Annotated in this window: 43 protein-coding genes and 1 riboswitch; of the genes, 19 read left to right on the top strand and 24 right to left on the bottom strand. The window is 57.5% G+C overall.

The window, feature by feature from the left end:
- Positions 1 to 41 precede the first annotated feature (41 nt).
- The 10 genes from HUV26_RS03395 (at position 42) to phnE (HUV26_RS03350) (ending at position 11,214) form a co-directional block, all read left to right on the top strand.
- Positions 42 to 1,076, top strand: coding sequence for a LysR substrate-binding domain-containing protein (locus HUV26_RS03395; protein WP_174408702.1), 1,035 nt, complete (start codon positions 42 to 44; stop codon positions 1,074 to 1,076).
- A gap of 237 nt (positions 1,077 to 1,313) precedes the next feature.
- The gene (locus HUV26_RS03390; protein WP_174408701.1) at positions 1,314 to 2,249 is read left to right on the top strand and encodes a hypothetical protein; all 936 of its coding nucleotides are present in this window, start codon (positions 1,314 to 1,316) and stop codon (positions 2,247 to 2,249) included.
- A 39-nt stretch (positions 2,250 to 2,288) separates the two neighbouring features.
- The gene (gene asnB, locus HUV26_RS03385) at positions 2,289 to 4,040 is read left to right on the top strand and encodes an asparagine synthase (glutamine-hydrolyzing) (protein ID WP_174408700.1); all 1,752 of its coding nucleotides are present in this window, start codon (positions 2,289 to 2,291) and stop codon (positions 4,038 to 4,040) included.
- A gap of 77 nt (positions 4,041 to 4,117) precedes the next feature.
- Entirely contained in the window at positions 4,118 to 5,008 is an 891-nt protein-coding gene (locus HUV26_RS03380) for a class I SAM-dependent methyltransferase (protein ID WP_174408699.1), read from the top strand.
- Positions 5,005 to 6,204: an FkbM family methyltransferase gene (locus tag HUV26_RS03375; protein ID WP_174408698.1), complete on the top strand. Its 1,200-nt coding sequence runs from the start codon at positions 5,005 to 5,007 to the stop codon at positions 6,202 to 6,204. Before HUV26_RS03380 ends, HUV26_RS03375 begins: the two co-directional genes overlap by 4 nt.
- 142 nt (positions 6,205 to 6,346) lie before the next feature.
- On the top strand, positions 6,347 to 7,426 hold the full coding sequence (locus HUV26_RS03370) for a radical SAM protein (RefSeq protein WP_174408697.1): 1,080 nt from the start codon (positions 6,347 to 6,349) through the stop codon (positions 7,424 to 7,426).
- A 386-nt stretch (positions 7,427 to 7,812) separates the two neighbouring features.
- Positions 7,813 to 8,823, top strand: a complete 1,011-nt coding sequence (phnD, locus tag HUV26_RS03365; protein WP_174408696.1) for a phosphate/phosphite/phosphonate ABC transporter substrate-binding protein — start codon at positions 7,813 to 7,815, stop codon at positions 8,821 to 8,823.
- Positions 8,824 to 8,841: 18 nt separating this feature from the next.
- On the top strand, positions 8,842 to 9,636 hold the full coding sequence (phnC, locus tag HUV26_RS03360) for a phosphonate ABC transporter ATP-binding protein (protein WP_174408695.1): 795 nt from the start codon (positions 8,842 to 8,844) through the stop codon (positions 9,634 to 9,636).
- A complete protein-coding gene (phnE, locus tag HUV26_RS03355; protein WP_174408694.1) occupies positions 9,633 to 10,415 on the top strand; it encodes a phosphonate ABC transporter, permease protein PhnE in 783 nt (260 codons plus the stop codon). Before phnC ends, phnE (HUV26_RS03355) begins: the two co-directional genes overlap by 4 nt.
- Complete coding sequence (gene phnE / locus HUV26_RS03350) at positions 10,408 to 11,214, top strand: phosphonate ABC transporter, permease protein PhnE (protein WP_174408693.1); 807 nt, start codon at positions 10,408 to 10,410, stop codon at positions 11,212 to 11,214. Before phnE (HUV26_RS03355) ends, phnE (HUV26_RS03350) begins: the two co-directional genes overlap by 8 nt.
- A gap of 42 nt (positions 11,215 to 11,256) precedes the next feature.
- Here the strand turns inward: phnE (HUV26_RS03350) and HUV26_RS03345 are convergent, their stop codons facing one another.
- Together HUV26_RS03345 and amrA are read right to left on the bottom strand one after the other, a co-directional pair.
- A complete protein-coding gene (locus HUV26_RS03345; protein WP_174408692.1) occupies positions 11,257 to 13,167 on the bottom strand; it encodes a PAS domain-containing sensor histidine kinase in 1,911 nt (636 codons plus the stop codon).
- 148 nt (positions 13,168 to 13,315) lie between these two features.
- Positions 13,316 to 13,885 carry an AmmeMemoRadiSam system protein A gene (amrA, locus tag HUV26_RS03340; protein WP_174408691.1) on the bottom strand — a complete coding sequence of 190 codons (570 nt, stop codon included), beginning with the start codon at positions 13,883 to 13,885 and terminating at the stop codon, positions 13,316 to 13,318.
- 201 nt (positions 13,886 to 14,086) lie between these two features.
- On the opposite strand from amrA, the gene HUV26_RS03335 reads away from it, so the two are divergent.
- Together HUV26_RS03335 and HUV26_RS03330 are read left to right on the top strand one after the other, a co-directional pair.
- Positions 14,087 to 15,220: an ABC transporter substrate-binding protein gene (locus HUV26_RS03335; protein WP_174408690.1), complete on the top strand. Its 1,134-nt coding sequence runs from the start codon at positions 14,087 to 14,089 to the stop codon at positions 15,218 to 15,220.
- Positions 15,217 to 17,454 carry an ATP-binding protein gene (locus HUV26_RS03330; RefSeq protein WP_174408689.1) on the top strand — a complete coding sequence of 746 codons (2,238 nt, stop codon included), beginning with the start codon at positions 15,217 to 15,219 and terminating at the stop codon, positions 17,452 to 17,454. The genes HUV26_RS03335 and HUV26_RS03330 overlap by 4 nt, the downstream gene beginning before the upstream one ends.
- A gap of 27 nt (positions 17,455 to 17,481) precedes the next feature.
- Here HUV26_RS03330 and purN read toward each other — a convergent pair whose 3' ends face one another.
- The 6 genes from purN to HUV26_RS03300 form a co-directional block, all read right to left on the bottom strand.
- Positions 17,482 to 18,168, bottom strand: coding sequence for a phosphoribosylglycinamide formyltransferase (gene purN, locus HUV26_RS03325; protein ID WP_174408688.1), 687 nt, complete (start codon positions 18,166 to 18,168; stop codon positions 17,482 to 17,484).
- Positions 18,169 to 18,267: 99 nt separating this feature from the next.
- Positions 18,268 to 19,773 carry a uroporphyrinogen-III C-methyltransferase gene (gene cobA / locus HUV26_RS03320; protein WP_174408687.1) on the bottom strand — a complete coding sequence of 502 codons (1,506 nt, stop codon included), beginning with the start codon at positions 19,771 to 19,773 and terminating at the stop codon, positions 18,268 to 18,270.
- 22 nt (positions 19,774 to 19,795) lie between these two features.
- Entirely contained in the window at positions 19,796 to 20,338 is a 543-nt protein-coding gene (locus HUV26_RS03315; protein ID WP_174408686.1) for a lipoate--protein ligase family protein, read from the bottom strand.
- Positions 20,339 to 20,450: 112 nt separating this feature from the next.
- Positions 20,451 to 21,470, bottom strand: coding sequence for an AAA family ATPase (locus tag HUV26_RS03310; RefSeq protein ID WP_174408685.1), 1,020 nt, complete (start codon positions 21,468 to 21,470; stop codon positions 20,451 to 20,453).
- A gap of 46 nt (positions 21,471 to 21,516) precedes the next feature.
- On the bottom strand, positions 21,517 to 22,026 hold the full coding sequence (locus HUV26_RS03305) for a DUF3795 domain-containing protein (RefSeq protein WP_174408684.1): 510 nt from the start codon (positions 22,024 to 22,026) through the stop codon (positions 21,517 to 21,519).
- Positions 22,027 to 22,166: 140 nt separating this feature from the next.
- Positions 22,167 to 24,818: a valine--tRNA ligase gene (locus HUV26_RS03300; protein WP_174408683.1), complete on the bottom strand. Its 2,652-nt coding sequence runs from the start codon at positions 24,816 to 24,818 to the stop codon at positions 22,167 to 22,169.
- 378 nt (positions 24,819 to 25,196) lie between these two features.
- Between HUV26_RS03300 and HUV26_RS03295 the strand changes: the two genes are divergently transcribed.
- On the top strand, positions 25,197 to 26,555 hold the full coding sequence (locus tag HUV26_RS03295) for a BPL-N domain-containing protein (RefSeq protein ID WP_174408682.1): 1,359 nt from the start codon (positions 25,197 to 25,199) through the stop codon (positions 26,553 to 26,555).
- Positions 26,556 to 26,792: 237 nt separating this feature from the next.
- Positions 26,793 to 27,581, top strand: coding sequence for an AsmA family protein (locus HUV26_RS03290; RefSeq protein ID WP_174408681.1), 789 nt, complete (start codon positions 26,793 to 26,795; stop codon positions 27,579 to 27,581).
- Between the two features lie 318 nt (positions 27,582 to 27,899).
- Positions 27,900 to 28,005: riboswitch (glycine riboswitch) on the bottom strand.
- Between the two features lie 206 nt (positions 28,006 to 28,211).
- On the opposite strand, the gene HUV26_RS03285 is transcribed toward HUV26_RS03290, so the two are convergent.
- The 3 genes from HUV26_RS03285 to tgt form a co-directional block, all read right to left on the bottom strand.
- Positions 28,212 to 30,374: a thioredoxin domain-containing protein gene (locus HUV26_RS03285; protein ID WP_174408680.1), complete on the bottom strand. Its 2,163-nt coding sequence runs from the start codon at positions 30,372 to 30,374 to the stop codon at positions 28,212 to 28,214.
- Between the two features lie 216 nt (positions 30,375 to 30,590).
- Positions 30,591 to 31,259 carry a YdcF family protein gene (locus HUV26_RS03280; protein ID WP_174408679.1) on the bottom strand — a complete coding sequence of 223 codons (669 nt, stop codon included), beginning with the start codon at positions 31,257 to 31,259 and terminating at the stop codon, positions 30,591 to 30,593.
- Entirely contained in the window at positions 31,256 to 32,392 is a 1,137-nt protein-coding gene (gene tgt / locus HUV26_RS03275; protein ID WP_174408678.1) for a tRNA guanosine(34) transglycosylase Tgt, read from the bottom strand. The genes HUV26_RS03280 and tgt overlap by 4 nt, the downstream gene beginning before the upstream one ends.
- A 216-nt stretch (positions 32,393 to 32,608) precedes the next feature.
- Between tgt and HUV26_RS03270 the strand changes: the two genes are divergently transcribed.
- Positions 32,609 to 33,034 (top strand): hypothetical protein, encoded by a 426-nt coding sequence (locus HUV26_RS03270; protein ID WP_174408677.1) that lies wholly within the window; start codon positions 32,609 to 32,611, stop codon positions 33,032 to 33,034.
- 263 nt (positions 33,035 to 33,297) lie between these two features.
- Here the strand turns inward: HUV26_RS03270 and HUV26_RS03265 are convergent, their stop codons facing one another.
- From HUV26_RS03265 to HUV26_RS03255, 3 genes are all read right to left on the bottom strand, one after another.
- Complete coding sequence (locus tag HUV26_RS03265; RefSeq protein WP_174408676.1) at positions 33,298 to 35,325, bottom strand: methyl-accepting chemotaxis protein; 2,028 nt, start codon at positions 35,323 to 35,325, stop codon at positions 33,298 to 33,300.
- 9 nt (positions 35,326 to 35,334) lie between these two features.
- On the bottom strand, positions 35,335 to 35,739 hold the full coding sequence (locus HUV26_RS03260; protein WP_243451256.1) for a cytochrome c family protein: 405 nt from the start codon (positions 35,737 to 35,739) through the stop codon (positions 35,335 to 35,337).
- A gap of 581 nt (positions 35,740 to 36,320) precedes the next feature.
- On the bottom strand, positions 36,321 to 37,997 hold the full coding sequence (locus HUV26_RS03255; protein ID WP_174408675.1) for a sensor domain-containing diguanylate cyclase: 1,677 nt from the start codon (positions 37,995 to 37,997) through the stop codon (positions 36,321 to 36,323).
- Positions 37,998 to 38,570: 573 nt separating this feature from the next.
- Between HUV26_RS03255 and rbp the strand changes: the two genes are divergently transcribed.
- Together rbp and HUV26_RS03245 are read left to right on the top strand one after the other, a co-directional pair.
- Positions 38,571 to 38,834, top strand: a complete 264-nt coding sequence (gene rbp, locus HUV26_RS03250) for an RNA-binding regulator (protein WP_174408674.1) — start codon at positions 38,571 to 38,573, stop codon at positions 38,832 to 38,834.
- Positions 38,835 to 39,280: 446 nt separating this feature from the next.
- A complete protein-coding gene (locus tag HUV26_RS03245; RefSeq protein WP_174408673.1) occupies positions 39,281 to 40,408 on the top strand; it encodes a hypothetical protein in 1,128 nt (375 codons plus the stop codon).
- 442 nt (positions 40,409 to 40,850) lie between these two features.
- Here the strand turns inward: HUV26_RS03245 and HUV26_RS03240 are convergent, their stop codons facing one another.
- The gene (locus HUV26_RS03240) at positions 40,851 to 41,165 is read right to left on the bottom strand and encodes an RNA recognition motif domain-containing protein (protein ID WP_308483140.1); all 315 of its coding nucleotides are present in this window, start codon (positions 41,163 to 41,165) and stop codon (positions 40,851 to 40,853) included.
- A gap of 761 nt (positions 41,166 to 41,926) precedes the next feature.
- Here HUV26_RS03240 and HUV26_RS03235 point away from each other — a divergent pair.
- On the top strand, positions 41,927 to 44,290 hold the full coding sequence (locus HUV26_RS03235) for a DUF8426 domain-containing protein (protein WP_174408671.1): 2,364 nt from the start codon (positions 41,927 to 41,929) through the stop codon (positions 44,288 to 44,290).
- Positions 44,253 to 45,521, top strand: a complete 1,269-nt coding sequence (locus tag HUV26_RS03230; protein ID WP_174408670.1) for an McrC family protein — start codon at positions 44,253 to 44,255, stop codon at positions 45,519 to 45,521. The genes HUV26_RS03235 and HUV26_RS03230 overlap by 38 nt, the downstream gene beginning before the upstream one ends.
- Before the next feature lie 11 nt (positions 45,522 to 45,532).
- Here the strand turns inward: HUV26_RS03230 and HUV26_RS03225 are convergent, their stop codons facing one another.
- From HUV26_RS03225 to HUV26_RS03185, 9 genes are all read right to left on the bottom strand, one after another.
- Entirely contained in the window at positions 45,533 to 46,264 is a 732-nt protein-coding gene (locus HUV26_RS03225) for a M48 family metallopeptidase (protein ID WP_174408669.1), read from the bottom strand.
- A complete protein-coding gene (locus HUV26_RS03220) occupies positions 46,265 to 46,798 on the bottom strand; it encodes a hypothetical protein (protein WP_174408668.1) in 534 nt (177 codons plus the stop codon).
- A 9-nt stretch (positions 46,799 to 46,807) separates the two neighbouring features.
- The gene (locus HUV26_RS03215) at positions 46,808 to 49,909 is read right to left on the bottom strand and encodes a type I restriction endonuclease subunit R (RefSeq protein ID WP_174408667.1); all 3,102 of its coding nucleotides are present in this window, start codon (positions 49,907 to 49,909) and stop codon (positions 46,808 to 46,810) included.
- A gap of 15 nt (positions 49,910 to 49,924) precedes the next feature.
- On the bottom strand, positions 49,925 to 51,097 hold the full coding sequence (locus HUV26_RS03210) for a restriction endonuclease subunit S (protein WP_174408666.1): 1,173 nt from the start codon (positions 51,095 to 51,097) through the stop codon (positions 49,925 to 49,927).
- On the bottom strand, positions 51,090 to 52,583 hold the full coding sequence (locus HUV26_RS03205; protein ID WP_174408665.1) for a type I restriction-modification system subunit M: 1,494 nt from the start codon (positions 52,581 to 52,583) through the stop codon (positions 51,090 to 51,092). Before HUV26_RS03205 ends, HUV26_RS03210 begins: the two co-directional genes overlap by 8 nt.
- 570 nt (positions 52,584 to 53,153) lie before the next feature.
- Positions 53,154 to 56,207 (bottom strand): DUF927 domain-containing protein, encoded by a 3,054-nt coding sequence (locus tag HUV26_RS03200; protein WP_174408664.1) that lies wholly within the window; start codon positions 56,205 to 56,207, stop codon positions 53,154 to 53,156.
- Positions 56,200 to 56,469, bottom strand: a complete 270-nt coding sequence (locus HUV26_RS03195; protein WP_174408663.1) for a hypothetical protein — start codon at positions 56,467 to 56,469, stop codon at positions 56,200 to 56,202. The genes HUV26_RS03200 and HUV26_RS03195 overlap by 8 nt, the downstream gene beginning before the upstream one ends.
- Positions 56,469 to 56,684 (bottom strand): helix-turn-helix transcriptional regulator, encoded by a 216-nt coding sequence (locus tag HUV26_RS03190; protein ID WP_174408662.1) that lies wholly within the window; start codon positions 56,682 to 56,684, stop codon positions 56,469 to 56,471. Before HUV26_RS03190 ends, HUV26_RS03195 begins: the two co-directional genes overlap by 1 nt.
- Before the next feature lie 226 nt (positions 56,685 to 56,910).
- Positions 56,911 to 57,618: a hypothetical protein gene (locus HUV26_RS03185; protein ID WP_174408661.1), complete on the bottom strand. Its 708-nt coding sequence runs from the start codon at positions 57,616 to 57,618 to the stop codon at positions 56,911 to 56,913.
- Positions 57,619 to 57,671 lie beyond the last annotated feature (53 nt).

The following is a 57,671-nucleotide window of genomic DNA, read 5'->3' as shown; positions in this document are numbered from 1 at the left end:
CGCATGCCTGCAACGGAACGTTGCAAAAATGGAACAGGACCATGGACTACAATGATTTCTACTACTTCACGCTCATCGCGGAGCATAACGGCTTCAGTCAGGCGGAGCGGCGCACCGGAATCCCCAAATCCACCCTGAGCAGACGTATCGCAAAGCTGGAAAAGCATCTCGGGGTGGCGCTCTTTCACAGAAGCCCGCACCATCTCACACTGACCTCTGCCGGAAAAACCTTCTATGCCCACTGCCGCAAAACCGTCCGCAGTGCCTCGGCGGCAGTGGAATCCATTCTGGCGCTGAAGGAAGAACCCACCGGCCTCATCCGCATAAGCTGCCATGAGCTTATCGCCCAGTACTACCTTACAACGGTGCTTGTGGAATTCATGGACAGATACCCTCAGGTGCGTGTGGAGCTTATCGCCACAGACAGAGACATCCATCCCGTCAGGGAAGATATGGACGTGGTTATCACCACCCATCCCGTCCGGAACCTGCCGCCCGACCTGATTGTCAAAAGGATAGCTGAAGAAGAGCTGGTTCCGGTGACAAGCCCCGACCTGCTGCAAAGGTTCGGAGAACCCCACACCCTTGAAGACGTTTCGCGCTATCCCGTCATCGCCAACTGCGCCGATGACGCCCGCACGTGCAGCCTGCACGGTCAGCCGGAAGAGACGCATACGGGGCACTACTGGACCCTCAGCCCCGCATCCGGGGGCAGCGCGGTCCGGGTGCCTGTGCAGCCCCGGTTCCTGTGCTCGGACATGCGCGCCCAGTACCATGCGGCACTGCGCTCCGCAGGACTCGCCATGCTTCCTGTCGCCTTCCTGCACGATGCCTACGCAAACGGCTGGCTGTGCCGCGTTCTTCCCGACTGGGTCGGCCCCAGAAAAACCGTGCATGCACTGCTGCCCCCCACTAAGGGTATGCTTCCCGGCGTCCGCGCCCTGCTGGACCACCTGACCGAACACCTCCCCCAGAGCATGGGCGTGTGCCGACCCGGCATGGGATTTACCTCCGGTATCATCGCCGCGCAGTCAGAAAGCCTGCAGCAACATTTTGACGGCAGACCGCGGCAATAACTGCCCCTGCCCCGCGCGCTCCCCCCCGATTGGGACTTCAGCAAAACGCTTTTTTCCCGTACACCTCCGGAAGGGGCACACGGCATACATAGCCGTCCTCCCCAAACGGACTCTGCCCACTCCGTCAACCATAAACGGCGCGCATTGCCGCATGTGCAATGCTCAGATACCATTGCGGCAACGCAACGGCGCACCATTCTTCAACACCGGCCGTACAAATACGGTAACAATACCAGCATGCAGCACAGCCCCTCGGCAGCGGCCCTCCGGCAGGTCGCGCACACCATCGCCACCGCGCGCCCGCAGCCTCCCGCACCGGAGAGCCTGACCCTCATCGTCCGCTCAGCGGAAGAACGCACCACCCACGCCTGCGCCCACCTGCTGCGGCAGGCGGTGCCACACGCCCCTGTCCACACCGTCTGCGAAAAACCCTTCAGCGCGGCCCTGCGGCGATGCTTCACCCTGGGGCTGGAAGAGAACCGCCCATGGACGCTGGTCATGGACGCAGACGTGCTCATCCGCGCCGCCTTTCCCGGAGAAATCACCACCCTTGCCCAAACCCTGCCCGCCGCCACCTTTGCGGTGCAGGGCATCGTGCACGACAAATTCTTCAACCTGCTGCGGCCCGCAGGCAACCACCTGTACCGCACACAGCACATACGGCGCGCCCTTTCGCTCATTCCGGAAGAAGGCACCTCCCTGCGCCCGGAATCAGACACCATTAACCGCATGGCGGAACAGGGGCACCCCTTCACACAAACGCCCTGCGTGGCTGGCCTGCATGACTACGAACAGCAACCGGCGGACATCGCCGCCAAGTGCTTTTTGCAGGCGCACAAACACCGCTACGTGCTGGACCGCGTATGGCCGGACTGGCAGCACAGGGCAAAGGAAGATGCGGACTACCTCGCCGCCCTGCTCGGTGCGGAGGCGGGAATGCGGTTTGACGGCACCGTGCGCATAGACAACGGCTTCCTCAAACAGCGCATGCAGCAGGCCATCTCCGGCACCCTTCCCCCACCCAAGCCCCCCCTGCCGCCGCAATCTTACGACAACGCCCGCGTCAACGCCCTGCTGCTGCACGTCCTTTCCGCTCCGCAGGCCGCCGACATGCAGGAATTCATGTTCCCCCCCCATCTCTGGAACAGGACACGCGGCCATGACGCAGCATAACCCACGTCCACACTCCTGCGCAGCGCAAAGGAGCACCCCATGTGCGGCATAGCAGGCATTGCGGGGCATACTGCCGCACGGTTCGCCCCGGCCCTTGAGGCCATGTGCGGGGCGCTGCGCCACAGGGGGCCGGATGCGCAGGGCCGTCAGTTCTTTTCCCGCTGCGCCCTCGGCCACACCCGCCTGAGCATTGTGGACCACGCCACAGGCGACCAGCCCTTCGCCAGCAACGACGGAACCCTGTCCGTTGTCTTCAACGGCGAACTCTACGGCTACAAGGAACTGCGGGCACGGCTCCCGGTCACCTTCCGCTCCGCCTCGGACACGGAACTCATCCCCGCGCTCTACGCCCTCCACGGCACGCAGTGCGTCAGGCATCTTCCCGGCATGTTCGCCTTCGCCCTGTGGGACGACCACAGGCAACGCCTGCTCGGCGCCCGTGACCGGTTCGGCGAAAAGCCCCTCTACTACGCCCACGGACCGGACGGCACCTTCGTGTTCGCCTCCGAGCTCAAGGCCATCCTGCGTTCCGGACTCATCCGCCCGGTCATCAGCCGCACCGCCCTGTCCGCCTATCTCACGCTGCGCTACGTGCCGGAAGGCATGACCATCTACGAAAACGTGCACTCCCTGCCGCCGGGCCACGCCCTCATTCACCAACCTGCCGGAAACGGTGAACCGGCAAGCAACGGCACAACCCGCGTCCTGCCCTACTGGCAGCCGCCCGCTCCCATGGCGGCACCGCCCTCCCCGCTGGAGGCCGTGGAAGAATTCCGCAGGCTTATGACGCAGGCCGTGCGTCGGTGCCTTGTGGCAGATGTGGAAGTGGGCCTGCTCCTTTCCGGCGGGCTGGATTCCACCACCATCGCGGCACTGGCCTCGCGCGAAATGCCGCTGCGCTCCTTCTCGTTCGGCTTCACCGGCCCGAGGGACGAACGCCCCTACGCCCGTGCCGCGGCTGCCGCCTACGGACTGGAGCATACGGAACTCACAGATGCGACGGGCAAGCCCGACTTTTCCGACATGCTGAACATGCTGTGCCGCGTCTATGACGAACCCTTCGCAGATTCCTCCGCCCTGCCCACCTACCAGCTCTGCCGCCGGGTCAGTGAACGGGTGAAGGTGGCCCTCAGCGGCGACGGCGGCGATGAACTGCTGGCCGGATACGACTACTGGTACGCGCATCTCGTGTCCCCGCCCGCCGCAGACGCCCCCTGCCACGGCTGGAGTCCTGCGGCAGAGCGGCACTGGAACGACATAGCCCATTTCTCCCCTGCGGAAATCGAGGCCATGGGCCTGCCGCCAATGGTCCGCCCCCGCCTGCCCTTTGCGGCAAACTCCGTGGACGATGCCCTGCGGTTCGACCTCGCCACCTTTCTGCCCGCAGACATCCTCAAAAAGACCGACCGCGCCGCCATGGCCCACGGGCTGGAACTGCGCGCCCCCTTTCTGGATACCGATCTGGCCGAATTTCTCATCGCCCTGCCGTGGCAGTACAAAACCGACGGCACAACGCACAAACTGCTGCTGCGACAGGCCTTTGCCGATGCATGGCCGGAAGCGATCCGGCACCGGGGCAAACAGGGCTTCGGTACCAGCACAGGCCAATGGCTTGCCCACCCCGGCATGCAGCTCCTGCGCGAATACTACCTGAAGGACCGCAACCGGCGCATCCGCACCCTGCTGCCCGATGAACAGATCGACCGCCATGCCTCCGGCAACGGGCAAAAATGCTGGCTGCTGCTGGTTCTTGCCGCGTGGCTGGAACACGCGGAATGGCACGCGCAATGAGAGCGCCCACGCCGTCTGGCCGGATTTCTGCATGTCCTTTGCCCATGGAAAATAATGCCCCCGCCCGCGAGGAACCCATGACTGAACCCTTCCACAGGCAGCACCACTACCACCGCATCACTGCCCTGCTGGATCGCATCCACGGCCAGATCATCCCCCATGGTGCCAACTACGGCCAGATAAGCCGCACAGAGGCAGAATTCCTGCTCAACCGCGTGCTGGACGAACGTCCCCGCCACATTGTGGAACTGGGCACTGCGGCGGGCGTTTCCACCGCGTACATGCTCTGCGCGCTGAACATGCTGGACTTGCCAGACATATCGGGCATATCGGGCACAGCGGGCACAGGAACCAGCGACAGGCGCCTCACCGCCATCGAATATCTGGATCACTGCTACTTCGATCCCTCCCGCACACCGGGCTTCATCGTAGACGAAGTGTTCCCCCGGCACCCTCAGGGTTATTCCCTGCACCTGAACACATCCGGCTTCGATCTGAAAACCCTCACGCAGTGCTGCCCCATAGACATGCTCTTCGTAGATGCCAACCACACGCACCCGTGGGCCACGCTGGATACCATCCTCGCCCTGCCCTTCCTTGCCCCCAACGCCATCATCGTCTATCACGACATAAACCTCCACCACCGGGGCGGCGCGGCAAAGGTGCACGACAAGGGCCCCCATTCCGTGTTCTACCACCTCCCGGCGGCGCAAAAGGCCGTAGTGGGCGAATTTCCCTACCCGAACATCGGCTCCCTGCGCCTTGTCACCCCGCCGCGGGAAACGCTGGAAAACCTGCTCGGCATCCTGTTCCGCTTCCCGTGGGAGCCTCAGGCATGGCCCTTCCTGGATGCGCCCACCCTGCAACGCTTCGGCGATTATGTGGAACACCACTGGGGTCCCGATGCCGCACGTTCCTTCCGGCAGGGGCTTAACTCCCTTGAACCTGCAAAGGTGGCCGCGTCATGACCCATATACCCGATACCAGCACCCGCACATCCCTTCCGGACCTTCCGGACCTTCCGGAACAGCCGGAACAACCAGAACAACCGGAACAGGCCGCCGCCTTTGCCGCCTCGCTTGTCGAACGGCTTCTCGCCTCGCTGCATACCCGCCACGAAGACAATCACCAGCGATACTACCAGTTGGGCGACCCGGCGGCACAGCAGGAAGACATAAAGGCGCTGGAAGCGGAACCGGCCCTGCCCGCCCATTCCCTCATGGCCCGCCACGGCCTCGCCTTCGCGCAGCAGATTGCCACCAAATCGCTCCTGCACTCCCTGCTGGCAGACGAAGCCTCCCGCGACCTGCTGGTCACGCTGGCCGCCTATGCCGTGCTGGGCCACCGACGGGTTAAGCTGCCCTACCACGCGGCGGACAACATATCCCAGCGCACCCGCCTGCTGGAGCAGACCCGCTGCCCCCATGAGACAGACCCCGGCATTGCCGACCCTGTGCGCGCCAAATGGGTAACGGACGAATTTTCCCTGTTCGATCTCCATCGGGCGGGCGTCCCCGCGCGCGTCTACACCATAGGCGAAGAGGTCTTCCGCCGCCTCACGGCCCCCTCCTACGAGTGGCTCGGCACCCCCCAGAACATCGCCGTCCGCAAAGGCGACATCGTGCTGGACTGCGGCGCAGCCTTCGGCGACATCTCCCTGCAATTCGCCCATGCCGCAGGCGAAACCGGCAGGGTCGTCTGCCTCGAACCATACCCGCTGTTCCTGCGGGTCTTCCACGAAAACATGCGCCTGAACCCTCTTCCGGCCCAAAGGATCACCCTTGTGGAACGCGGCGTCTGGCACAGCGCGGACCAAACCCTCTCCTTCATCGCCGGGGGCGGCGGGTCACGCATAGACCAGTCCAGCCGCGCGACCTTAAAAATCGTCACCACCACCATCGACCGTCTGGTGCACGAACACGCGCTCCCCCGGGTGGATTTCATCAAGATGGATATTGAAGGCGCAGAACTGAACGCCCTGCGCGGCGCGGAAGAAACCCTGCGCCGTTTCCGTCCGCGACTGGCCGTCTGCCTCTATCACAGCCCGGAAGATTTCCATGCCATACCGGCTTACCTGCACTCTCTGGGGTTGGGCTACCGCCTGCATCTCGGCCACCACTACGTCAACGAATGGGAAACCGTGCTCTACGCCGCCCCGGCATAGCCGGGAGTAGCAAGGGCAGAACAGGCGATTGAAAACGTCATTGTCCGCACGCCGCCGGAAAATGCCCAACGGCAACGGAACAAAGCCCAACACAAACAATGCGCCCCCCTTTCCAAGAGAGCGCACAGCTTTCAGGAACGTCATGAACACACAGGAACATATGCGGCACGATGCAGAACGCTACGGGGCAGAACGCCTCGTCCGGGACATCGTCAGCTACCCGCCCCGCTGGGTCACCATCGGCATCATCAACCGGTGCAATAACCGCTGCGTGTTCTGCTCATACCACTCCCGCGATGCCCGCGGCGGAAAATCCAAGGTCTACAACCTGCCGTACACCATGCCCGTGGAACGGTTCCGCCAGCAGGTCGATTTCTTCCATGCCGGACGCGTGCCCCGCATACACATCTGCGCCACGGGCGAACCCTTCCTGCACAACGGCATCATGGACATGATTGATCACGTCATCGCGCGCTACGGCAAGGCATCGTTCCAGTCCAATTTCCACCCCGCCGTCATGCGCCGGGGCAACTATCTGGAAAAGATCATCGAGCGTAAAAACGCTATCTCCCACATCGTCACAGACCTCCACGCGGGCGATGCCACCCGCTTCGCGGACATCAAAAAAGGCAGTTCGCTCCCGGACCTTCTCTCCACCCTGCGCCTGTTTTCGGCACACGGCATCCCCATCATCGGCTCCTGCATCCTCTCCCGCAGCAATTACACCGCCCTGCCGGGCATCATAGACACGCTCGCCGCCCACGGCATCACCATGCAACTGAACATTGTCGGACTGTTCCCCCATATGTTCAACAAATTCACATCACTGGAAAACACTTACCACACTTCAGACACCCACATCACCCAATGCCTCCATGCCATGCGCGCGGCAGGCGAACGCCACGGCATCACCGTCACCCTGCCCAAACCGCATGACGATCCTTCCGGCAGGTGCGATGTGTTCTGGCAGAAGCTCCAGATATGGCCCGTGGCGGGCGCAGACAAAAACCGCTACGATGAAAACCTCATCCCCCACGCCTGCAACGCCGTGGTGCTGGGCAACATGCACTCGCTGGGCTACGTTTCCGACTACGCAACCGTCATGGACCTGTGGAATAACGAAACCATTGTCGCCATCCGCCGCAGGATTCTGGCAGGCGAATACCCGGACAGGTACTGCGGCACCTGCTCCTGCGGCGTAAATCTGCATCCTGCGCCATAACTGCTCCCCGCTCCCGCCCCCCGTCGCGACATAATCAAAACAGCCCACAACGGGCCGCCCCACCCCGCATAACGCATCTCCTTCTGCCCGCATCGTCACCGCTTTGTCATGCAACGGTCACGGTCAGGGCAGAACATCTCCTTTATTGTATAAAGGTAATCCGCACCGCACCCGCATGCTGCGCGTGCATCGAAACAGCTATGGCCAAAGCATGGTCACACTACGGCCAAAATTCGGCCAAAATTCGGTACAGGTGCGGCATACGTGCAACATGATCCGGCGTAAGTACGAAAGTGGTACGCCCTGAATGCTGCACGTCAGGAGCATCCCGTTTCGAGCGTTCCGTTGGTATCCTGCGTTCTACATTACAATGAGGAGTATACTACATGAGACGTCTTCTTTCTCTGCTGGCAACCCTGTTCATCCTTGCGGTTGCCGTTCCCGCGCTTGCCGCTGATTGTCAGAATCGCGGCCTGCTTGACCCCATGTACTGCGACAACGACATGGACATGGTGGCCGACCTCGCCCCCGCAGGCATGTGCAAAGACCCCTCCACGCTGGTCTTCACCTACACCCCCGTAGAAGACCCCGCCGTCTATCAGGACGTCTTCGCAGACTTTCAGGCCCATCTGAAACGTGCCACCGGCAAGGACGTAGTGTACTACACCGTCCACTCCAACTCCGCGCAGGTCGAGGCCATGCGTTCCGGCCGTCTGCACGTGGCCGGATTCTCCACGGGCCCCACGGGCTTTGCCGTCAACCTCGCGGGCTTCGTTCCCATTGCCGTCAAGGGCGATGCAGACCGTTTTCAGGGCTACCAGCTGCTCGTCGTGGTGAAGAAAGACAGCCCCATCCAGACCATGGCCGATCTCAAGGGCAAAAAAGTAGCCCACACCTCCGCCTCCTCCAACTCCGGCAACCTTGCCCCGCGCGTCCTCTTCCCCCCGAGGGGCATCACTCCGGACCAGGATTACACCGTGGTGTATTCCGGCAAGCATGACCAGTCCATTCTGGGCGTTGCCCATGGCGACTATGACGCCGCCCCCGTTGCCTCCGACGTATACGAACGCATGGTGCGTGCGGGCCGCGTCAAAGAAGGCGAACTGCGCACCATTTACGCCAGTGCCGGCTTCCCCACCTCTTCTTTCGGCTATTCCAGCCAGCTTTGCCCCGACCTTGTGGAAAAAATCGTGGGCGCCTTCCACACCTACCGCTTTACGGACGGCATGAAAAAGGCATTTGACGATGCCGACCGCTTCTACCCCATCACCTACAAGGCAGATTGGGCTGTTGTGCGCGAAATAGCAGAAGGCACCGGCACCAGCTACAACGAAGAAGGGCTCAAGGCCATGATCGCCAAAGAGCAGGAAGACGCGGCCAAAAAAGCCAAGCAGTAAGCAGTCCAAGAGAGCAACGTGACATCACCTCATATCGCCGGGAGCGGGGCAACGGAGCCCCGCTCCCTTACCGTGACCCGTCTGGTTAAGGAATACGTACCGGGCAAACCGGTACTGAAGGACATCTCCTTCTCCGTGCAGGGCTGCGCCACCGTAGCCATCATAGGCCCTTCCGGCACGGGCAAAAGCACCATGCTGCGCTGCATAAACCGGCTCATAGAACCCAGCGGCGGCAGCATAACCGTTGCAGGGCAGGACATGACCCGGCTGTCCGGCAGGCAACTGCGTCTGGCAAGGCACGGCATCGGCATGGTGTTTCAGGAATTCAATCTGGTGGAACGCCTCACCGTCATCGAAAACGTGCTGTGCGGCGTACTGGGCATAACGCCCGTATGGCGTGCGTGGCTGCGCAAGTTCAGACAGGAGCATGTGGACCGGGCGTTCGAGCTTATCGATATGGTGGGCCTCACCGACTTTGCCACGGTCCGTGCAGACGCCCTTTCCGGCGGGCAAAGACAGCGGGTGGGCATAGCGCGTGCGGTCATGCAGAACCCCTGCCTCCTTATGGCAGACGAACCCACCTCTTCGCTGGACCCCAAAACATCCGTGGAAATAATGACCCTGCTGAACGACTTTTCCAAGGCACGCAGCATCCCCCTGCTCATCAACATCCACGACGTTGTTCTTGCCAAACGCTTCGCGGACAGGGTCATCGGCATGTCGCATGGCAGCATCGTCTTTGACGGTCCCCCCGCCGACCTCACCGATGAGCACCTCAAGCACATCTACGGCGGAGAGGACTGGCTGTCATGAGCGGTACACAACGCGCCGCGTTCCGCCCCAACTGGGCTGCCCGCGCCGGATGGTCGCTGCTGGCAGTCTATTGCGTCTATGCGGCATGGTCCATGGACTTCACATGGGCGCGCTTTGTCTCGGGCCTGCACAACGGCGCGATGTTTCTGGGCAGCATGTTCCCGCCGGAGTTCACCCGCTGGCGTTTACTGGTAAACAATCTTGCGGAAACCCTGCAAATTGCCATTATCGCCTCCGGGGCAGGCATTGCGCTCTCGCTGCCCTTCGGGCTGGTCTGCGCCCGCAACCTCATGCCGGCATGGGCAACATGGCCCGCCCGTGCGGTCATTGCCGTCAGCCGCTCCTTCCACCCCGTCATTTTCGCCATTCTGTTCGTCAAGGCGGTGGGATTCGGACCGCTGGCAGGCATCCTCACCCTTGTCGTGGCCTCCATCGGCTTCATCGGCAAGCTGTTCGCAGAGGCGGTGGAAGAAATATCGCTCAAACCCGTAGAAGCCTGCCGGGCAGCCGGGGCTCCCTTCCTCAGCGTCATCATTTTTGCCGTTCTCCCGCAGGTGCTGAACCGCTTCATCGGTTTCGCCACCTACCAGTTCGATGCCAACATCCGCAATTCCACCATGGTGGGCATCGTGGGAGCGGGCGGCATCGGCGGCACCCTTTTCGCGGCGTTCCAGCGGTTCGATTACGACTTTCTGGCTGCCATCCTGATCTCCATCATCGCGCTGGTCATGCTGGGCGAGTATCTGGCATCGGTGGTAAAGGCGGTGTTCAATGACTAATCACCCCCGCACGCCACGCACATGGCAGCGCTTTTCCCCCCTGCGCCGTCTGGCCCGCTTCTCGCTGCTCCTTGCGGCGGGCATCGCGCTTGCCATATCGTTCCGCACGGTGCAGGTGGTGCCGGAATTCCTGTTCGATGCCCCCACGCAGATGGCAGACATGCTCACCCGCATGTGGCCGCCGGACACCTCGCACTACTTCAGCGGCGTGCATACCGCGCTGGTGGAAACCATGCATATCGCGGGCATGGGAACCATTATCGCGCTGGCTCTTTCCCTGCCCGTGGCCCTGCTTGCCGCAAACAACATCACGCCCTATCCGGTGCTTAACTGGTTCGCCCGGCTCATTCTCGTAACCTCCCGCTCGGTAAACACGCTGGTCTGGGCCATCCTCTTCGTGGCCGTCTTCGGCCCCGGCGCGCTGGCTGGCAGCGTGGCCATCGGCTTCCGCTCCATCGGTTTCTGCGGCAAGCTCATGGGTGAAGCGCTGGAAGAATGCCACAAAGGCCCCGTAGAAGCCCTGCGCGCTGCGGGAGCGCCGTGGCCCAGCGTCATCCTCAAGGCGTACTGGCCGCAGGTGGCCCCGGCCTTCTGGGGCACCAGCCTGTTCCGGTGGGATATAAACGTGCGGGAATCAGCCGTCATAGGGCTGGTCGGAGCGGGCGGCATCGGCATGGCGCTGGATACGGCCATAAACCTGTTCCGCTGGAATCAGGTTTCCCTGATTCTCCTGTGCATCTTCGCCGTGGTGGTATGTATGGAAATCGCGACAACCTTCATCCGCAAACGCATTCTCTGAGTAATCGGCAGGCATGCGGCCCCCCAAAGCGCGTGCCTGCCCTCACAGCACCGGAAGCTTTATGCGGAACAGCGCGCCCTTGTCCGGTTCCGTGCGCAGTTCAAACTGTCCGCTGTGGCTGCTGGTGATAATGTAATACGAGACGGAAAGCCCAAGCCCGGTTCCCTCGCCCACGGGCTTGGTGGTAAAAAACGGCTCAAAGGCTCGCCTGCGCTGGTCCTCGTTCATGCCGGGACCGTTGTCCTGCACCTCAATATAGGCGTAGCCGGACTTCATGTAGGTGCGCAGGGTAATGCAGGGCTTCCAGTCAGGCCCGCCGTCATACCCCCCCATGGCCTGCGCCGCGTTGCGCAGCAGGTTGAGCAGCACCTGCTCTATGCCTATACGCGAACACAAAACCGGCGGCATATCCGGGTCATACTCCCGCACAATGCGGATATTCCTGAAATCGTAACGCCGTTCAAGATCATAGTCCTTTCCGGCAAGGTCCAGCGCCTTGTCCAGCAGAAGGTGCAGGTCCACCCCGCTGTGCGAAAGGTCACTGGTACGCGAAAATTCCAGCATGCTCGACACGATCTCCGCAGCCCTCTTGCCGGACTCAAACACCCCGTCCAGCATATGCCATACGCCGCGCTTCTCCAGATACCGGCCGGTGGCAACAAGGTCGCACCCGGTCTCCTCTGCCACCTCCTGATTGACGGGCAAATCGGCCGAGAGTCTGCGGCGGATATTCTGCACCCCCTGCAACACGCCTCCGAGCGGATTGTTAATCTCGTGCGCCATGCCCGCCGCAAGCCCGCCCACAGACATCATCTTTTCCGTCTGCACCAGCAGTTCCTGCATACGGGTCCGCTCAGAAACATCGTCCACGCGTATCACCGCCCCACGCTCACCCTCCTCTCTGGCGCCTGCCGCCACACCGCCAAGCGGAAAAACCTGCACCTCATGGCAACGCACGACATAGGTCGCGCCACCGCCCTTCCCGGCGGCCTCACGCGCTCCCGGCGTCGCATGCCGCATGGTGAGCGTTATGGTTCTCCGCTCCAGCAGACTCTCGGCTATCTCGGCCGAATGTCCCTGTAACAGGGGAAAAACCTCCGCCACAGGTTCCCCCAGCGCATCCGCCTCGGCAATACCGGTCTCCATACGGGCGGCGGCATTCCAGTGCGTCACGCGCAACGCTGCGTCCACGCCTATCAGCACAGAGGGCATGGTGTCCGTGATGTTGCGGATAAACCCGGTGGCCTGCAGCAATGCCTGTTCCGCCCGCCTGCGTTCGCTCACGTCCAGTGCCACGGTGAGGAACATGGTCCCTTCCCTGCCCGCTTCCGGCTCCGTCTCCGCAGCAATCCCGTCCTGCTCTGCAGCCGCCAAAGCAGCCGCATCATCCTCCGCAGAAGCAAACATTACCACGCTCACCAGCAAATGCCGCACCGTGCCGTCCGGTGCGGTATGCACCATCTCACTCACGCCACCCATGCTTCCGGCCACGGACACCGTGGGCGTGAACAGTCCCGCAGGCAGGCCCACCGCCTCCAGACCGCCCGCCGCAACAGCCCCCGCGTCCAGCCCGAACAGACGCACGGCACCGGGACTTGCCTCCTCAATGACAATCTTTCCCCCCAACCGCCTGCTCAGCAGAAATGCCACCGTATCGGCCACCTGAAACAACCCCTGCAACTGCATGCGGCTTACCCGCAGCGACTGTTCAAATGCCCGCTGTGCCGAAAGATTCCGACGCACCAGCACAAAGAGCAGCATGGCCGTAACGACAATAAAGAACCACCCCTTGTAGGTCTGAACCCTCATCATGACGCCGGGATCATCAATAAAAGAGGCCAGAAACAAAACCGAGAAACGAATCCACAACACGCCGAACACGGCATACACAAGCGTACTCTTCAGTGCCGTCCGGGTTATGGAAAATCGCTGGCCGGGTGTGCTCTTCCTCATCACAGGCTCCTGCTTCGTTCAAAAAATCCCAAAACTCCCCCGCCCATCCGTCCCGGATGGGCAACAAGCCTGCAGCGTGGTAGAATCCTGCCTCCATGCCCTGTCCGCATATGTACCTCTACCCCGCCGGGAGCACCGTCCCGACCTGTTAAAAAACAACGGCCTCAAACCAATACAACTCCGTCTCCGGGTCGCGCCACGCGCCGGCGGGCAATCCCGCCTTGCGGCAGGTCTGTTCCAGAAAAGTATCCCTGTCCCACCCCCATTCCACTGGCACCTGCGGCAGCAGCAGACCGGACTGCCCCCCCCGCCGCACAATAAGGCCGTGCCGCCCCACGCATACCTGTTCCGGCTCAGGGCATGGCGTCACCGGGCCAAGCACGGAAACCTCCACCTCCAGCGCCCCATACTCTTCCCGTGTCACAGGCATGAACCGCGGGTCTTCAAAGGCGGCCGCATGGGCCATGCGCGCAATCGTCAGATACAGCGGCCCGTCACCCACCACATACCCGATGCACCCCCGCAACGCGCCATGCTTCTTCAGGGTGACAAAGGCCCCCAAATGCTCTCGCAGCAAGGGGGTGGGCGGCGGGGGAACCTCATGTTCAGCGGGCGGCCCGCCCTCCCCTTCGTCCGCCAGCGCACGCAGAATACTCCAGCGCACCAGGTCCAGTATATACCGTCTCTCTTCGGGTGAAACAGCAAACGCAAATGTCATGGTCCTCTCCGGTCAGAGCGTTGTACACTTGGCAGAGCGTTGCGCATGCACGCCCCCGCCTCAGCACTACCCGTTTGCACGTAAGCGGCACTCGCATAAAGAGGAAATTGTTTTGCACTCCTCGCAGTCCTGTCGTACTATTCGCATAGTATACTGTTTTAACGGCTTGCGAAACCCTGAAACGGAAACGAGGTGGTCCCCATGCGACACGCGCCCCCCCTGCCGATACGCGTTCTGGGTGCGCTGGGAATCGTGCTTCTGTACTCCGTTCTGGCCGGATGCGGAAACACAGACCCCATCCGTGTCGGCTTCTCCGGCCCGCTGGAAGGCAAATACTCAGACCTCGGCATCCACGGTCGCTACGGGGTACAGTTGTGCGTGGAGCACATCAATGCGGCGGGCGGCATCGGCGGACGGCAGATAGACCTCATCGTCCGTCACGACGGCGAAACAGAAGCAGACGCCGTGGCTGCCAATGCGGAACTCATGCAGGAAAACGTGGTCGCCATCATCGGCCACATGACCAGCCAGCAATCCATGGCAGCAACAGCCGCGCTCAAGGGCACCGACCTGCCGCTGGTTTCCCCCACCACCAGCACGCACCTGCTCTCCGGCATCCGCGACAACTTCTTCCGCGTCATCTCCCAGAGCGACGACTGGGCGATCAGCCTCGCCGACTATGCCGTACAGCAGCACAATGTCCGGCGTGTCTTCATCGTCTACGATACGGACAACCGTGCCTATACAGAAACCTTCAGCAACGCCTATGCAGAACGGTTCCGCAGCCACGGCGGAGAAATAGCCGCCACCGTCACCATTGTCTCCAGCCGCATGGCGGAGTGGGACAACGTGCTCCACGCCATCCGCGCCTCCGGGCCGGACTCCCTGTTCATGGCCTTATCCGCACGCGATACGGCCAGCCTTGCCCAGTCGCTGTATCAGGCAGGAATCCACCTGCCGCTGTACAGCTCCCCATGGGCCTACACCTCAGACCTTGTTTCCGGCGCAGGCAGACACATAGAAGGCCTCACCGCCAGCATCAGCTACGACCCCAACAGCCAGCGGCCGGAATACGTCCGCTTCCGCGAGCAATACAAGCAGCGTTTCGGCTGGGAACCCAATTTCGCCGCCGCCTACGGCTATGAGGCCATGCAGGCCCTTGCAGCCGCCCTGCAAAAGACAGGCGGCAAGCGGCAGGGCCTCATGGAGGCGCTCACCTCGCTGGGCAGGCAAAACGGCATCATCAGCGAATTTGAGATAGACCCCTACGGCGACGTGCAGCGCCCCCCCCTCATCCTGACCATCCGCAACGGCAGCATGACGAGTGCCCAATGAAGGAATCCCGCGCACAACTCCCCTCCCTCGTCCAGCTGACAAGCAGCAGGCTGCTCCTGTGGGGCACCCTGTTGTGCGTCATCTCGGTGGCCGTGCTCGGTTCATTCTTTTTTTTCATCGCCCGGAGCGAATTCGAAAAACGCAGTGAGGCCATATCCGCCACGCTGGCAAAATACGTGGAAAACTACGTGGAAGGTGCCCTGACCACACTGCACCACACGGGGTTTGAACTGGAAATGCTGCCCGGAGCAACACAGGAGCAGTCCACCCAGTCCCTGCGGCGCGCGTGGGAGGCAAACCCGCGGTTCTCCCGCCTGCTGCTCATAGACGCAGAGCGCATCATTGTCGCCAGCGTTCCCACCGGACGTTCCAATGTAGATTTCGCCATCCCCCTCCAGATGCTGGAAGGCAAAAACATGATGCAGGGACGCCCGGTCCCGCTGGAAGACGGCAAGGGCATGGTGGTGCACCTCGCCCATAAAATGAGTGACGGTAGACTCCTCGTGGGCGCACTCAAGCTTAACGACATACAGTTGCACATAGCGGGGCTCCAGCCCTCCAAGGGCGAAACCGTCATCCTCACAGACGCGTGGGGCACGGTCATGGCGCATCCGGAAAAACGCGTCATGCAGCAGCAGGAGAACATAGGCAACCTGCCCTTTTACGGTCCCGGCAGCATAGGCGGCGAAAGCATCTTCATCCATCTGCACGGGCAGTCATATCTCGCATCCGCCACCTCCATTCCGTCCATCCAGTGGGTACTCATCTTCACTACCCCCTCATCGGCTGTCTATGCAGAAACCATGCGCTCCCTCTCATGGTTCATCTTCTTCCTGCTCGTGCTTTACACGGTCTTCGCCGTTCTGGTGGGGGCAGAAATGCGCCGCAACATCCTGCGCCCCTTCTCGGAACTCACCGCCTCCATGCGCCGCCTTGCCGGGGGCGATTTCTCCATAGACGAGAACCGCACAGACACCTTTGAGGAACTGGCATCGCTCCGCAGCACCTTCACCCACATGGTCAGGCAACTGCAGAACCGCGAAACAGACCTCAAAAAAACCCGCCTGTACATCAAGAATATCATCGACTCCATGCCCTCCATCATCATCGGGCTGAACGAATCCTATCAGGTCACGCACATGAATCAGGCTGCCGAAGAATGGATGGGACTCCGCGAAGAAGAGGCGCGCGGACGCCTCATCACGCAGGTCTATCCCCCACTGTCCGGCTATCTGGAAGACATCATGCGTGCGCAGGATGAACGCAGCCCCAAGCTGCTGGAAAAACAGGCCGCCAACGACGGCGACATGGTGCAATACCACGATGTGCTCATCTATCCCCTCGCCAGCAACGGCATGCAGGGCGTGGTGCTGCGTGTGGACGACGTGACCCGCCGCGTGCGTATGGAAGAAATGATGGTGCAGACGGAAAAGATGATGTCCGTGGGCGGACTCGCTGCGGGCATGGCGCACGAGATAAACAACCCGCTGGGGGCCATTCTGCAGGGTGCGCAGAACATAGAGCGCAGGCTGTCGGAAGACCTACCCGCCAACCGCACGGCAGCGGAAAAGGTGGGCTGCCCGCTGGAATGCATCCGCGCCTATCTTAAGGAACGACAGATTCTGGTCTTTCTGGAAGGCATCCGCGAATCAGGCACCCGCGCCGCAAGCATCGTGGCGAACATGCTCGACTTTTCCAGAAGCAGCGAATCTCGCCGCTCCACGGTGGACATGCACAAATCTCTGGACCGCACGGTAGAACTGGCCGCCAACGACTACGACCTGAAAAAACGCTACGACTTCCGCTCCATCGCCATCATCCGGGATTACGACCCCAACCTGCGGGAAATCATCTGCTCTGCCAGCGAGATAGAACAGGTTATCCTGAATCTGCTGCGCAACGCGGCGCAGGCCATGCAGGGCAAATCCTATGATCAGGGCGGCCCGTGCATCACCATCCGCACACGGCAGGAATCGCAATGCATCCGCATAGACGTGGAAGACAACGGCCCCGGCATGAGCGAATCGGTCCGCAAGCGCGTGTTCGAACCCTTCTTCACCACCAAGGAGATAGGCGTGGGCACGGGATTGGGGCTTTCCGTCTCCTATTTCATCATCAAAGAGAACCACAACGGCAGCTTCGACGTGGCCTCCACGCAGGGATTCGGCACCCGGTTCACCATCCGCCTGCCCAACGACCCTACGAACATCACCGCCTGCGCCCTGCAGGAATAACTGCTCCGCAAAGAAAATACGCTGTTCTCAGAACCCTGCTTCCAGCGGCGGCCACACCAGCCAGTCTCCCCGGTCTGCGGCACGCGCCGGTGCTTCGCCGCAAGCAGGCGGCGCAAGACGCACCGTGCGCCCGGCAGACACAAGCCGCCCCTGTGCCAGCCATTGCAGGGCCTGCGGGTATATCCGGTGCTCCATGGCATGAATGCGCTCTTTCAGCGCCTCCACATCCTCCTCCGGGTTCAGCGGCACGGCAGCCTGAATAATAACCGGACCATGGTCCATCTTCTCTTCCACAAAATGCACGGTGCAGCCTGTAATCTTCACGCCGTAGGCATGGGCGTCCGCAGCCCCGCGCACTCCCGGAAAAGCAGGCAGAACGGCGGGATGAATATTCACCACCCTTCCGGCAAAGGCGTTCAGAAACAGCGGCGTGAGCAGCCGCATGTAGCCCGCCAGCACCACCGCGTCCGCCCCCGCTTCCCGTATGGCGGCCACCATGGCGGCATCAAAACTCTCCCTGTCCGGAAAATCCCCGTGGGGCAGGCACAGATGCGGCACCCCCGCCTGCGCGGCCCGTTGCAGGGCATACGCGTCGGGCCTGTTGCACAGCACAAGGCGCACGTCCACATCCAGAACGCCCGCAGCCGCCTTGTCCAGTATGGATTGCAGGTTGGACCCGTTGCCCGAAGCCAGCACCGCCACACGTAATGCCATGTTCCGCCTCCCGAAACCAAGTTGAAAAAACGGCGGGGCAGGATGCACCCTACCCCGCCGGAAACGTCCGTCCGCGCACAGGCTCTGTGCGCCGGATTTCTACAGATGCTTTTCCAGTTCCGCCACCAGCGCGGGAATGGTGTAGTCTTCCGGCTGTATGTCCGGAGTAAAGCCGTAGCTTTCCAGCGTCTTGGCGGTAATGGGGCCAATGCTCGCCAGCTTCACGGTCGCCCTGTGCTTTTTGATGATATCCGGCTCCACCAGCGCGAAAAAGTTATCCACGGTGGAAGAGGAGCCAAAGGTCACACAGTGCAACTCTCCCGCTTCCAGCATCTTCAGCACGGTGTCGCGCTTCTCGCCTGCGGGAACGGTTTCGTACACGGGCAGAATATCCACCACGGCTCCGGCCTTGCGCAGTTCTTCGGGCAATACCTCGCGGGCTTCCAGCGCACGGGGCAGAAGCACCTTGCAGCCGTTCATGCCGCGCTCAAGCAACCCCTTGACCACGCCTTCCGCCACGTACTTCTCCGGAATAAAGTCAGGCTCCACACCCTTCTCACGCAGAATATCCGCCGTGGCAGGCCCTATGGCCGCCACCTTGGCCCTGCCCAGCGCACGGGTGTCCAGCCCAAGGTGAGCCATCTGCAGCCAGAAGTGCTTCACCCCGTTCACAGAGGTAAAAATCAGCCATTCGTATTCGGCAATACGGCGTATGGCGTCATGCACGGCCGTGTAATCGGCCAGCGGCGTAATCTCAATGGTGGGAAACTGCACCACGTTGGCTCCCAGCTTGCGCAGTTGCGCCGCCATGCCGCTTGCCTGTTCGCGCGCGCGGGTCACCACCACGCCCTTGCCCAGCAGGGGCAGTTGCTCAAACCAGTTCAACCGCTCGCGCAGGTTCACCACGCCGCCCACCACAATAAGCGAAGGCGAGGTAAAACCCTGTGCCGGACCCTCCACAGGCAGCTTCTCAATGGTCGATGCCATGGAGCGGTGTTTTGTGGTGGTGCCCCAGTGCACCAGCGCAGCGGGGGTGTTCGGGGCCATGCCATGCTTGATGAGCTGCTCGGAAATATGGGGCAGGTTCTTCATGCCCATAAAGAACACCAGTGTGGACGTGCCCTTGGCAAGGGCTTCCCAGTTGTGCGCAGAATCCGGCTTGTCCGGGTTCTCGTGCCCGGTGATAAAGGCCACGGAAGAGGCGTAATCGCGGTGGGTAAGCGGAATGCCCGCATAGGCGGGACCGGCAATGGCCGAGGTAATGCCGGGAATCTCCTCAAAAGGCACTCCCGCGTCCAGAAGCTCTTCCGCCTCTTCGCCGCCGCGCCCGAACATGTAGGGGTCGCCGCCTTTCAGCCGCGCCACGGTCTTGCCTTCCTTGGCCTTCTCCACAATAAGGGCGTTTATGCCTTCCTGCGACAGGGTATGGTCGCCGCCCTTCTTGCCCACGTAGATAATCTCCGCGCCGGGCTTTGCAAAATCCAGAAAATCGCTGTTGGCCAGATAGTCATAGACAATAACATCCGCCTCGCTCAGCACATCGCGGGCCTTTATGGTCAGCAGTCCGGGATCACCCGGTCCGGCTCCTATCAGATAAACCTTCATCGCTCCTCCGTATTGCGACCGGCTACGCTTTGGCCGGTGTGTACTTCGTTTCAAATTCGGTGCAGGAAAGCATTAAGGGGCTTATCTTCCACACCTGAGAAGCCGTCTTCTTACGCACATCTTTGAAAATTCTTTTGAACAAAAAATACAGTGAGTGAGAAATAACCACAGCATTTTTATCGGCGGTGCTCAAGTCGTGCACGAAAACAAACTCATCGTTTCGCTTTCCAGACTTCCATTCCGCTGCCATCCCCATCCGGGCTGCCAGCGTATCCAGAACTTCACACGAGCAGTAGTACTTTCCCGGCAGGGCGAACTCTTCCCGCACATGCTTCAGCAGAGCATTCAGCCGCCATGCACGCAATTCCTCCGGCAGAGGCCCGGCAAGAATATCCTGCTTTTTGTATCCGGAATCCTTCAATTTTCGTTTATACAACCGCAGGGTATACTCCCATGTGCGCAAAATGCTTTTCATCTCAACAAAGGTCATAGCGCCCTGCGCTGCAAGCACCGCGTCACAGGATTTCGGCTTATCGTTAACCCCTGCAAACACCTTGTCCTTCACGGCGTCAAAATCCACCACAGCAACGGAAGACTGCGGGCAGCACGAATGCGCAAGCTCACCCAGTCGCCGCACATCGGCCAGACCGCAGGCAACCGCCGCATCAAGCAGCGCATCAGGATTCATCATCCCACACCTTGAGCAGTTGAATGCGCTCCATGGGGTCGGTCATCAAGGGCAAAATCCGGTCCAGATCAGGCGAATCATCCACGGTAATCTGCGCATGGTCGCCCTTGCGCTCCGCAAGGCAGAAGGCAGCCTTGTCCTTTATCCGTTGGTCGGAAAAGACCTTCAAGGCTTGCAGCATATAGGGCGTGTGGGTGGTCACAACGATTGTTGCGCCCAGTTCCTCTACGCAGCGGACCAGCAGGTCGGCGTAGATGAGTTGCCAGTGCGGGTGCATGTGGCTTTCCGGTTCATCAAAAATGGATATGGCGTCACTCGCTACCCAACCATTTTCAAGAAGCTTACCTAAAATAGAAAGCCCAAGTTGTCCTGATGCTGTATTTTTAATGTCAATTTTTCTTTCGCCATCAGACGTACTTTCAATAAAAACAGGTGGTGATGCTGTTAAGTCGATATGTCCACGGCAAGCTTTGTACAAATCTTGCGCGATACGCTCTTGTATCTCAGTGATATTTTGACGTTTAGAAATCAATTTCACATACACGTCATTCATTGCGAAGGGATATTCTATCCTTAATCCAGAAATATCACGACTTGCATAGCTTTGTACTTGCTGAAATAGACGAGATAGATGCGCAACGAATGGTGTCTCAATCAAGAATGCTGCTTTGATTGGTATCTCTGATTCGCTGTTGATATAAGTTTTAGGAATACTATACCTATTTGCTATTCTACTAAGTTCAAAATCTGGCCCATTTGTCTTGAGGAAAGTGTTTGCCCCCTCGTCAGCCTGCCCCAAAATATTATCTAAAAGAGGAAAAATGTTACGCTCCCCGAACTGGCCGGGTTTGTAATCGTTTGAGTGAAAAATCGTACAGTTAACTAAAGCCAGCAACAGCTTCCCCACCGTGCTCTTGCCCGTAGCATTATACCCCGTAATGACTGTAAGTCCCGGCAGGGGGATGGTGGAGTCGCGAAGCACTCCCCATTTTTTTATCTGAAGCTCCATGCAGAACCTCCTAGGGCTACGAACCTGAAAAACGCTGCCAACAAACCTACGGATACCTCGGCGTCTCCGCCAACTCCTTCAAATACACTTCTATGCCCGCCTCGCGCATACGGTCATTCTGCCTGCGCCACTTGACGAGCACCGGCTCCGGCAACCCCGTATTGGTACAGGGGTATGCCTCGCATTGGAAGCAGAATTCCACACCCCGCGCCGTTGTACAGGCCATAACATTGCAGCTTGGCAGGCACACCCGCGTGCCGGAACGGCATCCGCCGCAGCGGTCCTGCGCAAACGATTCCAGCACCAGCCGGAACTGAGCATACTCCGCCAGCGCGGGGTTTATGGACTGCAACCGCGCCGCATAGGCATGAAAGTTCTCACCCAGCAGACCCATAAGCTCCCGCGCAAGCCCCACAACACGCCCTTCCGAGCAGGAGACACACCGGGAACAGTCCAGCCCGCAGGGGGCCACCAGATGGCGCGGAGCCACAGGCGCGGCATTCACACAAGGGGCCTTCTCAGGGCCGGAACGTTCCGGCGCAGCGGTGTCGTGCATAACAGTAACTCCGGACAGGCAACGGGGCAGATTGCAATTGCAGGCCTCAAATCACATCGGGCCACATCAGTAAAAACCGCGCCACATCATAATACACAGGCGGCCCGCATCAGCAGGCCGCCTGTCGTCTCAGCATATCCTTACGCGTCCATGGCATCACGGAACCGCTTCTGCAACTTGAGCAGCGTCTCCATGGTCGCTTCCAGTTCCGTAGCACGGTCCTTTTCTTTCTGCACAATCTCAGCAGGTGCCTTGGCAACAAAGCTCTCATTGCGCAACTTACCGGTAACCTGCTTCAAATCCTTCTCCACCTTGCCTATTTCCTTCTCCAGACGCGCCACTTCATCTTCAAAGTTCACATGGCCGGAAAGGGGCAAAATGATTTCATTGCCCGCCACCACAGCAGAGGCAGAAGCCTTGGGAGCCTGCACATCCCCTCCCAGTGTCACGCTGCCGATGCGCGCAAGAAACTGCATCAGCTCCGTGTTGGCGTCAAACAGTCTGGCCGCTTCGTCAGAAGCGGTACGGATAAGCATGTCCATTCTGGCGGAAGGCGAAATGTTCAACTCCGCCTTTATGGTGCGCACAGCCACAATAACGTTCTGCACCATCTCCATGGAGGCTTCGGCAGAAGCGTCCGCGCACTCCGGGCGCATCGCGGGGAAAGGCATGGTCGCAATATCGCGGTTTTCAATCCCCGGCAGCACCGCCCATACCTCAGCCGTTATAAACGGCATCACCGGATGCAGCAGCACCATCATTTCCTGCAATACGGTCCAGAGCACAAAGCGGGCTTCCTTTTCCCGTTCGCCGCCTGCGCGCATATCCGGCTTTATTAATTCCAGATACCAGTCACAAAACTCGTTCCATATGAACTTATAATGGTTCTGGGCCACCTCGTTGAACTGGTAGCCTTCCGTGGCAGCGGCGGTGCTCTGCTTCAGCCCCTCAAGCCGCGAAAGAATCCACTTGTGGTGCAGGGCAACCTTGCTCAGGTCCACCGGCTCCGGCGCGGTTTCCGGCAGGTTCATCAGGGCAAAACGGGCCGCGTTCCAAATCTTGTTGCAGAAATGGCGGTAGCCTTCAATACGCGCTTCAGAAAGCTTGATATCACGCCCCATGGCGGCAAAGGACGTAAGGGTAAAGCGCAGGGAGTCGCACCCGTACTTGTCAATCATCTCCACAGGATCAATGACGTTGCCCGTAGACTTGGACATCTTCTTGCCGTGCTCGTCCCGCACAAGAGCGTGGATATACACATGCTTGAAGGGCACCTCGTCCATGAACTGCAGCCCCATCATCATCATGCGCGCCACCCAGAAGAACAGGATGTCAAACCCCGTCACCAGCACAGAGGTGGGATAATAGCGGGCAAGCTCCTGCGTCTTTTCAGGCCAGCCCATGGTGGAAAAAGGCCACAGGGCCGATGAGAACCACGTATCCAGCACGTCCTCGTCCTGCGTAAGCCGTGTGCTGCCGCAGGAGCAGGCTTCGGGAGCCTCATTATCCACAATCAACTCGCCGCAGTCGGCGCAGGTCCATGCGGGAATCCGGTGTCCCCACCATATCTGGCGCGATATGCACCAGTCGCGGATGTTATCCAGCCAGTGGTTGTAGGTCTTTATCCACGTTTCGGGAAAAATCTGGGTCAGTTCCGGCACCGCGGCCTTGGCGCGCGGCGCAAGACGGGTCATGGCCACGAACCACTGAGTGGAAACATACGGCTCCACCACGGTCTTGCAGCGGTAGCAATGCCCAACGTTGTGGTCGTGCTCCTCTATGCGGTCAAGGAACCCTCCCTCCCGCAACGCGGCAAGCACCTTCACCCGCGCCTCAGGGCAGGTCAGCCCTGCGTAGTTGGCACCTGCAAGCTCGTTGAGCGTCCCGTCGTCATTAAGAATATTAATGATTTCCAGCCCGTGCTTGCGGCCCAGTTCCCAGTCGTTGTGGTCATGGGCGGGGGTCACCTTCAGGCAGCCGGTGCCGAACTCCACCTCCACATACTTGTCGCCGATGATACGCAGCTTGCGGTTCACCAGCGGCAGAACAACATGCTGGCCGATAAGGTGCGCAAACCGTTCGTCTTCAGGATTCACGGCCACCGCCGTATCCGCCAGCATGGTTTCGGGCCGGGTAGTCGCCACGGTCAGGTAGCCGGAACCGTCTTCCAGCGGATACTTGATGTAGTGCAGGGCGCCCTTCTCCGGGCTGTGGTCCACTTCGTCATCGGCAAGCGCGGTATGGCAGCGCGGGCACCAGTTGATGATGTAGTCGCCCTTGTAGATGAGCCCCTGACGATACAGCTCCACAAACACCTTGCGCACCGCGCGGGAAAGCCCTTCGTCCATGGTAAAGCGTTCGCGCGTCCAGTCCACAGAGGCGCCCATCTTGCGCACCTGATTGAGAATACGGTTGCCGTAGTCCTCGCGCCATTCCCATACGCGCTCTATGAACTTCTCGCGCCCGAGATCGTGGCGTCCCTTGCCTTCCTTGGCAAGCTGGCGTTCCACCACGTTCTGCGTGGCAATACCCGCATGGTCGGTGCCGGGCACCCACAGCACATTTTTGCCCCGCTGCCGCTGGTAACGGCAGAGAATGTCCTGCAAGGTCAGGTTCAGGGCATGCCCCATGTGCAGAGCACCGGTCACGTTGGGCGGCGGAATGACAATGGAAAAGGGTTCCCCATCTGCCTGCGGGTCGGGTGTGAACACCTTGTTCTCTTCCCAGTGGCTGCGCCACCTGCTTTCAACATCCTGAGGCTCGTATCCCTTGGGGAGCGCGTTTTCCGACATGAGTTTCTCCAAAAACGTGGTATTGCTATGCGTTGCCCCGGCAGGTACACCTGTGGGGCACGTTTCGGTTTGCGTTAAACGGCATCGATTGCTAGGATGCCGGGTTCCGGACAGGTTCCGGACAAATTCCGAAAAGGTTCCATCCGGTTTCCAGCCGGATTCCGGCCGGGTTCCACTGAAAAGTTACGCCGATGCATTGCCCGCGCCCGTTGCGTCATCCGGAAAAACGACCCGGCGCACCGCCGCAGCAACCGTTGCACACATCGGCACCCTGCGGCAAAAAAACAGGCAACGCCCGTCGCACCCGCCGCCCGCACAAGTGCGATAGCACAGCGCGCCCGGATTCGCCAGACGGACACACTACTGAGCGGTATAACAATGTCAAGCATCTACATATTATGGGACGAATCCCACATCTGGGGCCTGCTGGTCTGGCGGGCCATAGAGGCCATGCAACTGCCCTACCGCATCGTGCGGGGGCAAGAAATAGCCCACGGGCTGCTTTCTGGCAAGACGCCGGAATCGCGCCCCGCGCTTCTGCTTGTGCCAGGCGGCAACGCGCGGCAGAAGTCGGAGGCTCTGGGGGTAGAGGGCATCCGCGCCATACGCGAATACGTTCGTGAGGGCGGCAGCTATCTAGGATTCTGCGGCGGTGCGGGGCTGGGCCTCAGCAGTGCGGACGGCCTGTGCCTGTGCCCGTGGGGCCGCGCCAAGTTCACGGACCGCATGCAGCATTTCGTGAGCGGGCACATCCATGCCACCCTCCATGCTTCACCGCAGGCCGCGCAACAGGAAACGGCTTCCGTACCGGATACCACGCCCGCCACAGGGTCAGACCTCATCCCTCCGGACCTCGGCCCGTCGCCGCTGGTCCCCATCTGGTGGCCCGCCCGTTTCGCGCCGGAAACAGGCACAGATGTGCAGGTGCTCGCCAGCTACGCAGACCCCGGCGAAGATTTCTGGGTGGCCGACCTGCCTCTGGGCACGTTGCCTCCCGGCACCTTCAATGCGTGGGAAGATCTCTATGATATCAAGCTGCGCCCCACCTTCCTCACCGGGCAGCCCTGCGTGCTCTCCGGCGCAATGGGCAGCGGCCGCTATGTGCTCAGTTACACGCATCTGGAAACGCCGGATTCCCCGGAAGCCAACCGCTGGCTGGCCCACATCATCAGCGTGCTGAGCAAAAACGCCTTCTGCCCGCAGGGGCTCACCTCCCCCACGCACACGGTGCCGCCGTGGAACCCATCCCAAGCCCCCATGGTATGGACCGACCCCGCCCTTGCCGAGGCCCGCGCCATTTTCGAAGACATCGTCACCATAGGCAAAAACCACTGCCTGTTCTTCCAGCGCAACGCATGGCTCATCGGCTGGCGCGCGGGCATCCCCGGAGCCAACCTGAACAACCTCTACTGCGCCATCTGCTCCGTCGTATCCACCCCGCCCACCAAAGCGGCACTGGACTACTGGAACAGCGTATCCGATGCCTTCCTGACCAAGCTCCGCCTGTTCCATGAAGGCGTGCGCGGCTATCTACTTGCAGAGCGTCTCGCCATGACCCTCTCCAAAACCTTCCCGGAAACAGTCTCCCACGCGTCGCTCAAAAACCAGCGCGCCGCCCTGTTCGGCCCGCCCATGGCCAGCGGCGGCCTGTATCTGGAACTGCTGGATACCATAGATACGGTCATGTACCTGCTGCTGCCGGGCGCATCTCCCCAGTATAGCGGCGAGAAACCGTAACCGCCTTAAACCATCTTCGCATGAAAAACGTTCAGAAAGGGCAACACGCAGACCGCAAAAAGTGTTCAGGCTCCGTTCACATGATCATGCGCAGACACACGCCCACTATCCCAACCTGACGCAGCAGCGCACACAGCGCTTTTTTAACTGTCCCGTAACACCTTTCACCTTGCCCAACCACCGCGCGCAGGCATAGTATCCGGGCAGTCTGTTCCTTCAAGAGACAGGAGAACTCACATGAAAAAAATGCTCATCCTCGTGAGCGTGCTCGGTGTCATTCTGGCGGGCCTCGTCATCGCCACCGTCATGTCCATAAACCCCATCATCGTCCGGGCGGTAAACACCGTCGGCCCCAAGGTGCTGCTCACAGAGGTGAGCCTGCGCAGGGCGGATGTCTCGTTCCTCTCCGGTTCCGGCAGGTTGGAACGCCTCATAGTGGGCAGCCCCCGGGGCTTCGCCGCTCCCCAGACCATGAAGCTGCGCGTTGTGGAAGTGAAGCTGGATACCTCCACGGTCACCAAGGACGTCGTCATCATAGAACGGGTGCTCATCGAAGAACCGGAACTCACCTATGAGCAATCCGGCAAAACAGACAACTTCACCGCCCTGCTCAACAACGTGCGCCAGACTGTGGGCGGCGAAGAAAGCACTTCTCAAAACGCCACCCCCGGTTCCGCACAGACCCAGCCAGCCAAAAAGGTCATCATCAAAGACCTACGCATCACCGGTGCCAAGGCAAACATGGCCCTCACCGCTCTGGGCGGGCAGGGGCTCACCCTCACCCTGCCGGATATCCACCTGACAAACATTGGTGAAGAGTCCGGCGGCGCAACCCCTGCCGAGGCCGTGCAGCAGATTCTGGACACCCTGAGCGGACAGATGAACGTGGCGGTTTCCGGTGCGCTGCAAGATTCCCTCAAGCAGATGCAGGACGCCGCCAAGGGTGCGGCAGCCCCCCTCCTGAAGGACGGGCAGGGCAACGTGCTGGACAAGGCCGGTTCCGGCCTGAAAAAGATATTCGAATAGCCCGTCGCACGGCGGCATAAAGCGGACGGGCCGGAAGGCATAACCTCCCGGCCCGTCGCAACCACAACAACAAACCACTCAGGAGGAGGAGCGTTTCCGCCCATGGCGGCGGCTCCCCCGTGTATGTAACCGCGCACAGCGCGGATGACATGCCTTTTCCGCCTCGCCCGCAGCACTACCGGGGCCAGGATCATCGAACAACGGAGCAGGAAAGGGCAGACAGGGGGGGATGAGCCGCGGCTCACACCGCGCGAAAAGTCTCCTTCCGGAGCACACAAAGGCAGGAAAAGGTTGGATTTCGGGCGCAATAGCGCCTTTATGGTCCACTCTGTCCTTTTACCTGAGAGTTTCACCGCTAACTGGGATGCGGCTTGCTCCTTCGGTGCTCCCCACTGGGAAGGGGAGACTCTCCAGAGGCTCGTCCGTACAGCAGTCCTTTCGCCTGAAAGAGTTACATCTTCGGCGCCTTCCGCCCCGCTTGCGCGGGCGAAGGTCTCTCCTGCCGCCGTCATTCGAGATCCATATGTTGAGGCACACCCCCTCTACCTGTCCGGGCGGGAAAAGGCAACAAGAAAACTGTGCGCACGGTGAATCCCGCTGCAACCTCTTCAAATGCTGCCTGTTTCCGTCTCAGCGCAGCCGCTCCGCAAGCGCTGCCACATCGGTCACAGGCCGGGAACAGGCGTAGTTCTCGCACAGGTAGGCAGTGGCAACGCCGTCCACCGGCTCAAGATACCGCGTAAAGGGCACCACCTGCGCAAGCGCTTCCGGGTCGTCGGCATTGCGAAAATGCAAAGTCAGGTCCGGCGCAAAGGGAGCATCCACAGCCCGCAGCATCGCCTCGGTACGTGGTGTGTCGGGCTGCCCGGTCACCACCACGGCGCGCCCGCCCCCTTCCATGCCATCCACCCCGCACAAAAACATGGCAAAGGCAGAAGGCATATGCCGCACCTGCTGCGCAAAAGCCTGCGCCAGCATGTCCGCACGCTCGTCCATATCCGGCCTGCCCAGCAGCCGCGCAAGACGCAGCAGATTCAGCAGGCTCATGGAATTGCCGGATGGCAACGCCCCGTCCACAGCCTCCATACTCCGCACAGGCAACGGGTCGGCATCCGCGGCGGCAAGATAATACCCGCCTTCCCGGTCTGCGAACACCGCCTCCTGCCGTTCCTGAAGCCGCAGGGCCTCCGCCAGCCAGCGCGGTTCGTGCGTGGCCTGATACAGCTCAATAAGCCCGTGGATGAAAAAGGCGTAATCGTCCAGCATGCCAGCAATGCCCGCCTCGCCGTCCCTGTAACGGTGCAGCAGACCGCCCTCTTCCGTCCGCAACCGGCCCAGCACAAACAACGCCGCGCGCGATGCCGCCTCAGCGTACTGCGGCGCATCAAAGGCGCGTGCGCCACGGGCCAGCGCCCCTATCATCAGCCCGTTCCAGTCCGTAAGCACCTTATCGTCCACATGGGGCCGGGCACGCTTTTCCCGCAGGGCGTACAAATGGGCCCGCACCGCCTCAAGCCGCACAGCCAGCTCCTCCGCCGTGCATCCCAGCGTTGCCGCCCAGTCCGCTACAGAACGGGTACGATGCACAATGTTGCGCCCCGTGGCCCTTCCCGTGGCCTCTTCGGCAAAATTCCCCCCGTCCCGCAGCCCGAACACCCGCACGGCCAGTTCTGCCAGATCATCAGGCAGCCCGGCACGCACCTCTTCCAGCGTAAAGGTGTAGAACCACCCCTCCTCATGCTCTCCCCGGTCCGTCAGGCTGTCCGCGTCCTCGGCGGAGCGGAACCCCCCGCCCCCGTCCGTCATGTCACGCAGCACGTAGGCAAACACCTCCTCCGCCGTGCGCCGGAACAAGTCGTTTCCCGTGGCCTGCCAGCCCTCCGTATAGGCCCACGCCAGCATGGCCTGGTCATACAGCATCTTCTCAAAGTGGGGCAGCAACCAGCGGGCATCGGTGGAGTAGCGATGAAATCCGTACCCCACATGGTCATACAGCCCGCCCATGCGCATGGCCTCCAGCGTCTTGCTCACCATGGCAAGCAGCGGTGCCCCCGCCTCCGTCCCCTTCTCCCGGCGCAGCGTCCACGCGCGGCGCAGCAGAAGCAGAAGATTGTGCGGCGAAGGAAATTTGGGCGCCTCTCCAAACCCGCCGTTCGCAGTGTCAAACCGCCCCGCAAGCGCTTCAGCGGCCTGCCGCACAGCGGATGCGTCAGGGCGCGCAGCGCGGGAACCGGAAGCATCAGAACCCGACGCACCGGAACCGGCATGCCCCGCCCCGGAACGCATATGGCCCAGAATACTCGCCGCAGAAGCAAGCACGTCATCCCGGCTGTTCATCCACAGGTCGCGCACGCGCGGCACAAGGTCCAGCATCCCCATGCGCCCCTGCCGCGATGCACGGGGCAGATAGGTGCCCGCGAAAAAAGGCGCCCTGTCCGGAGTCATGATAATGGTCAGCGGCCAGCCGCCCCTTCCGGTCAGCATATGGCAGGCGTTCATGTACACGGCGTCTATGTCCGGGCGTTCTTCCCGGTCCACCTTTATGTTCACAAACGCCTCATTCATCAGCGCCGCCACCTCGGCATCCTCAAAGGATTCATGAGCCATCACGTGGCACCAGTGGCAGGTGGAATAGCCTATGGAAAGAAACACCGGCCTGTCCCTCCGTCGGGCAAGGGCAAAGGCGTCCTCTCCCCACGGATGCCAGTCCACGGGGTTATGGGCGTGTTGCAGAAGATAGGGGCTTTTCTCGCGCGCAAGCGCGTTGGGGGCAACAGAGGATATATCGTTCATGGCGGCCTCCGGCATTCGGGTTACGAACAGGCCGGAAAGCCACAGGCGTGCCGGCGTTGTCCGGGCCTGCCTGTCGTATGGAATGTTCCGTATCGCAGGCCCGTGGGCAAGGGCGACAGGCGTAAGGTGAACCTGCCCCGGAACATCTGCGCCAAAGCACGGCGCAGATAATGAGCGGTTCACGGCATCGCAGCATATCGCCGTATCCCAAGCCAGCTACGGAGCGGTGGCTGTCGCACCCTCTTCAGGAGCGCGGAATGCGCCACCCATCAGATAGTAGACCAGCTTGGCGGTTTCGAGGATCACCGACCGCGCACCATCCTGCGATGTCCACCACCGTTCCGGGAACGGTTCATAGGCCGTGCCGCACACCAGCACCTCCCATCCCGGCAGCGCGCGTCTGAACATCATCCGCGCGCGCATGACATGATAGGGCGATGTCACCACAATAAGCCTCCCCGGTCCCGGCCCCAGCAGCGCGGAGATGGTTTCCGCCTCCTCCACGGTGCTGCGCAACTCCTGTCCGTACGTGCGCACCGCCTCATCGGGCACGCCGTGCGCGGTAAGGATACGCCGGTACACCGCATCCTGCTCGGCAAGCTCAAAACCGTACCGCATGACCATCCTGTCCTCTTCGGAGCGGATAACCCTGCCCACGTACACCACGGGAGCAAAGCCTTCTCGGTACAGGTCCGCCGCATGCAGGGGGCGGAAATAGCCGCCCCCCAGCACCACCATGGCGTCTGCCCGCGCGGGCACATCGTCCCTGGTCAGCCACGTTCCGGCAAACAGCAGGCCCGCACCCGCAACCATTGCGCCGAGCAGTGTCAGAGCACCTGTCCACGCAAGCGCAGAGCGGATTGCAGAGCCTGTGCGCCGGGTCATGATCGTGCCACCACTTCCTGCGGATAGATTTCCTCGTATTGTTTCATATAAGACGCAAAGGTGCCCTCGGCAATGGCCTTGCGCGCCCCCCGCACCGTATCGAGGAAATAGGTAAGGTTATGGATGGAATTAAGCCGGAACGAAAGAATTTCCTTGGCCTGAAAAAGATGGCGCAGATACGCCCGGCTGAAGGTCCGGCAGGTGTAGCATGAGCAGTTGGGGTCCAGCGGTCCGTCATCCTCGGCGTATTCCTGCCGCTTTATGTTCACCTTGCCCACAGAGGTATACAGCGTCCCATTGCGCGCATTGCGCGTGGGCAGCACGCAGTCGAACATATCTATGCCCGCGTTTATGCCGTTGATAATGTCCAGCGGCGTCCCCACCCCCATCAGATAACGGGGTTTCTCCGCCGGCAGAAGCGGCGCGCAGTGATAGAGCATCTCCATCATCTCCGGCTTGCTTTCACCCACGGAAAGCCCGCCCAGCGCAAAACCGTCAAAATCCGCCATGCCCGTGAGCTGGGCAATGGAACGCTCCCGCAGGTCCTTGAAGAACCCGCCCTGCGTGATGGCAAAGAGCAGGTTCCCCGCGCTCCCCTGCGGATAAGCATCGCGGCAGCGCCGCGCCCAGCGGGTGGTCAGTTCCAGCGAGCGGGCGGTATAGGCCTTATCCGCCCCGTAGGGCACGCACTCGTCCAGCACCATCATGATGTCGGAATTCAGGTTCCGCTGGATGGAAACCACCTTCTCCGGGGTGAACAGATGCTTGGACCCGTCCAGATGGGAACGGAAGGTAACCCCCTCCTCCTCAATCTTGCGCAGCTCGTTCAGGCTGAAGACCTGAAAGCCGCCGCTGTCCGTGAGAATGGGCTTGCGCCACGCGTTAAATTCATGCAGCCCGCCCCGCCGCGCCACAAGGTCGTCTCCGGGCCGCAGGTACAGGTGGTAGGTGTTGCCGAGAATAATCTCCGCCCCGATATCTTCCAGATCGTCCGGGGCAATGGCCTTCACGCTGCCCACCGTGCCCACGGGCATGAAGATGGGGGTTTGCACCACGCCGTGTGCCGTGTGCAGCACGCCCGTACGGGCCGCTCCGTCCGTTGCCAGTATGCTGAAATCGCCTATGTTTGCCATGGGCGCACCATACCTGCGACCGGGTGCTTTGAAAAGAGCCTTGCCCCGTGCCCCTGCGGTCGGACCAAAAAAAAGTCATTGCAAATGAAAATATCCTTGCCCAAAGCGACAAAAAAATGCAGTACACTAAAACTAGAACCATCACTCTCGTTTACGGGAGAAATACGACAGCTTCAGATACATCGGCCTTGCACCTCAACCTACCGGGAGGCACATATGAGTGAATACACTGTCAAGCGCAACGGCAAGGAAGAATTGGCGTTTTCCGGTGAACTTCTGGTCACGCTGGATGATAGGGAATGGATGGGCGTCACCCCGAACTGGTGGGAGCTCAGCCTGTATAAGACCAGCGTGGGCAAATACATTCTGGCCTCCACGTTCCATGTAAACTACCCCCACCGCCGCAAACTGCACGGTGCCATCTGCTTTTCCTCGGCAGAGGCGGTACGCGAATATCTGGTGCGCGACTGCAACGGCCCCTCCATGATCGCAGAAGCCCTGCTGAACCGCGCTGCCAGAAGGGACGATGCCTTCCGCACCAGACCCCTTGCTCCGTCCAGAAGAGCCCCTGCATCCGGGCATCCGGCCTTTACCTTCGCCCCCCGGCATGGAACCGCAGGATTCCATTCGGGCACGGCATAACCCTGCCCGCCCGATGACACAAAAAAAGCCGGAACCCGCGTTCCGGCTTCAGCATGATGACAAAGAGTTTTGAGTTTTTTCGCCTCCGGCGGGCAGGGAGCTGAGCCCCCTGCACCCCGCATAAGCGAGGTGCATCCGTTTTTGACTTCATACTCGGCTTTACGGAAACCTGTTTTTCGAAAAGACACGGTCTGCCAACTATCTGAGCCGGAACCCGCGTTCCGGCTTTTTAATTGCTGTCCGCAGCGTACAGGGGCAGGCGGCTAGCTGCCCCGCATGTCCTCGATAATGGTGTTCAGCTCCTGCGCCAGACGGGCAAGGTCAGAAACAGCCTGTGCCGATTCCATCATGGCCTGCGCCGTTTCCGTGGAAATGGCGTTTATCTCCTCCACCGACTTGCTTATCTGCTCGCTGGCGGCGGACTGTTCCTCACTTGCGGTGGCAATGGCCCGCACCTGATCAGCCGTGGTTTCCACCATGCCCACAATGGTCTGCAACACCTGCCCGGAACGGCTGGCAAGCTCGGTAGATTCCGCCACCAGTTGCACCGCCTTGTCCGTTGCCGCCGCGTTTGTGCGCGCGCATTCGCGTATGGAGTTTACAGATGCAACCACCTCGCGCGTGGCGGCCATGGTCTTTTCCGCCAGCTTGCGCACCTCGTCCGCCACCACGGCAAATCCGCGCCCGGCGTCGCCCGCGCGGGCAGCCTCAATGGCCGCATTCAGCGCCAGCAGGTTGGTCTGGTCGGCAATATCCTCAATCACGGTGATAATCTGCCCTATGCCCTGCGCCTGCTTGCCCAGCTCACCCATTTCGCGCTTAAGCATTCCGGCCTGTTCCGCCACGGTATTAATCTTTTCCACGGCCAGCCCCACCACACGGGCACCTTCCGCCGCCTGCTGCTGCGCGTCTCCGGCAGATTCGGCCGCCAGCGAGGCGTTCTGGGCCACCTCCAGCACAGAGGCGTTCATCTGGGTCATGGCGGCTGCGGAATCCCCCGTAAGCCTGCGCTGCTCCATAGCACCCGCACTGGACTGCTGTATCTGGGCCGAAAGCTCCTCAGAAGCAGAAGACACCTGCTCAGACACACGTCCCGCCGCATGGGCGGCACGGGTTATGGTCTCGTTCTGCGTCTCCACCAGTGCCTGCTGCCTGCGTATCTCGGTCATGTCGTTGCACAGGGTAAAGGCGCCGATAAGGTTCCCGTCCAGGTCATAGATGGGCGTGGAATCCACCAGCATGTTCACTTCCCGCCCCTTGCGGTTGGTGAACACGGTCTCCACGGCCACATATTCCCGCCGTTCCGCCAGCACCTTGTGCGAAACCGTCTGCCGCCGCTCATCGCCGAACATAAAGCTGCCCAGCACCTGCCCCACATAGCGCGATGCAGGCTCATCCTGTCCCGTAAGCCTGAGCATGGCGGAATTGGTGAACGATATGCGGCACTCCGTGTCCACCACCACGGCGGGGGTGGTCATACCGTTCAGAATCCCCTTGGAAAAGCCCAGTTCGGTTTTCAGCTTCGCCACCATCTCGCCAAGGTTGCGCGAAAGACTGCCCAGTTCGTCCGTGCTGTTCAGCACAAGGTCAGCGTTCAGGTTGCCCTTGCTTATCTGCTCGCTCGCCAGCGCGATATGGCGCACAGGCGCCACAATGGACCGGCGGATGAAAAACAGCACCGCTCCTATAAGCGTCAGCAGCCCGACCACGGATATGGCAATATTTTCATACAACTGCAGGTTTATGGCGGCAATGGTGGGCGATATATCCTGCACCACCACAAGCTCACCGAGTATCGGCTCGGAACTGCCGTGACAGTGGTAGCAGGAAGGCGCGTTGGAAATGCTTGTCACCCGCACAAAAAAAGTGCCGCCGGACTTTTCCATAATATCGCTGGCATGCACATCCTCACGCAGCGCGCGCGCCGTAAGTTCGGAAAAAGCGGCATCGGGCACCACGGCAGAAAGATCTTTGCGTTCCGCAGTGGTGTTGGTGCTGTAAGTAATATTGCCCTTGTAGTTGGTCAGATAGACCGTCATATCCGCATACTTGCCGGACAAAAAGGCAAACTGCTCGCGCGTGCCTTTGTCGTCGCCCACCACCATGGGCTTCTCCACAGAAAGCTGCACCAGTTCAGATGCCTTGGTCATGGACTTGTCCAGTTCCTCCAGCATGGTCACGCGCTGCATGTAGCTGCTCACCCCAACCAACGCCACAAAGACCACAACGGATATGGCAGAAACAAGCAGCGTGGAACGTGCCCCGAGCGAATTGCGTATAAAGGCAGGCATGGCACGCTCCTAGTGGGCACCGCTGTGGATCAGCGGCTTGAATTTAAAGGCTCCCACCCGGCTGGCGTTATGGCAGCTCTCGCACGTGGCAAGTTCGGGCCTTCTGATTATGCTCTCGGGGTCGCCGGTTTGGGCATGCTCAGCCCCCGGCCCGTGGCAGGTTTCACAGCCCACGTCCGCCAGATGCGGCGTGGTTTCATAATTCACAAACCCGCCCTTTCCGTAGCCGGTGGTATGGCATTCATAGCACCCCTCAAGCTCGTGCGGCTTAAGGTCCGATGCCATAACACTCACACTCTTCCACGAATGCGACTTCTTGGAATACTTGGCAAACCGCTCGTATTCCCCCTGATGACATTCCGCGCACGCCTTGGACCCGGCGTACTCCCGGGTTTGCGCCTCTGCGGCAGCCATAACCACAAAAACCAGCAGCACGGCACACAGCGGCACACCCCGGCACGCCCGCACCCTCCGTAAACACCCCTTGCGCATACAACCCCTCACCCGTTGGAGATACAGCGTTTCGGGAACACCCATTCCCGTCCTCCGGCCACGCCTCCCCCATTCCGCATTGCTCTTATCGGCGTGTCTTCCTTTTGCAACAGACCCGCACTAGCGCGAAAAAAATAATCCGTCCAGTTTAACCGGACGGATTGTTTAAGCAGTCAAGATAAAAATAGAGTATCACGTCGCCTTATCAAAAGACTATTGCGGTCTTTTGCTCAATCTCCCCTCACTATCGTTACCGCACCCCGAACAGACGCTATGCAGTGCCCCACCAGTAGAAATGTGTCTCCTGCGGCCACACGGCAGTCCGCCGCCTGTATGACGGACTGTCTGCAGCGTCTCTTCTCCGCGCACCGTTCAAAAAATCTGCGCTGCAAGATGCAAGACCTGTTCAGGCCGGCACCCCAAGTATCTACCGGGCTGTGTACGCTGCCCGGGCATTTCGCAGCAGCGCGGCAGCTCCCCTTGTTATCCGCTGACACAATTTTTCAGCAGTCATACAGGCACACCACCCTGTTCCGTCCCGCATCCTTGGCCTTATACAGGGCCACGTCCGCGCAGTTCAGCGCGCTTTCCAGCAGTGTCGCCCCCACGGTGCTCAGGGCTCCTATATCACTCACCCCCACGCTGACCGTGCAGACAAACCGCACCCCGTCTGCGTTGAACGACATCCCCTCCACAGCCGCGCGTATGCGTTCCGCCAGCCTCGCAGCCTCTTCCCGGTCCGCGTTGGGTGCCACAATGGCAAACTCCTCGCCGCCGTACCGGGCCACAATATCAGACCCCCGCACACTCTTTTGCAGGGTATCGGCAATGGTCGTCAGCACCATATCGCCCACAGCATGACCGTAGCTGTCATTCACGCGTTTAAAGTGGTCCACGTCAAGCATCAGGCAGCCGCAGGGCGCGCCGCCACGCCTGCACACGTCCACCAGCTTCTCCCCGGCAGACATCAGGTGTCTGCGGTTATACACCCCCGTCAGCTGGTCGGTAATTGCCACCCGCTCCAGCTCCTCAATGGTGGACACAACCTTTGCGTTCATCTCGCAGAACGATTCATACAACTCAGCAATCTCGGCGGGCGCGCGGTCCAGTTCCGGCAGACAGCACTCCCTGTCATACTCGCCCCTCGCCATACTCCGTGAAAAATCGACAATAGAATACAAGGGCTGTTCAATAGACCGCGTAAACCGCATAAGCAGCGGCGTTATCAACGCCAGACACACGGCACTTATACCGCCCACCATCCACAAAAACCGGTAAAACCCACCCAACACGGCATCCAGCGGCACTTCGGTGACAAGCAGCCAACGTCCGTCATTTACCCACGTATACGCCCCCACCACAGTGCGCCCGTGATACGCCTTGTAGGGCTCCCCGAGCACCACCCCCTCACGGGCTGCATCAAACAGGGCACTGCGCACAGTCAGATTCTTCACGGCAGTTTCCTTGTCAAATCCGCTCCGGCGCAATTCGTCAAGATGGTGCGATTCCGTAAGCATCACCCCATCGGCACCCAGAAGGTAGCTTTCCCCTGTGTCAGAGCCGGAAATGGTATTCAGAAACGCCTGCACCGTTGCCATCCGCACAGAAAAGAACACGCACCCGTCAAATGCGCCGCTCAGGTCGCTCACCGGGTGAGAAAAAATCATAATGGGCTTGCCGGAAGAACGCCCTATGAGCACATCAGAAATCCATGCCTTGCCCTGCCGGGCGGCATTAAAATACTCCCTGTCAGCCAGCAACAAACCTACAGGGGATGAACTGTCCACAACCGTATACCCTGTCGCACTAATCCGCACGGCAGCGGCAACATCCTTATGTCCGCCGAGATAGCGAACAAAAATGTCTTGGGTTTCGCCCTCGTCTCCAGCCCTCACCACATAACTTCCGGCAACAAACTCCACCCCCCGCTGAAACTGCTGCAACCAGTCGCTGACATAGCGCTCCTGATACTGAACATGCTCGCGCAACCGGCTCACTTCCCTCTCAAGCACCAGTCCGCGAAAAAAGAACATCGACACACCCAGAATAACTAATAAAGGCAGTGCCACCAGCAGTATGGAGTAGAACCGGACGTAGGCGTGAATCCCCTTTCTCTTCATCACCACAACCTTTGCCTTGCGGCCTTCGTGAGCAATCCTTTCAAAATGACACGCGTCCATACGGCTGCGCCATGCCCAGAACACCGCACACGCCTATCCGCCCGCCTGCGCAAAACAGGGGCGTAAGGTGCCCCGCATCCCCGCAGCTCGTCATTATCGAACAGTCTGCAACATAAACACATCCAACAGCAGGTTCCCCCATCCGGGCAACCCGCCGCCCCCCGCCGTTTCCACAGGCAGCCGCAAGCCCCATGCTGCCGCCCAGAACCATACATGTCCGCTCCCCGGACGTATTCCACCAATATATACTGCTGTTCAGGCCCGTTGGCAACTGCACCACCGGCAAACGCCCTGCGTTCAAGACGGCGGAAAACCCAAACACCATACCCTCACCACGTTCCGCAAGATACACCTTTCTGCAATTGCATCCATCAGGCAATGTTCATCATTGTTATTTCCCGTGCGCATAAACCCACCACTTCCCGCATAAAAAAATGTTTTTTAAAAATTACTTATTGACTTGTTTTCAGAACGACGTATATTACACAGACTTTCGAGAGCAATGCGACCTTTTTTGAGCTGTTTCTTTTTTGGCCGCGCGCTTTTCTCCTTATTATTTCCGGAGTTACTTCCTTGTCTAAGAACATTTATGTCGGCAACTTGTCCTGGTCCGTTACTGATTCTGACCTTCGCAACCTCTTTTCCGAATTCGGCGAAATCATTTCCGCCCGCGTCATCGAAGACCGTGAAACCGGTCGTTCGCGTGGCTTCGGCTTTGTAGAAATGGACGACGCCGGTGCCGCAAAGGCCATTCAGTCCCTGAACGGTAAGGACGTCGGCGGCCGTGGCCTCAAGGTCAACGAAGCCCAGCCCCGCGAAAGCCGTCCCCGCTACTAAGCACTGAACGACTTGCCAAAACAAAGCCCCCGCTCACGCGGGGGCTTTTTTTTAAAACCGCCTACAGGAGGGGTTGCGGCAAAAGCAGTCAGATTGGCCATCCGCCTATCCCGAATGTGATGGGAAAAGCGCATAAAAAAATCTCCGACCAAAGCACACGACAAGACGCCTTCCTGCATCTAGAAGCGTTTTATAATCGGAAAGGATACATGCCTTTCTTAGCTACCAAAGCCCGGAGGCATTCGAACGACTGTTTTATCAGGCCAACCAAAAACAGGCGGCGTAACCTCTCAGCCATTGTCCGTTTTTCTTATGGCACTTCACACGAGCAACAAATAAACACCCCCGCCTCACGGCGGGGCTTTTTCTACCCCCCTAACACCCAACACCCTTTCCAATTCTTTCCGGATGCTATAGTGGTAACCCCATACCATCGGGAGCCAACCATGAAGTTCGATTTCAGCTACAAGCCCCCCACGCTACTTCAGTTTGCCGGCATTTGCGTTGCCAGTATAGCACTCCCAGCCCTGCCCCTGGTCGGCCACGCAATCGCTTTTTGCTGGAATGGGCTTGCATCCTTCCTGCGCGCGAACGGCAGCACAACAGACACCCCCATAGCGAACTTTGAAATCATCAAGGCCATACTCATTGGCGCAGCTGGCCTGCTCGGTCTCGCGTTCGCCTGGTGGCGCTCCATATGCCTTGGCAAGCAGACCCACATAGCCGAACAGGGCCTTGTCACCGACCGCTTCATAAAGGCTACAGAGCAATTAGGAAGCCCCAACCTCTCCGTGAGAATTGGGGCTATACATTCGCTGTGGCGTATTTACGAAGATTCGAGCGAGAGCGACAAGATTCGGGTTCTCGATACGCTGTGCGCGTTCATACGAACGCCACCGACTGACAATTCAATGCCTCAAAAAACAAGCTGCAAGAGCTTTTTCAAACACAAATGTGACAAATCTGACCTAAAGACCTGCACCGGATGCACAAAAACAATGAGAGAAGACGTCAGCGCAGCACTAAAGCTCATACTTTCAAACCAGAATAACATTGATTACATCCATGACATTTCTTGCGTACAAGTTTACTATTTTAAAGCGTTAAATTTTGACGCGAACAAATTCAAAATAGACTTCGGAACATTCAATAACACCAAAATATTTATAAACAACATGATATCTACAATTACTGGCTTGTCAGCAACGAACTGTGTTATCACTCTAAATGGAGAGTCTGCACATCTATCTAATATAAAAACGTCACACACTCACCTTGCTCTATCCAATTTAAAAACATCACAAATCATAAGCAATTCTGAGATTTCAAATTCATCTATATTTTTCAGCGATCAATCAAGATCAAGTATATATGACACATCAGCATGCAACTCACATTTACATTTTTTCTTCTCATCTGCAATAGCTGATAGCAGCATCAACGATTGCAAACTTCACACATACGGAAATAATATAAATATAAATAGTTCTTTTCTCTATGACAACGCATTCCATGATGGAGAGAAGGTTACAATAGGCGTTTCGTGCGATACTGCAAACATCACAATTAATTGATTCTCACCCACTAACCCCCTCGAACTTCCCCCTATCCTCTCCAACCGCCTCCGCGTGCCCGTACACTTCTTCACTCTGATCGGGCTTTGGAACATCCCCGCCTTGGTGCGTATGGTCCGCAGCACGTACAGGGCATCGCGCGCACACCCCACCCGAACATCCAGCATCAGGTGAAGCAGGCTCACCGTGCCGGAGCCGAACCGCATGGAGCAGCCGAACTCCCACCCCAAATTCTGTGCGGTCATGGACTTGTTCCCGGTGATGATCTCCGATGAATCGCCGCACACGGTGATAACCAAATTCCCCATACCCCCCCACCAAACACGCCCATACACACAAGCGGCCCCACAGAACAAGTCCGCACAGAAATTGCCGGGCCAGCACGGAATCAATAAAAAAAGCCCACCGTGAGGCGGGCTTTCGAATCGTAAGTCATATCCGCTTAGTAGCGAAGATCAAACCCACGGGGCTGCGATTCATTCACTTTAATACTACGCCCCTGATACTCAGTGCCATTCAGGGAGCTAATGGCGTCTGAAGAACCCGTGGGACCCATTTCAACAAAACCAAACCCGCGGGAATGACCATTCTCACTATCCTTAACTACATGAGCAGAGACAACGGCCCCATAGTTATAAAAAAGAACGTGAAGATCTTCATTCGTACATTCCCAAGACAGGTTTCCAACATAAATATGCTTATTCAAAAAAAACTCCAAACTTAAATACCCCCGACAAACTTCGGGAAACTCGCGCACGCACACAAGTGCGTCTCTTCAAAACGAACTATATAATTTAATCCACCACAGGCAATCCGTCAACACCTACTTGCAATAAAACAAGTAAACATCACATCAGAGCAGGTAGCCGCCTCGCACTCCAGCCTGAACAACAACACTATCCCACCGATGTTTTAAAACATCTCTGCCGCACCCCATGAATATCCAGCAACTGCCCCCATGCACCAAAGCAGCCAACGCGCCCCCATAAAATAACACAGGCTTGCACCGCGCACTGCGTACCACCAAGGTGTCCCAAGGTAGCCCAGCTGCCGTACAAGCCTGAACTGACATGTCATCCAAGACACATATATGCAAAATGGCGGAAGGGGTGATCTTCAAATAGACATTACAACAAACTGGTATAACTTGGCTTTTTACATAATAAACTTAAACTTACTCACAAAGCTACTCACTTTTCCAACATTTTTCGTACCATCGTGTTTGGGACAGTCCAAGACCAATGTCGCAGTCGCAAAATGACCGCACACCACGATCGAACAACTAATCTTCTGGAACGGAAGCAAGTCAAGGACAACGCCCCGTTGGCCGACACCGTCAGACCTACCTGCTGGCACATGCAACAACGGACACAGGCAAAACGATTGAGCAGCCAAACCAATCATTATTCCTTGGTTTTATGACTATAAGCATATACAGATATTGATCGACGCGCTATCGCGACGATACACACAGTCACATATCAGTTCACTCCAGCCCCACAACACCGAGGGACCACCATGAGCATATACCTTCCAGCCGGCCTCCTCCAGTCAATCGGAAAAGCAGAATTTGTCCACGCGTTTGAGACATTCATCAACAAAGGCAAGGTAACTGCTGCAGACATCATTGCCAACGCCACAGTTGACAACAGAAACGTGAGTGAGAGTTCCGCCCAAACCAAAGCCAGCGTTTTTAACAAAATCATTAAGAATAACTGGCAAGCCCAGGCACTTAAAGATTGTTTCATTAATAAAAGCAACCCGCAGTCCGAGATTAAGGCAAAAGAACTTTTCAATCATCACTTCTCCGATCAAATTTATACCACACAATACCAACTTTGGGATGACTTCCTGAAAGAATGGCCTATGGATCGCCTTAAAGATATGTCATACGAGCAATACTCCAAGGCAGGCTCACAAGATACATTCTGTTATTGGATTGAGTCTAAAACTGAAGATTTAGGAAGCATTTTGGGTGGATCATCATTTAAGTTCGGCGTTTTTTCGAGAAAAGCAACGGATACAAAAGAAAGTAAGTCTGGATACACATACACAGACACAGACGCATGGATGACTATACTCGGAAATTCTGCCGAAGAAGCTTTCAATAATGTTAAAAAAAGTATTTTAAAGATCATTGGCTACGTACAAAGTGATCAGCTGCATGAAATCGAAACAATCCCATTTTGGAATGTTTTCAAATGGAAAATCGCATTTTTATATCAACCACGCAATACAATTAGAGTTGTCAACATTTTCAAAATGGAAGCTTTGCAGTCCTATTTAGGAGAGAAAAGCCGCTCATCCATGTCCGAATTGCACCAGCGTGTCATTAACGAAAACCCCGATGTCGACGTCTTCGAACTGGGACGTCGGATTTGGTCTCACTACACCGACCCCCAAGCAACAAGCGACGACTACTCAATGCCAAAAACGCCTAGAAACATTATCCTCTACGGCCCCCCCGGCACCGGCAAAACCTACTCGTTGCAGCATGGAGAAATTGAAGAACTCAGCCTTCTGAAAGACCTACCGAGTGAGCAAGTCAAATTCGTTACTTTCCATCCTTCATATAGCTACGAAGATTTCATCGAAGGCATATGCCCAGTCCTTGATGATGACAGCGGTCAACTTCGCTACACCAACAAACCAGGTGCGTTGAAAGAAATTTCCAGCCGGGCAAAAGCTGATTCCATACAGCTTGACTCTGGAATAACAATTAACGGCGTGAACAAATGGAAGATGTCTCTCGGCGACACTTCGACAATTGACGGAAACCTTGTTTTTGAAACGTGCATGCAAGAGGGAATTGCCTTATTTGGATTTGTTGATGCTGATTTAAGCAATTTCATTTCCAGTTCTCAAGAATTAGAAAAAAAGCTAGCTGATCTTGGCGTAGAAAATAAGCATATCGTTGCAATGATGCGTCAGTTTACAGTAGAGATGAAAAAAGGGGACATCATATTAGTAAGCAAAGGAAATTTTGGCGGGATCAGAGCAATAGGACAAGTTCTAGGCAACTATGAGTATAACAACGACCTGCCAGGCATATACGGATTCAGCGACGCATACACGCATACAAGAACAGTACAGTGGGTTTGGCACGACAATACAAACACAATTCCATCAGAAATACTACTCAAACGAGGCGTCAGCCAGCGCACCATTTACAGCATCAACAAAAGCATCAAGGAAGACGAGCTAGTCAACGTCCTTGGAGCCAGACGTAATAAAAAGCCAAAAAATTATGTTTTGAAGATCGATGAAATCAACCGAGGAAATGTCGCCAAGATATTTGGTGAACTCATAACCCTTATTGAAGACGACAAAAGGGGTGAAACTATCACCCTCCCTTCCGGGGACCCATTTTCCGTCCCAGACAATCTATTCATAATCGGAACAATGAACACCGCAGATCGCTCTCTTACCCACTTGGACACGGCCCTCCGGCGCAGATTCCATTTCATTGAGATGCCGCCCAGGCCGGATGCTCTTAGGAATCAAACAATAGGCACCGTCGACCTCACAGTCCTGCTGGAACGCATGAACGAACGCATGGAATCTCTTTTGGGCCGGGAACACATGCTGGGGCATGCCTACTTCATGCAGGACGACGATCCTATTTCCGACGGGGAGAGTTTTTTCCGAGTCATAATGAACAAAATCCTGCCCCAGCTTCAGGAATATTTTTTCGATGACTACGAACAAATCCAGAAAATTCTCGGAAACAAAATCGTTGTAAAAGAGCGCCTAACCACCATTCCTGACCGCTATACAAATAGGGAAGTATTCCGAATCAAGCGACTGAAGCAACAGGAACTGCTTCAAGCCATCGCCGAAGAGTATGGCTTCATCCAAAACGAAGGCGAGGATGATGCATAGACACCGGCTCACGGTATTCGAGAGCACACCCTTTCCGACCGGGAGCATTAGCCATGCAGCCCAAAAGGAGTTGGTAGAGCTTGTCTCTCAGGCGGTATACGTCCATGGTGCTGACGAAGCCATCGACAATGAAGACAAATATATTTTTACTCCTCTGAGAGGCAACAGGCTTGTTTCGTGGCGCTATGTCGGCGTTGTTCAAACTTCCGACGGGACCGTTATCGAAATCCTCCCCAAGATATTCAAAGAGTTGGACATCGAAAACGCAACGACAATTCAGCAGGAAAAAGCCAGAAACTTACTACTCCAGATGCTGCAAAAGGCAGGACTCATTTCATACCGACAATCCGCTTCAGCCAAGCTGCAGACGGGGGACTATTCCCTGCTGGAAGTCTTCATTCACTCCTTTCTTAGAGAAGCCCAGGAGCTGACGCGAAGAGGTCTAAGGAAGGATTACGTCTCCACGGAAATGAACCTTACCACCCTGAGAGGACGAATCCATTTCCCACGCCATGTGAGAAAAAACCCGACAACGAGTCACAGGCACTATTGCCGTTATGACGAGTATTGCGCGGACTGCATCGAAAACAGACTTCTCACCACTGCCGTGCAAAAGGCATATCGCATATCAAAGGACAGCCAAAACAAGAAGCTTGCCTCGCAGCTCTTGCCCCTAATGGACGACATATCGACCATCCCCTTCCCTGAAAAACGACACTTTGACCAATGCCGCAACGATAGGCATATGCGCTACTATGCTGATGCCCTGAGAACCGCCCGGTACATCCTCCTCTCCCCCCCCATACCGAAAACAGGCGGAGAGGCTACCACGGCAATCCTATTCAACATGGCGAACCTATTTGAGAAAACAGTTGAGAGATGCCTTAGCGAGGATAGTGCCGTATCCAATCTGGCTCCACAAAAAAGCCTACCATGGTTCAAAAAACTTGGCAGGCCACGACCTGACTATGTCTTTCATGATGGAGGCACACCTATCGTTGCCGATGCGAAGTGGAAATTGCCTCAGGAGGGCAAGCCGAACAATGCCGACCAGTACCAGCTATTCTCCTACATGCAAGTACTGGATACCTGTGCTGCATACATTATTTACCCCCAGATAGGGGCGTATGGACTCTTGTCTTCAATGCAATTTCAATTTGATCTCCGAGGAAAGGCACTGACGCTTCATATCATTCCATTTTCATTGGAGACATTTTTATTGTGCAGGTAGGCCGACAAGCCCTACCCGTCCGCTCCCACGTGTTTCTCATTCTTCTCCAGCCATGCCTTGCGCTCTGGGTAGTCGGGCAGCAGGGAGCGTAGCAGAGACCAGAAAGACGCATCGTGATTGCGGTGGCGCAGATGGCACAGCTCATGGACCACGGCGTATTCAAGGACAGGCTTGGGGGCGAACACCAGCCGCCAGTTCAGGTTGATAATGCCGTCCTTGCCGCAGCTCCCCCACAGGTGCTTCTGGTCCTTCACACGGATGTCCTTGGGGGCCAGATCAATCTTTCTGCCATATCGTGCGGCAAACTCCCGCGCATCGTCCCGCACCCGCTCCTTGAGCCATGCCGTCAGGGCCTTCTTTGCATAGCTCTCTTCCAGTCCTTCCTTCACGTAGGGCGGAACATGGACGTAAAAGCCGTTGCTGTAGCGTACCCCCCGCTCCCTGTCACTGCGGGCCACATGCAGCTTCATGCGTCTGCCACGGAACATGACCTTGGCACCGGAGACAAACCGACCGGGCCACGGACCATCAAGACCACCCAGCCGGAGCAGCTCTTCCCGCTTTTCATACACCCACCGTCTGCGGGCATGAATGAAGGCATGGGCAGAGGCTTCATCCGCACCACTGGGGATGATGACCTCCACGGTATCGGGCGTGACGATGATGCGCCGCTTGGATGATACCTCACTGCGGCTGACAGAGTAGGAGATGGCTGTAGAGCCGACTAACAATACATTTGGCACTTATGGCCTACGCCTATTTTTCAGCCTGTAGTTCTTTTTATGGTAATTTGGATCTTGAGGAACGCCCAAACGGCCATACTCTTCGTCATATAACTTCAAAGACTTCATCACACTTTGAAATTCATAATGCCCTCTCGCAGCGACATTATACAACCTTTCTATGTCCGCATCTGACAGAGAATCATATATACAAACAATCTCATCAACAACACCTTGCCCAGAGTACCTGCGCGAAGACCTCATCCCCGCGCAGCATGGAATCGGCGAAAACGCTCCAAAATCTCTCGAAAAAACTATCGGATAGTTATCAACAACAAATTTAACAAAAGAATCTTCGTTAAATCTAAAGTAAGAAAAGTCACCACGGCGCACCATTCTATACAAACCATTCAGCGCAAATGGGCCATGACTCAACGTCACGTCACAGGCATGTACTATGGCGTTACCAAGTTCTATCTTATGTGCCATAGTCCTCCTGCGAATATCTCCAAGCGACCCTAAAATAATATCATTTCTAGTTTTATCAAATCGCATAACACCACCTCAACACAGCTTCACGTATTTCTGAAGGGCGTACTCTTCCACTTTGGGGGGAATGTCTTTCCAGAACTGCTTGAGACCGCCATCCACCACGATACGCCGCACGGACTGCCGCAGGTCCTTTTTGACCTGTTCCATGGTGTGCCAGCCGGGGGGAGCGGATTCGTCAGAGGCGTACAGGGCGTCTATAGACTTGGCAAGTTCCTGTAGATGGTTCAGGCCGCCGTTTATGCCACCGGACGCAGCACCGGACTCTCCGCCGTTGCCCGTGCCGTCACTACCACCCACTGCACCGAAATTTGCCGAGAAGGCTTCCAGAATCTTGTAGACCCCATGGGCACGCACATCCAGCGGCCCCTTGGGTGTGGTCTCCTCCATCAGTTCCTTGGCAAGCTGCTCCAGCCGCTTCAGCTCCTCCGCAAAGTCGGCCTGTCCCTTACGCATCCGCTCGATAATTGCCAGCACACGTTCGGAGAATGGGCCGAACTGCAAGGGGTTCTCGGTCACACGTTCCACCAGTTCCCGCCGCAGCTCCGTGGCCTTGCGTATGGCCGCCTCCTGCAAGTCTTCCTTGGTCTTGTCCTGCTGGTCAAAGTCTTCCCAGTAGTCAGGGTCGGTCAGGGTACGCAGCTTGATAACCGTGGAGATGCCCGTGACCTCCAGATGGCGCTCCAGCATCTCGCGTATCTTGGCGCTGTAGTCCTTGAGGCTGGCATCTTCCCGCTGTTCGAAATGGCGGGTGGCATAGGGCAGGAACATGGCTACCCACTTCATGTCCTCGCTGTACTTAAGGACTTCAGGGTCGGGACTGAGCACCTCATAGGCCTTGATGAACGCCCGCGCCTTGCGGCTGAACGTAAACCATGCGTCCTCCGTGCCCAGTGCCTGAATGAGGGCCAGAAACTCGCTGCGCAGTGCATCCTTTTTGGAGCCGCCCTTGCGGTACTGCTTGATGATGTCCCTGATTTCCGCATGGGCAGCCCGCAGGGCCTGACGCAGGGCCTCCACATCACGCATTGCGTTCTGCACATCTTCCGTGCGGTAAGACTCCAGTGCGGCAGTAAGGTTCTTGGTCACGCCGATGTAGTCCACAATCAGCCCGTTCTGTTTCTGCGGGCCGCATACACGGTTGGTGCGGGCAATGGCCTGAAGCAGGTTGTGTTCCTTGAGCGGATTATCCAGATACATCACGCTCTCACGCGGTGCATCGAATCCTGTCAGCAGCTTGCTGCACACGATGAGCAGGTAGGGGGGCCGGTCCGCCGCCTTGAAGTCGTCCTTGACGTTGGTCTCCGTGCGGGTGCCACGCGGCAGGGCGTAGCGGCGCAGGTCTTCACGTATGCCATCCGTCCACAGGTCATCAGACGGCTTGGCATCGTCCTGACTGGAGGAGTAGACGCACTCGGTATAGCTATCCACCTCCCGTTCCGCCTCGGCAGGGTCCATGCCCTGCGCTACCAGCTCTTTGGCAATGAGGTCATTGAAGGCCCGCTTGTAGAGAATGACCGCCGTGCGGTCTATGGCTACCACCTGCCCCTTGAATCCATCCGGCTTGGCGTAGGCGCAAAAGTGCGTCCACATGTCATAGGCAATCAGCTCAATGCGGCGGGGATGGCGTACAATATCCGCCATGGTCACGCCCTGCGCCTTGATGCGGGCTATGGTCTCCTCCGGCTCCTTGGCGAACCACTGGTCGAACAGAATGTCCAGCCGCTCAGGGTCCACCTGCCAATCGGTACGGCGGGAGGTGTAGTTGATGGGCACGGTGGCCCCATCCGCCACGGCATCGTCTATCCCGTACTTGTCCAGATACGCCTCCCCTGCGGGGCTGAAGTTGGCGTAGGTATCAACATCGGTCTTCTTGACAGGCGTTCCGGTAAACCCGAAGAACCGCGCCTCCGGCAGGGTTTTACGCAGGTAGGCTCCAAGGTCCTTTTCCTGTGTGCGGTGGCATTCGTCTATCAGCAGAATCCAGTTGGCACTGTTGGGCACAGGGCGCTCGGAACCTTCGAACTTAAAGATGGTGGAAAGCAGCGTCATGCCCACCGTCTCCCTGTGTACCGCGCTCCGCAGGTCGCCAAGGGTCTTGATCTGGGTGGGATTGGGGAGACCACAGGCAATGAAGGTGGCGGCTATCTGGTCATCAAGGTCAATGCGGTCCGTGAGCACCAGCAGGTTGGGGCTTTCCAGTTCTGGGCTTTGCAGGGTGAGGTGCGTTTTCAGCTTGAGCGCCGCCATGACCATGGTGAGCGACTTGCCGCTGCCCTGCGTGTGCCACACAAGCCCCTTGCGATGCTTGCCCTCTACCACGCGCTGCACAATGCGGTTCACGGCACGGAACTGCTGGTAGCGACACATCTTCTTCACTACCGTGCCTTCCCGTGTTTCAAACACGATGAAGTGGGCAATGAGGTCCAGCAGTCTGGAAGGCTCCAGCAGACTGTACAAGCCGCATTCGAAGTCCGTTTCGAACTCCTCACGCTTGCGGGGCCACGGGTCCTTCCACTTGCCCCAGTAGTCCGCCTTGGCTCCGGTAGCACCGTAGAGCAGGAACTGCCCGTCCGTAATGATGTTGAAGGCGTTGGAGTAGAAAAGGCGGGGAATCTGTTCCTGATACTGCCGAATCTGTTCGTAGGCCTGAGAGGCTTTGTCCTTGTAGGAGACGGGGCTTTTTGCCTCTATGACAACAAGGGGGATGCCGTTCACATAGACCACGATGTCCGGTCTGCGGGTATGCTGGGCCTGAACCGTGAGCTGGTTGGTGACGGTGAAGGTGTTGTTGGCAGGATTGAGAAAGTCGATGCAGCGCACCGTCTTTTTCTTGCTCTCCCCTTCAACCGTGCGGCTGTAATTGCCGCGCTGCACTGCCAACCATGTCTCGTTGTCATGCAGGTTCAACAGGTCGCTGTACACGGCCTTGGCATCCTGAAGCGATATGCCGTTAATGCGTTGCAGGGCCGCCAGCAGGTCATCCCGCAGCAGCACCTGATTCAGGCCATCGCGTGCCGCCTCATTCTGCTCCGGCTTCAACCATGTGTAGCCGAGCTGCTGGAGGAAGTTCAGGCACGGTGATTCGGCAAACCAATCTTCAGGACCAGACAACATAGCGCCCCCTGTTGGCTATGGCGTTGTGACGCGGACAGAGCCGGAGAGAAGGTCTTGCATGAGGCCACGCTTAACATCTCGTAATTTCAAAATTATTCCTTCGTGTTTTGCAATAGCCATATCAGTAGCCAACAACAGCCTTGCAGCCTCGACCTGTTTAGACATCGAAGGCAAAGAAATTTTCATCTTCTTAAAAAATGGCATGCCGATGGTTTTGATAGTACTCCCCATCGCAACACTTTCAAACACTGGTTTCATCTTCTGCAACCAATAGTAAAGATAGTGATAATCCAGCCTATCACCACATATCCATGCAACGAAGTGCTGACTTACTGCCATTGGCTCATTCATGATTGCGCTTTTACCAACACCAGCATCACGCGACAGAACAACCGTGTTCTCTGGCAGCAGAACAGCAGATGAATTTGCCAGCCCCGCATCGCTTATCTCTACAGCAGTCTCTGAAATATAGACCTTGTCTAGATTTTTCGAATCCTGAAGAGATATCCATTTCACTCCTCCATTCCAGTACTCATCATGTTGCTTCTTTGGGGTATGCCCTGTCTTCCGAGTTGCCACTTCGTCCAACAAAACACTCCTCGCACATGAGTCTTGAATAATCAGGTCTTGCAGCAAGCCTTCCTTGACCTTGCGGGTCTGGTCTATGGCGGCCTGTGTAGCGGCAATGGCATCATCCACGCTGCTGAGGATGGCGGCGATTTTCTTTTGTTCTGGGAGGGGGGGGAGAGCCACACTAATTTCGTCAAAGACCCTGTTAGGAACGCGCTGCCTTCCAGAGGTGCCTTCCATTTTGGCAATAGCATATCCATGAACAGCAGCAGACTTTGATAGGTAATATGTATACTTACCATCAACTCCCCGTTTGGGAGCCAGCACAATGAATTCTGTTGACCCCTGAGCATAGTCCCCTACGCCCTGAACGTAGGCCCCCTTGCCGTTCTCAGCACAGGGAGTAATACGCGCGAACAACGTATCCCCGTCCCTAAATTTGGCCCCTGAGGACGAAGCCAACCGCTCAGACAAGAAACAAATGGAAGGTGACTCCGGCTCAACAGCCGCCATCTCGACAAAGGGTACGATCATGTCCTTTGGAATAGAACGCCTCGGATTCACATCTATAAAATCCGAAACAACCCCTTCACTCCACCCATCCGGCACCCTACTCATACCCCAACTCCTCCAGATACCGCATCATCACCGCTTCCGCTGCATCACGCTTCGCCGTCAGTTCCTTCAGCTTCCGCAGCTCCGCCGCCGTATCAATCTTCTCTGCCGGAGGGTTGGTATCCACATACCGTGCAATGTTCAGGTTCCAATCATTCCCCGCAATCTCATCCAGCTCCACCACACGGGCGAACATCTCTTCATCCGCGAACGCCTTAAAAGCCCCAACCATGCGCTGCACGTTCTCATCACTCAGTGAGTTCTGGTTCTTGCCTTCCTTGAATTCCTTCTCGCCGTTTACAATGAGCACCTTGCCCTTACGCTCCTGCGGCTTGTTCCGGTTCAGCACCAGCACACAGGCGGGGATGCCCGTACCGTAGAAGAGGTTGTTGGCAAGCCCGATAACGGCCTCTACCAGATCATCCCGCAACAGGCCTTCGCGTATCGTCCCTTCCGCACCGCTGCGGAACAGAATGCCATGGGGCAGCACCACGCCCATGCGCCCGTTCTCGTTCAGGCTGGCTACCATGTGCTGCACAAAGGCAAGGTCGCCGTAGGACTTGGGCGGGCAGCCGTACTTGTCGCGCTGGAAGGGGTCACCCTTGGACCATATCTCGTTCCCCCATTCCTTCAGCGAGAAGGGCGGGTTGGCGATAACGCGGTCAAAGGTCATCAGCGACCTGCTTTCGCCCACCAGATGCTTGGGGTCGCGCAGGGTATCACCGCGCTTGATGTCGCCATCATCCTTATCATGCAGGAACAGATTCATCTTGCAGATGGCCCATGTGTTCAGGTTCATTTCCTGCCCGAACATACGCAACGACTTGGCATTGCCGCCCTTGCGTTCAATATAATGGAAGGCTTCCAGCAGCATACCGCCGGAGCCACAGGTGGGGTCGTAGATGCTCATGTTGGGTTCAGGCTCCAGAACCTCCACAATGAGCTTCACTACCTGCTTGGGGGTGTAGAACTCGCCACCCTTCTTACCCGCATCATCCGCGAACTGGGCGATAAGATATTCGTAGGCATTACCGAGCATATCCGCCGTGACATCGCAACGGCGTAAGCGGAACCTATCGAAATGCTGGAGCAGCCTCTCCAGCGTGGCATCGGGGAAGCGTTCCTTGTTGTTGAAGTCCACGTCCTGAAACACACCCAGCAGTCGCTGGTTGGCATCTTCAATGGCATGGAAGGACTTATTCAATTCTTCCCCGATGTTGGTGGCAACCTTGCGCACATCCCCCCAAAAGCTCCCCGCAGGGATGTGGAAGCGGTGCTCGTCAGGGTCGGCTGCCATTTCGTGGTCGCCGAACTCCTTCATGCGCTGTTCGTACTCTTCCTCCCACACATCGGAGAGACGTTTGAAGAAGAGAAGCCCGAAGATGTAGTGCTTGTAGTCCGAGCTGTCGATCTTGCCACGGAGGATATCTGCTGCGCCCCAGAGATGGCGCTCAAGCTGCTGCTGTGTCAGTACGGCGTGTGTCGTCATGGTGTTCAAGTATCCGGTTGTGTTGCGTATATGATGGTGAATATGGAACCTCTGGATGTATAGACAAAAAAAGGCTGCATTGAAAGCAGCCAATGGGTAGTGCGACCATAACCAATCGTCACACTTTGCATACATAAACATAATAATATCAAAATATTACACGCGCTTTCGGTGTCAAAAAAACGTAAGGATTTGAATTACTAATCCACTAAGCTCAACCTGGATGGGAATCCGCCGCACGCTCTATTGCCCACTGTTGGGGAACAGTTAGCAAGACTCCGTCTATGCGCTGCAAGCAGTATCTCCCGGATACATGCCGGACCAGTTCCGCAGGCTCACAGATACCCCCCCTTGGGCTTGGGTGGGGCAGCATAATGCCAAGCCCCACCCAATCATTCTCGCCCGAACTCTTTTGCAACTCTGCGAGGATCGCTTGCCTGTTCTGGCGCACGAAGAAGACGACCCCGTCCCACACTTCAGGAGAGACGGACGCGGAAGCCTCCAAGTGCATTTGCCCTGTGTCATCAAGAAAGAGGTGGCATCCACGGTCTTCGAGGTCTGCGAGCATGGTCATATGATCGCCACCCGTTTTGTACCGTCTTCAGCGTAATGCCAATCTCTGCCTTCCTGAATATTGGCGGGGCTGGGACTGTCGGGATGCGTTTTTTTATTCTCGGATTGGCTATTTTCAGTGTGAAGGCTGTGAATCGCGTGAAGGGCATTGGAATTACCGTCCATTTCCCCTTCACGATTCATGCATGGTACATGCGAAGAATGTGAAGGCTCAGCACCATCCCCGGCGTTCCTTCGCGCACTTCGCACTTCGGCTTCGGGCAGTGTTAAGGAGTTTTCTTCAATGCTTTCTACAGCATTCACACCATTCGCATCATTCACACCCAAAATGCTATAGGACAGAACAACGAACGCAACTGTTTTACCATCAACCCAAACGTTCTTTGTGTTCCTGCCCTTGTCAGCGTAGAGCAATCTCTTGTCGGCAAGTGCCTTTGCCAACATGGACGAATCGTATCCGTTACACACCTCCCGTCTGAATGCGGAAGGGAACACACAGAAACACCGTTCGCCCCTAATCGTCTTCAGGTAGCCCACTCGGTTGATAACCGTCCGCAGAGTGTCCGTCTCTGTATCTTCGAATCGTGACGCCCCGTGCGCTTGGAAGAAGCTCACAACTTGTTCAATCCCCGCCGATAGCTCCGCGCTCCCGACTCCGCCACGACAATTCAGCCATGCGGCAAAACACGTTGCGGCGGCTCTGGTTGCTTCACCTGTGGGCCACGGGAGGACACTATACTCGGTTGCCAGTTCGCCAGCGGCAGCGACAAGTCCAAATCTGCGGGCCACCCGGCTAACCTGCCCGTCTGCTCCATCAGGCACATACCGCTTGCAAAAGGCTTCCATATGCTGCGTGACGCGCTGTGCTGCTTTTTCCGGCTCACTGGTCAGGGTAGACAGGAACGCCCGTAGGGGAGTGCCGTAGAAGCGTTTGGAAGCGGCCTTGAAGTGGTTGGCAAGTTCGCCACCACTGGCAAAGGTGTGCAGGGCTTCAAGGGTCTTCATTCCCTTGCCAGCATCGGCGGGAATATCGACCACGCGCACCGACTGCCCCGCCATAGCCTTTCGCCCATCTTCGGCTATTTTGTCCGCCATGGTCAGTTCGCCAGTGCTCAAGAACACAAGGCACCATGTCGCCACATTGCGAGCTGCGCCGGTCTTTGAGGCACGGCTTTTTCCCTGCCCGTTTGCGAGCATGTAGGCCGTTTCTCCCGCAACCTTTGCTTGGGCCTGACCTACTTCATCAAGAACCAGCAGACCGTCATTGTGAAGATACGCCAAGCCTTCAAGAGCATTGTCCGTGCTTCTCCACTGTTTGACGAAGCCCTTGTCTCCGCCACCTCCGCACACGCTCCCGGCAACTTCGACAATGGTTGTCTTGCCGACAGATGAACCGCCGTAGAAGTGGAAGCCTCCACCCTCCCCATGCACCAGCTTGAGCAAGGGGCCAGCGAATGCCGCCGAAACCGCAAAGGCAAAGCGACTATTCCCGACACAGTAGCAGCCTACGTTTTCCTGCCAGTCCGCCAACGAGCCTTGCTCTCGGAACAGGTTTTCATGGAGTAGACCTTGATAGACGACATGCTCCCCAGCCGTGTCGCCATAGGTCTTGTCGGGAAGGACAAAGCAGCCGGAGTGCCAACCGTTTCGAGAGACGCACCGGGCACGGCCAACGGTTTCGTATTGAGTAAGATACATGTGCAACCGGCTCTTTCCATATTTCCCTGCCGCAAGCCGCAAACCAAAGCTCAGCAATTGGCCCCGATACGTATCTCCGTTTCCGGCAGTCATATCCATAGGCATTGCCCATGTATGAGTCTTGCCGTCAGGATCAACAATTTCAAGCAATCGCCCCCAATTCTTGCCTTCCTCATCTCTGGTTCGGGCAAGCACTTTCAAGGGCGAACAAACCCATTCCGGGGGCTTGGGTATGCCATCTTCATCATGGCCTACAAAGTACACGCCGTCAGTCCGTAGAAGGAATTGCAAGCTATTGTTCTGGCTGGGGGCAGTGCTTCCCCCATCAATGTCATACCGCTTGCTGGCCTCCGCCCTGAATACTTCCACATCAACCTTGCGGGTCTTGATCTCCTGATGGAAGTCGGTAGTCGTCCACTGTGAGGCGAAGTCGGCAATATCTGCTGCCTTCTCCCAATCAGCAGATGGAAGCACCACGCCAACGAGTGTAAAGCCGACCTCTTGCGCTTTGCTGGCAATATCCAACGCGGCCTTGAATCCCGGCTCATCATTGTCAGGCCAGATGCACACACGCCGTCCCTTGAGGGGATTCCAGTCAATCTTACTAATTGCCTTGGAACCGCCGGGCCACGTTATCACAACCATGGTATTATTAGAGAGTACCCCTGCTGCTTCGGCGGCCTTCTCCCCCTCCACGATCAGGACGGAGGCTTCAGGTGCCGCCGCCAGAGTATCAAGGCCGTACAACGGACGAGGGACGCTCCACGATTGCCACCGCCATTGCCTGTTATCCCTTTGGCTGCAAAAGATAAGGGGGAGAACCTGTTTTCCTCCTTCCACATCAAAACGGCAGACATACCCAAGCAATGCCCCGTTCTGGTCTTTATAGGGCCACGTTGCGGCGGGGGCACCATGTCGGAAATGGGTACGGGGTGGCGCGGGGGCATCATCCGGCACTGGGACAATGGGCAACCAATCCGACTTGCTCTTGCGTTGGGCACCGCCGTTTTCTCTCGCGCGTTGCGCTGTGCGGATTGTGCATATTCCTGTGTCCGTGGTGGGGGCAACGCCAACCATTTTTGCAAGCTCCCGTGCCGCTTCACTCTGCTTCATGCCTTTAACGTAAGCATACAGGTTCACAGGGTCGTTGCCGCTGTCCCCGGTAGCGAAGTCGGACCACATGCCGGTTGCAATGTTCACCTTGAATGAACCGGGACGGGAGTCGGCGCGGGTAGGATTACGGGCCACATATTCGCCGCCTTCAATCCGTCCATCGGGTAGTAAGTTGGCAAGAACTCTTTCAAAGCTGGAACGGGCAGCGGAGTTGATCGAATCAAAATCAATCTTACTCATTGTGCCACCCCCGCTGCTCTGCTTCTTTGGCAACCTCAATCTTGACCAGATCCTGATCTACAAAAAGTGATGCACCCTGATCCCAAAGCCAGCCAGCCGCTGCTATACGGTCAATCGCGCTATCCACAATTCGAGGCAGTACACAGAGCGAAGCCCTGTTGACGCTTTCACGCGGGAAGGGTACAAAATATCGACGAACATTTTCCTTTGCCCCCTGAGCAGTTTTCGCAGAACTGCCGGGGGCTTTTCTGTTGGTGCTCATTATTGCACCTCACGTTTGCCAGCTTCGCCGCCGATCTTGGCGATCAACGCCTGAATGTCCTCAGCCCTCCAAGCTGTTGTGCGTTCTGCCAGCTTAACAGGCTTGGGGTATCTGCCGTCCTTTACACCGTTCCACCATGCGGTCTTGCTGATGGGGATGATCTGCAAGACATGCTTCAAGCGAAGAAAGCCGTTTGTGGGAATACTCATTTTCATTTCTCCAATGTTTGCCCGCAATGGGCGTTAATGCATTTGGAGAAATCGTACTGAACGGCAAAATTTAAAAAAGTGGGTAACATCGTGCGCATCGTGAGAAAACCGTTGCGGATCGTTAATTTGCTTTCACCCTAGCCTCACAAAAAAGAACGCCCCCAACGATGTGGGGACGTTTACAAGGCCCGTCTGGGCCTTGATTCATGTAGAGTTTCACGATGTGGAGAGGTTAGCCTTGAGAGGGTGCTCCGCCGGTATTTATCAGCTCTTCAGGCAGCCCTCGTCTCATCGCCTCCCGCGCGTTATCATTAATGGGCCAACCATTTTTCGCAGCCAGAGCCGTCAACTCATCCTTTGTGTAGGACTTTGGGTTGTCCTTCAAATATAGAGTGAGCTTCGTCACCGTCTCGATATATCCCTGATACTCCAAGGCCACACTTCTCCTTCGTGCTTCAGTTGCAGCTTTGGTCTTTCCCTCCGTATTTCCGCAAGACTGAAGCCTACGAATCTCTTCTCTCATTTTTTTAATTTCACATTCATATTGTTCGCACTTTTCACACCTCATCTTCCCGCTGACAATACCACTCCCGCCATCAATGTCTAACAGCGATGACCTCTTGGGAAACATATCTCGCCTCTCATTACGAAACTTATAGTAGCTATTCTTATAAATTCTACACTCTAACAATTTATCTTCGGTAAAAAAACCATATTCAAAATTTTCAGAGCCAAAATGAAACGCACGAGCACTTTCAAAATTTGTAGCAAGCCCCCCTTGATCAAGCCATTCGCAGAACTCATGAGGGGGTAAATCCAAATCTTCCATCACATCCATAGCTGAAAATGTGCGCTCACTAATATACTCATCAAACGATTGCATACCATGGTCTTCACTACGCTTTATAGTGCCTTCATCATCTTGATACTCATCCCACATAACTTCCTCCCCAGTTTATAACAATGCCCATAGAATCCTAATAATTATCTCCC

It is taken from the genome of Desulfovibrio psychrotolerans (assembly GCF_013340305.1).
Lineage (GTDB): Bacteria > Desulfobacterota > Desulfovibrionia > Desulfovibrionales > Desulfovibrionaceae > Halodesulfovibrio > Halodesulfovibrio psychrotolerans.
This window is presented reverse-complemented; position numbering and strand designations above follow the sequence as displayed.

Coding starts and splice junctions, on each gene's coding strand:
- asnB (WP_174408700.1), top strand. CDS start 2,289: ATGTGCGGCATAGCAGGCATTGCGGGGCATACTGCCGCACGGTTCGCC.
- HUV26_RS03370 (WP_174408697.1), top strand. CDS start 6,347: ATGAACACACAGGAACATATGCGGCACGATGCAGAACGCTACGGGGCA.
- HUV26_RS03215 (WP_174408667.1), bottom strand. CDS start 49,909: ATGTTGTCTGGTCCTGAAGATTGGTTTGCCGAATCACCGTGCCTGAAC.
- HUV26_RS03210 (WP_174408666.1), bottom strand. CDS start 51,097: ATGAGTAGGGTGCCGGATGGGTGGAGTGAAGGGGTTGTTTCGGATTTT.
- phnE (WP_174408694.1), top strand. CDS start 9,633: ATGAGCGGTACACAACGCGCCGCGTTCCGCCCCAACTGGGCTGCCCGC.
- HUV26_RS03380 (WP_174408699.1), top strand. CDS start 4,118: ATGACTGAACCCTTCCACAGGCAGCACCACTACCACCGCATCACTGCC.
- tgt (WP_174408678.1), bottom strand. CDS start 32,392: ATGGCAAACATAGGCGATTTCAGCATACTGGCAACGGACGGAGCGGCC.
- cobA (WP_174408687.1), bottom strand. CDS start 19,773: ATGAAGGTTTATCTGATAGGAGCCGGACCGGGTGATCCCGGACTGCTG.
- phnE (WP_174408693.1), top strand. CDS start 10,408: ATGACTAATCACCCCCGCACGCCACGCACATGGCAGCGCTTTTCCCCC.
- HUV26_RS03255 (WP_174408675.1), bottom strand. CDS start 37,997: ATGGACGCGTGTCATTTTGAAAGGATTGCTCACGAAGGCCGCAAGGCA.
- HUV26_RS03395 (WP_174408702.1), top strand. CDS start 42: ATGGACTACAATGATTTCTACTACTTCACGCTCATCGCGGAGCATAAC.
- HUV26_RS03285 (WP_174408680.1), bottom strand. CDS start 30,374: ATGAACGATATATCCTCTGTTGCCCCCAACGCGCTTGCGCGCGAGAAA.
- HUV26_RS03305 (WP_174408684.1), bottom strand. CDS start 22,026: ATGCACGACACCGCTGCGCCGGAACGTTCCGGCCCTGAGAAGGCCCCT.
- purN (WP_174408688.1), bottom strand. CDS start 18,168: ATGGCATTACGTGTGGCGGTGCTGGCTTCGGGCAACGGGTCCAACCTG.
- HUV26_RS03390 (WP_174408701.1), top strand. CDS start 1,314: ATGCAGCACAGCCCCTCGGCAGCGGCCCTCCGGCAGGTCGCGCACACC.
- HUV26_RS03245 (WP_174408673.1), top strand. CDS start 39,281: ATGAAGTTCGATTTCAGCTACAAGCCCCCCACGCTACTTCAGTTTGCC.
- HUV26_RS03375 (WP_174408698.1), top strand. CDS start 5,005: ATGACCCATATACCCGATACCAGCACCCGCACATCCCTTCCGGACCTT.
- HUV26_RS03300 (WP_174408683.1), bottom strand. CDS start 24,818: ATGTCGGAAAACGCGCTCCCCAAGGGATACGAGCCTCAGGATGTTGAA.
- HUV26_RS03260 (WP_243451256.1), bottom strand. CDS start 35,739: ATGGCTGCCGCAGAGGCGCAAACCCGGGAGTACGCCGGGTCCAAGGCG.
- HUV26_RS03185 (WP_174408661.1), bottom strand. CDS start 57,618: ATGTGGGATGAGTATCAAGATGATGAAGGCACTATAAAGCGTAGTGAA.
- HUV26_RS03205 (WP_174408665.1), bottom strand. CDS start 52,583: ATGACGACACACGCCGTACTGACACAGCAGCAGCTTGAGCGCCATCTC.
- HUV26_RS03265 (WP_174408676.1), bottom strand. CDS start 35,325: ATGCCTGCCTTTATACGCAATTCGCTCGGGGCACGTTCCACGCTGCTT.
- HUV26_RS03345 (WP_174408692.1), bottom strand. CDS start 13,167: ATGAGGAAGAGCACACCCGGCCAGCGATTTTCCATAACCCGGACGGCA.
- HUV26_RS03190 (WP_174408662.1), bottom strand. CDS start 56,684: ATGAAAATGAGTATTCCCACAAACGGCTTTCTTCGCTTGAAGCATGTC.
- phnD (WP_174408696.1), top strand. CDS start 7,813: ATGAGACGTCTTCTTTCTCTGCTGGCAACCCTGTTCATCCTTGCGGTT.
- HUV26_RS03235 (WP_174408671.1), top strand. CDS start 41,927: ATGAGCATATACCTTCCAGCCGGCCTCCTCCAGTCAATCGGAAAAGCA.
- HUV26_RS03290 (WP_174408681.1), top strand. CDS start 26,793: ATGAAAAAAATGCTCATCCTCGTGAGCGTGCTCGGTGTCATTCTGGCG.
- HUV26_RS03200 (WP_174408664.1), bottom strand. CDS start 56,207: ATGAGTAAGATTGATTTTGATTCGATCAACTCCGCTGCCCGTTCCAGC.
- amrA (WP_174408691.1), bottom strand. CDS start 13,885: ATGACATTTGCGTTTGCTGTTTCACCCGAAGAGAGACGGTATATACTG.
- HUV26_RS03335 (WP_174408690.1), top strand. CDS start 14,087: ATGCGACACGCGCCCCCCCTGCCGATACGCGTTCTGGGTGCGCTGGGA.
- HUV26_RS03330 (WP_174408689.1), top strand. CDS start 15,217: ATGAAGGAATCCCGCGCACAACTCCCCTCCCTCGTCCAGCTGACAAGC.
- HUV26_RS03280 (WP_174408679.1), bottom strand. CDS start 31,259: ATGACCCGGCGCACAGGCTCTGCAATCCGCTCTGCGCTTGCGTGGACA.
- HUV26_RS03220 (WP_174408668.1), bottom strand. CDS start 46,798: ATGCGATTTGATAAAACTAGAAATGATATTATTTTAGGGTCGCTTGGA.
- HUV26_RS03295 (WP_174408682.1), top strand. CDS start 25,197: ATGTCAAGCATCTACATATTATGGGACGAATCCCACATCTGGGGCCTG.
- HUV26_RS03310 (WP_174408685.1), bottom strand. CDS start 21,470: ATGGAGCTTCAGATAAAAAAATGGGGAGTGCTTCGCGACTCCACCATC.
- HUV26_RS03270 (WP_174408677.1), top strand. CDS start 32,609: ATGAGTGAATACACTGTCAAGCGCAACGGCAAGGAAGAATTGGCGTTT.
- HUV26_RS03230 (WP_174408670.1), top strand. CDS start 44,253: ATGGCTTCATCCAAAACGAAGGCGAGGATGATGCATAGACACCGGCTC.
- HUV26_RS03195 (WP_174408663.1), bottom strand. CDS start 56,469: ATGAGCACCAACAGAAAAGCCCCCGGCAGTTCTGCGAAAACTGCTCAG.